The organism is Sphingomonas panacisoli (genome assembly GCF_007859635.1).
In the GTDB taxonomy this organism is placed as follows: Bacteria; Pseudomonadota; Alphaproteobacteria; order Sphingomonadales; family Sphingomonadaceae; genus Sphingomonas; species Sphingomonas panacisoli.
This window is the reverse complement of the sequence record NZ_CP042306.1, coordinates 2352062-2408418: the sequence shown is the minus strand read 5'-3', so window position 1 is coordinate 2408418 and position 56357 is coordinate 2352062. Positions and strand designations below refer to the sequence as shown.

Genomic DNA, 56357 nt, shown 5'->3' with positions numbered 1-56357 from the left:
CCAGCTTCCGGTTCGGGCGTGGTGAACTCGTAGAAGCCGTCGGCGACGATCAGGCAGCGATGTTCGCCGAACGCCCGGCCTTCCGACCGGAAATTATAGACAGGCTTGCCCGTCGGGCCCGGCCAGCTCCATCGTCGCTGCACAAGTTCGGCGGTCCCCGGCGCGTGACCGGCGCGAACGATCGGCGCGACGTCGGTGATCTTGATATCGTCGCGCGGCTGCACGTTCGGCACGCCTTCCGGAAAATCTATCTTGACCTTGAGATCGCTGAAGTCGCTCGCGATCGTGTCGAGATCGACATTGAGGCGATAGTCGTTGCACATTCCCGCATCCCCAGTCCTGGCCTTTGCGACGCGGCGTGTTCCTGCTATGTTCTAAAGTCCGAGTCGCGTCGTGGAAACGTTGCCGCGGTCCGGGCGTAGTGGCGAGATGGCGGAAGGCCTAGAGGTGGCGAACAAGACGACCCATGCCGATCGGATCGGACAGCCCGGCGCGGTGATCCGTTATGGGCGGGACGGCAAAGCCGAGATGGTCAATCTCGTTTGGGGTCTCGAACCGGCGTGGCCGGATGAGCGCCCGTTCGAGGTCGTGCGCGCCGAGGGACGGACCTTTCCGAACAATCGGTGCCTCGTGCCCGCCTCCGAGTTCTTCCATAATCGCCGTGGCCGTCGCTATCGGTTCACGCGCATCGACGGCGATCATTTCTATCTCGCCGGAATCTGGCGGCCGGCGACCCCGCGCTGGCCGGCGGCCTATGCCGCCTTGACCGTCGAGGCGAACGACGACGTCCGCCCCTATGCCGAGCGGCAGATGGTCGTGATCCCGCGCGGTCGGCAGATGGAATGGCTCGATCGGCTCAGCCCCGAAGCCAATATCCTCCGGGCGCTGCCCCCCTACACCTTCAAGGCCGAGCTCTGGGACGGGGACGATGTTCCGCGTCAGGCCGAGCTGGCGATCTAACCTCGAGGTTTTCATACATGGCGACGATGGAACGGCTCCCGCTGCGCGGAGGAAGAGAAGCTGTCGGCTCCCGCGGTCGACCTGGCCGCGCTCAACGGCGTCGCGTTGACGGTCGCGCAGCTGACGGCGGCGCGGCAGATCCTGGGCTACCTCGCCGAGGAATTCCGCTGGGATTCGGTGGCGCGGCGCGTTGCGCTACGCGCCAACCTCGATGAATCAGACATCGCCATCGACGCGATCGACGCACGGCTTCTCGCCGTGCGGAAGTGGGAGGATTTGCACGATCCGGATCGCGTGTTGAGCCAGATGCACTTGATGGAAGCAGCGACGCTCACGCCGCTCGTTGAGACCGATCATGGGATCGGCTTTCGCGACACGACATTTCGCGAACTTGTCGATTTTATCGCCGAGCTGCCCTGGTGACCATGATCGTCGGCGATCTGTTCCGGACGGCGGTCGTGCCGGGTTTCGAGAGCGCGCCGGACATTGTCTCGGTCGAAGAAGAGCGTGACCTCATCGCACGGATCGATGCCAGTCCGCTCGAGCCGTTCAAGTTTCAGGGCTGGCTGGGCAAGCGGCTCACGGCGTCGTTCGGCATGCGCTACGATTTCGAGCGCGGTCGGATCGAAGTGGCCGATCCGATGCCCGACTGGTTGCTGCCGATCCGCGATCGGGCCGCTGCCTTTGCCGGGCTGGTGCCCGACGACATCGTCCAGGCGCTGTTGATCCGCTATGATCCGGGGGCGGGGATCGGTTGGCATCGCGACCGTCCGATCTACGCGCATGTCGTCGGCATTTCGCTCGGCGAGCCGGCGGTGCTCCGCTTGCGCCGTCGGCAGGGAACATCCTTTCAGCGTGCATCGGCACCGCTCGCGCCACGCTCGATCTACCATCTCGCGGGTGAAGTGCGGCACGACTGGGAGCACAGCATCGTCGAGATGGCGAGGGCGCGCTGGTCGATCACGTTCCGGACACTCGTACGATCGTCACGCGAAGCCGCTTGACGAATTGTCGCGGCAGGCGGAACATAAAGGGAACAAGTGATTCTATGATTCCCGATGGAAGATTGTGCCCGCCTCGACCCTCTCACCGAATTGCGCAGCCAGATCGCCGCGCTCGATGCGCCCACGCGCGCGGGCGGCGTGCTGCCGTTCGGGATCGATGCGGTCGACCGGCGCCTCGCTGACGGGGGCCTCGCGCTCGGCGCCTTGCATGAAATGGCGGCCAGCGCGCCGACTTTCGCCGAAGACGCGGCGGCCACGTTGTTCGTGACCGGTCTGGCGGCGCGGGCGAGCACGACGGCACCGGTTCTGTGGGCGCTGACACGGTTCGATCTCTATGCGCCCGGGATCGAACAGGCCGGGCTTCCCTCAAAACAGGTGCTGTTCGCGCAGGCGCGCGACGACCGCGAATTGCTGGCGATCATGGAGGATGCGCTTCGACACGGCGGCGTCGGCGCGGTCGTCGGGGAAGTGCGCCGCGCCGACATGACCGCAACCCGGCGCCTCCAGCTAGCGGCGGCCGACAGCAACGTCCCGGTCTTCCTGCTGCGCCGCTGGCGCAAGCTGGGAACCTGCCCCTTGGGCGAACCCTCGGCGGCGAGCACCAGATGGCGGATCGGGTGTGCCCCGTCCGCGCCGCTCGGTGTGCCCGGGGTTGGGCGCGCGCAATGGACGGTCGATCTCGTGCGCCAGCGCAACGGCAATCCCTTCACTCTGACGTTGGAGGGCTGCGATGCGCAGGGTCGCCTCAGTCTTCCTGCCGCAGCTGCCGATCGAGCGGCTGGGGCGGGACACCGCGCACAAGCCGCCTGAGCCGGCGCGGCCTGTAGCGCCGCCGGTCGACGACGATCCCGGAGAATGCTCGGTCCCGCGTAGCGGACATTGGCGGCCGGGCGGGCGCTGGGCGCAGGACGGCCGCGCGGCCGGCGCTCAGCCGGCGCATCGTCAGCCGGCGCCGCGCGAGCTCGGGCGACGATCCGAAGCGGCGCAGCATCCGTTTCGCGCCCTACGTGGCGACGACGGAACTGCCGTCAACGCGCTACCCGCGCATCACGCTGCGCCGGCGGTCGCGCCTTTCGTGCTGGCCATTCGGCAGGGCCAGCGCGACGTGATCCATGCCGCCAACGCGGATGCGCAGGCGCTTGGACTCGCGCCGGGCATGCCGGTGACGCAGGCCAAGGCGCTCTATGCCGAGCTCGAGGTGGCGCCCGCCGACGTCGCCGCGGATCGCCGGGCGCTCGACCGGCTCGCGATCCATGCGCTCAGACACTGGACGCCGGTCGCGACAGCCGCGCCACCCGATGGGCTGTTGCTCGATGTGACGGGCACCGCGCATCTGTTCGGCGGCGAGGCTACGTTTGCCCGTCGGCTGCGCCGGTTTCTGCATCGGCTCGGCCTGACCGCGACGATCGCGATCGCGGACACGCCGGGCGCGGCACACGCGCTGGCGCGCTTTTCGGCGCGCGCGATCACGATCGCGCCCGAAGGCAAGACGATCGATGCGATCGCGCCATTACCGCTGGCAGCGCTCCGGCTCGACGACGGCGCGCTGATCGCGGCGCGGCGGTTCGGCCTCGAGCGGATCGCGGACCTGCTGCCGATGCCGCGAGGGCCGCTGGCGCGGCGGCTCGGTCGTGCCGCGATCGAGCGGCTCGATCAGGCGATCGGTCGCGTCGCCGAGCCGATCGAGCGCATCGAACCGTTCGAGCCGCCGGTGGCCGAACGTCGCTTGCTGGAGCCGATCGGCACTCCCGAGGCGATCGGGCAGGTGATGCACGATCTGGCGCATGACCTCGCGGCCGCGCTCCGGCACCAAGGCCTGGGCGCGCGCGAGATGGTGCTGCGATTATCGCGCGTCGACGGCACCGATCAGGTGCTGACGCTGGGGCTTGCGCGCGCTAACCGCGACGCCGTGCATCTCGCCCGTTTGCTCCACCTGCGGCTCGAAAAGGTCGAGCCCGGCATGGGGATCGAGATCGGGCGATTGATCGCGACACGCGCCGAGCCGCTCGGTGCGCAGGCGCTAGGCAATGTGCTGTACGACCAAGGTATCGACCTTGCGACGCTGGTCGATCAGTTGGCGGGTCGCGTCGGGCATCGCGCGCTTTTTCGGGCCGCGCCGGTCGAAAGCGACGTTCCCGAGCGCGCGGTGATGGCGGTGCCCGCGCTCGACGAGCCGCTCGCCTGGCCAGCTTGGAAACGGCCGGCGCGATTGCTCGCGCGGCCCGAGCCTTTGTCGAGCGTCATCGCCCTGCTGCCCGACCAGCCGCCGCGGCGGTTCGCCTGGCGCGGCGAGACGCACGACGTCGTCGCCGGCGATGGTCCCGAGCGCATCCATGGCGAATGGTGGCGGCGCGACGGCGAGGTGTGGGCGGTGCGAGACTATTACCGGGTCGAAGATCGCGACGGCCGGCGGTTCTGGCTGTTCCGGCGCGGCGACGGGGTCGAGCCCGCCACCGGCGACCTCAGCTGGTGGATGCACGGAGCGTTCGGATGACGTATGTCGAGCTATACGTCACCAGCCATTTTTCGTTCCTGCGCGGCGCGTCGGCGCCCGAGGAGCTGTTCGCCGCCGCCGCGTTGCTCGGCCATTCGGCGCTCGGCCTGACCGATCTCGGCAGCGTCGCCGGCATGGTGCGCGGCTGGGACGGGCAAAAGGCAACCGGCGTCCGCCTGATCCCGGGCGCGCGGGTGGTGCTCGACGATGGCCGGCAGCTGTTGCTCTATCCGACCGACCGCGCCGCGTGGTCGCGGCTGACGCGGCTGTTGACGGTCGGGAAGGCACGCGCGGGCAAGGGGGGCTGCGATCTCGGCTGGCGCGACGTTGTGGCGCATGCCGACGGTTTGATCGCCATCCTTGTGCCTGACTTTCCGGGTGCGACGCTAGACGATGATCTGGCTGCTTTGCGCGCGGCGTTTGGCCAGCGCGGCTATTGCGCGTTGACGCTGCGGCGGCGCCCCGACGACATGGTGCGTGTGCACGCGCTGGCCAATCAGGCGCGGAAAGCGAACGTCCGCGCGGTGGTGACCGGCGATGTGCTGTATCATGCGCCTGAGGGCCGGCTGTTGCAGGACGTGATGACCGCGATCCGCGAGGGCACGACGGTCGACCGGCTCGGGTTCCGGCGCGAGCGGCACGGGGACCGTCATTTAAAATCGCCCGAAGAAATGGAGCGGCGGTTCGCGGCGTTTCCCGACGCGATCCGGGCGAGTGCCGACATTGCTGCTATTTGCTGCTTCGATCTTGGCGAACTCAGCTACCAATATCCGCACGAACGCGTGCTCGAAGGTCTGAGCGCGCAAGAGGCGCTCGAGCAGCTGTCGCGCGAGGCGGCCGAGCGAATGTTTCCCGACGGCGTGCCCCAGGCGCACGCCGACCAGATCAGCCATGAGCTCACGCTGATCGGGAAACTTAAGTATGCGCCTTACTTTCTGACCGTGAACGCAATCGTGCAGGAAGCGCGGCGGCGCGGCATATTGTGTCAGGGCAGGGGATCGGCCGCCAACAGCTGTGTCTGTTTCGTACTCGGCATCACCTCGATCGATCCCATCAAGCACGAACTGCTGTTCGAGCGATTCGTGTCTGGCGAACGCCCCGAGCCGCCCGATATCGACGTCGATTTCGAGCATGAGCGGCGCGAGGAAATCATCCAGTGGATCTATGAGACCTATGGCCGCGACCGCTCCGCGCTTACTGCCGTCGTCACGCGGTTCCGCGCGCGCGGCGCGATCCGCGAGGTCGGGAAGGCGATGGGATTGCCCGAGGATCTGACCGCGTCGCTGTCGGGGCTAGTCTGGGGCTGGTCGGTCGAAGGCGTCGGCGAGAAACAGGCCAAGGAGCTCAACCTCAATCTCGGCGACCGGCGTCTCCGGCTAGCGCTCGATCTCGCCAGCAAGCTGATCGGCACGCCGCGCCATCTGTCGCAGCATCCCGGAGGGTTCGTGCTCACCCACGACCGGCTTGACGACCTCGTCCCGATCGAGCCGGCGGCGATGGCCGACCGTCAGGTGATTGAGTGGGACAAGGACGATATCGACGCGCTCAAGTTCATGAAGGTTGATGTCCTCGGGCTGGGCATGCTGGGGTGTATGAACCGGGCGTTCAACCTGCTCGAACAGGAGAAGGGCATCCGGGTCACAATGGCTGATCTGCAGGACGATGATCCGGACGTCTATGCGATGATCCAGAAGGCCGACACGCTCGGCACCTTCCAGATCGAGAGCCGCGCGCAGATGTCGATGCTACCGCGCATGAAGCCCAAGCAATTCTACGACCTCGTTATCGAGGTCGCGATCGTCCGGCCCGGCCCGATCCAGGGCGACATGGTGCATCCTTATCTCAGACGACGCGAGGGCAAGGATCGCCCCGAATATCCGCGGCCCGAGCTTCGCGCTGTTCTGGAAAAGACGCTCGGCGTGCCGCTGTTCCAGGAGCAGGCGATGAAGGTCGCGATCGTCGGGGCGGGGTTCACGCCGGCCGAGGCCGACCAGCTGCGTCGCGCCATGTCGACGTTCAAGCTTACCGGCGGCGTCGGACATTTCTACGACAAGTTGGTCGGCGGGATGGTCGCGCGCGGCTACCCGCAGCATTTCGCCGAGCGTACCTTCAAGCAGATCGAGGGTTTTGGCAGCTACGGTTTTCCGGAAAGCCACGCCGCCTCGTTCGCCAAGATCGCCTATGCCTCGTGCTGGGTGAAGCACCACCATCCCGACGTGTTCTGCGCAGCCTTGCTCAACGCGCAGCCGATGGGATTCTACGCGCCCGCGCAGATCGTTCAGGACGCGCAGGCACATGGTGTCGAGGTTCGGCCGGTGTGCATCAATGCCAGCCGTTGGGACTGCACGCTGGAGCCCGCCGGCAACCGGCTCGCGGTTCGGCTGGGGTTCCGGCAGGTTCGCAGCCTTGCCAACGTGCATGGCGCGGCGATCGTGTCGGCGCGGGGAGACCGACCGTTCGGCTCGGTTGAAGAAGTGTGGCGCCGCGCGGGCGTTCCGCGCGCGGCGATCGAACGGCTGGCCGAAGCAGATGCGTTTCACGGTTTGAGCGAGGACCGGCGTCAGGGCCTTTGGAAGGTGAGAGGGCTCGGCGAGGCACCGCTGCCTTTGTTCGCCGCCGCCGACGAGCGCGAGGCCGGTTTCAGCCCCGAAGGATTGGAGCCGGGCGTCGCATTGGTCCCGATGACCGACGGTCGCGAAGTGGTCGAGGATTACCGCACCACGCAGCTGTCGCTCCGCGCCCACCCCGTGTCGTTCCTGCGCGACGAACTCGCGCGCACCGGGATCAAACGTTGCGGCGATCTCCCGTCGATCAAGGACGGCCGGCACGTCGAGGTCGCGGGCGTCATTCTCGTTCGCCAGAAGCCCGGGAGCGCCAAGGGCGTACTGTTCATCACGATCGAGGACGAGAGCGGCGTTGCCCAGGGTATCATCTGGCCGGATCGCTTCGAGAAATATCGTCGCGTCGTGATGTCGGCTTCGATGGTCAGTCTGAGGGGCCGGCTGCAAAAGGAGGGGCTGGTGATCCACGTCATCGTCGATCACATCGCCGACCTGACGCCGATGCTCCGCCATGTCGGTGAAATGCAGTTCCCGCATCGGCCTGGGCGGGGTGATGGTGCCACCCATGCGGGATCGCCTGACCGTGGAGATCCGGGCTGGGTGCCCAAGGCCGCGGCTCACTATCATCCGCCATTTGCTGGGGGCGTCGATCCCGAGGATTTGGTCCGCATCCGCAGCCACGATTTCCATTGATATGATGCGTGAGATCTCGCGACATCAACGTATCGTAATCGACCTAGCACTACGAATTCTCCGGTCAGCGATGGATCGGTCAGCAGTTCGCAAGGTCAATTCGATCGAGGTTAGGCTAGCGTTGCGTTGCCTGTTGCACCATTGTCCCGACCGTTGGCCGCTGGAAATGTTTTGGGACGCGGCCGGTGTCGATAACGACATTGGGCGCGCTCAGGGTTGTACCGCTGGATTCAACGGCATCCTCCGACAACTCAGGCTGGCGGGCATATCTTTCGATCAATAGTATCGGCAGTATTTGGGCCGTCTGCCGACTGTCAGGTTCCGGGCAGCGAACCGCAGATAGCTGCGGTCACTCGCGGCGCCGCTCCTGTGACAGCGGTCGACCCAATTTCAGAAGTTTGAGTTGGAAAGCTACGGCCTCAAAGCAGCCGTCCTGATGCGCACAATGCACTTATCCAAATCTAAGCGCCGCGACGCCGCAACGGTTGGTATCGCTGATCCAGATTAGGTAAATAAAGACAATTTGTTACGCGTCCGCACAACACCGGCACTCGTATCTGTCCCGATGGCGCGCTCCGAACAGGGTGGCTCGCGCCGGGCGGCGCTGCAGCGCGCGACTTCTCCCTGTCACTTACAACGAACGAGGATTGCCTGACCGCACTTTCCAGAGAGGAATGACATATGGCCGACGACGTCCAGTTGATCGAAGCGTTTGATACTCGGATCAAACGGCGTGCCGAAAGGCGCGATTTCTTCAAGAAGGCACTGGGCGGCGCCGCTGCGGTAGCGGGGGCATCCGGCTTCTTCTACACCGATGCAGCGCTGGCGCAGACCGCGCCGACCGACGCGGACGTCCTCAATTTTGCGCTCAACCTCGAATATCTCGAAGCGCAATTTTATCTCTTCGCCGCCAAGGGTACCGGTCTCGCCGCCGGCCAGCAGACCGGTACCGGCACGCAAGGCGGCCTCGCCGCGCCGGCCGGATCGCTGCCGGCCCGGAAGGTCGTTTTCACCGACCCCGTCGTCTCGGCATATGCGCAGGAGATTGCAGCTGACGAGGCGGCGCACGTCGCCTTCCTGCGCACCGCCCTCGGCACCGCAGCCGTCGCCCAGCCACAGCTCAATATTTCGGGCGGACCGGGTAGTGCGTTCGCCGCGGCGGCGACGGCGGCCGGCCTTCCCAACGGCGCGAATTTCGACCCCTATGCTGATGACAACAGCTTCCTGCTCGGCGCGTTCATCTTCGAGGATGTCGGGGTCACCGCCTATAAGGGCGCGTCGCCGCTGATCTCCAACAAAACGTTTTTGGAGGCAGCGGCCGGGATCCTGGCGGTCGAAGCCTATCACGCCAGCATCGTGCGAACGACGCTGTATGGAAAAGGTGTCGCGACGCCGAGCCTGCGCACTGCGGCCGACGCGATCTCCGATGCCCGCGACAGCCTCGACGGCACCACCGATCTCGACCAGGGCATCTCGGCGGTCAATGCGTCCAACGGCGTGCAATCGAACATCGTGCCGCTCGACGGCAACGGCCTCGCGTTCAGCCGATCGACCGGCCAGGTGCTCAACATCGTCTACCTCAACAAGAACGCCGTCACGATGGGCGGGTTCTTCCCCGCCGGCGTGAACGGCACGATCAAAACCAGCGCAGCCAACTGAATCCGAGCGAAAGGAGATTAGACATGATCGATAACGATACCGCGCTCGCCATTCTTGAGGCCAGCGAAGCACGTCGTGCCGAACGACGCCGGTTCCTGCGTATGGCCGGAGCCGGTGCGGCTGGGCTCGGCAGTCTCGCCATGCTCAGCGCGTGCAACGACGACAATAATGGCGGCACCCCGACCCCGACGCCCGCACCCGCTCCAACGCCGACCCCTACGCCAGCGGCGATCACCGACGCAGACGTGCTCAACTTTGCGCTGAATCTCGAGTATCTCGAGGCCCAGTTCTATACCTATGCGACAATAGGAATGGGATTGCCTGCGGTGGCGACGCAAGGTGTAGGAACGCAAGGCAGTGTGACCGGTGGCCGGGCGGTGACGTTTACCGATCCCGTTGTTGCCCAGTACGCCCGCGAAATCGCGCAGGATGAAGCGGCGCACGTCCAATTCCTCCGCGGTGCTCTAGGCGGCGCGGCTGTGGCCATGCCGAACATAAACATCGATGGCGGTGCCAACGGCGCCTTCACCGCAGCGGCGCGTGCCGCAGGCGTGATCACCGCTGCACAAACTTTCGATCCGTATGCCAGCGATGAGAACTTCCTGCTCGCCGCCTACATCTTCGAAGATGTCGGGGTGACCGCTTACAAAGGCGCGGCGCCGTTGATCAGCAACAAGACCTATCTTGAGGCGGCAGCCGGTATCCTCGCGGCGGAAGCTTATCATGCAGGCCTGGTCCGCACGGTGCTCTACCGCAAGGGTCTGACGACACCGAGCCTGATGCTGATCGAAAGCGCTGGTAAGATCAGCGACGCGCGCGACAGCCTCGACGGCGCGAGCGACGACGATCAGGGCATCGCCAGCCCCGACGGCGGCGTCACGTCCAATATCGTGCCGGCCGACAGCAACGCGGTCGCATTCAGCCGGACGACGGGCGCGGTGCTCAACATCGTCTATCTGTCGAAATCGGCACTCGTTGGCGGAGGTTTCTTCCCCAACGGTGTCAACGGCACCATCCGAACGAGCACCGCACAACCGTAAAGCGTCTATTTCATACCCTGCTGTGATGGTCGGCGCGCTGATCCCCGCGCCGGCCGTCTCTTCTGATTAGCTCATTACTCGCCTGAAAGCGGACCCTCCGCTTTCCACCCAATAGCGGACATTCGCCGTCGGCCTCGGAACCTTCCGCCTCGGTAACGCTTGTGCAGCGATCGGTGGTTTGATCCCAATTCGCGTACCGATGTGGGCCGGGGTTGCATGTAACACTGCGCCGGCCCGCACTTTCTCCCTTAGTCCACGGCAGCCAATTAACGGCGGCAGCTTTTTCTATGAGGGCCGCGCTAGCCAATGACCTAAATTGGGGCGCGTTGCGGACAATTATTTGCCCGTCACTCTCCAGACGACGTTGCCGCCATCGTCCGCGATCAACAGAGCCCCGCGGCGGTCAATCGCGACGCCAACCGGCCGTCCTTGCGCCTTGCCGTCCTTGATAAAGCCAGTGACGACGTCGACCGGTTTGCCAGCGGGCCGGCCATTGACGAACGGAATATAAATCACCTTGTACCCGTTCAGATTGCCGCGGTTCCAGCTGCCATGCTCGCCGACGAACGCGCCGCTACGAAATTGCGGCGGGAGCGCCGCCGCATTGGCGCTGAAGGCCATACCAAGTGGCGCGACGTGCGAGCTTAGCGCATAATCGGGCGGGATCGCCCGCGCGACCAGATCAGGGCGTTGCGGCTGGACGCGCGGATCAACGTTCTGTCCATAGTAGCTGTACGGCCACCCGTAGAAGGAGCCATCACGCACCGAGGTCATATAGTCCGGCACGAGGTCGGGCCCGAGCTCGTCGCGTTCGTTGACGACGGTCCAGAGCTGGTTGCTCGTCGGTTCGAAGGACAGGCCGGTGGGATTGCGCAAGCCCGTCGCGAAATCGCGGTGCGCGCCGGTGGAGCGGTCAACCTCCCAAATGCGGGCGCGATCCTTCTCCGCTTCGATCCCGTTTTCGGTGATGTTGCTGTTGGAGCCGATCCCGACGTACAGCTTGCTGCCGTCCGGACTGGCGACCAGGCTCTTGGTCCAGTGGTGATCGATCGGGCCGCCAGGCAATTCGGTCAGGACTGTCGGCTTGGCTGTGATCTGGGTCTGGCCCGGCACGTAGGGATAGCGCAGGATCGCATCGGTGTTCGCGACGTACAGATCGCCACCGACCAGGGCGACGCCGAACGGGGCGTTGAGGTGATCGATCAGCACGGTGCGCACTTCGGGCTTGCCGTCGCCATCGGCATCGCGGAGCAATATGATGCGGCTCTCGCCCCTCACCTTGGAATGGCCGAACCCCTGGATGAAGCCGACGAGGATGTCCTTGGGCCGAGCGACGGGTTCCTCGGGCGCCTTGGCCTCGACCGCCAGCACGTCGCCGTTGGGCAGCGTGTAGACCGAGCGGACATTGTGGAAATCGCTCGCGAATGCTGTGATCCTCAGCCCTGCCGCGACCGTCGGCGTCGCGCCATTTGCCCAGGGCTCGACGCTCGCTACATGCATCGGCGGCATCAGATACTGGTTGATTGCGGGCAGTTTCGGATTGGGACCGATCTGGTCGTCGGCATTGCCGCCCCCACCGCTGCACGCGGCCAGCATGATCAGGGGCGAAGACGACAATAGCGCGCGGATGGTCATGCCACACCCTCCCGGCGGGCGGCATACCCCAGCCAGCTCGCCACCAGCACGACCACCGCGGTGAGCGCAGAAAGGATGATCCCGGCCGGCACCACCGACGTCCAGCCATCGCGGCTATGGATGAAGGCGTTGATGACAGCGAGCACCAGCATGACGACGGTCAGGATCGCATGCAGCGACGACCGGCGGCGCGTCGTATCGCCGACGACCAGCGCATCGACGATACCCGCGATACCGGCAACGATCGCCATGATCACGCCGCCCGTTATCAACCAAACGGAGAAGTTTGCCCATTGCATGTTGGCGCTGTCCGCATAAGCCCAGTCGCTAAAGAAGGCGGCGACAAAGAAGGCGAGCGGGAACGCCGCCAGGACGCCGTGCAACGGCACGAACAGTTTGGCGGCGCGAGGATGAGGTCTGGCCAAATAGCGTCTCCGGAAGCGGTCACGGCACTCAACGCGCCATGACGCTTTCAGGTTCGTCGCAAATTGGGAGAATTGGCGGCGCGTCGCACGCCCTAGCGCTGCATCCGATTGAGCGCGTCCATCGGCAACATGTTCTGGTTGAGATGCGCCATGATCCAGATCGACCCGACCAGCACCAGTCCGACGATCAATAATCCGAACGCCAGCGCCAGGATGTTATTCGTATTGTCCGGACCGGTGGTGATGTGCAGGAAGAAGGCTAGGTGCACGCCCATCTGCCCCACCGCCAGCGCGACCAACGCGACTGGGATTGCGGGTGCCCAGACAAGATCGGTCGTCGGCAGGAGAAACGCCGCCGCCGTCAACAGCGCCGCGAGCGACAGGCCGATGAAATATCCGATCACCGCGCGCTGCGGCAAGCGTTGCTCATCCTTTGACCCCGGGGCCTTGTCGCCGCTCATGCATAGACTCCCAACAGATAGACCATCGTGAACAGCGCGACCCAGATAATGTCTAGCGCATGCCAGAACAGCATGAAGCACGCCGTCCGCCGTTCGATATCGTCGCGGAAGCCCTTGGCGCGGACCTGCGCTATCATCGTCGTCAGCCACAGCAAACCGATCGCGACATGGATGCCGTGACAGCCGACCAAGGCGAAGAAGGCAGACAGGAACGCGCTGCGCTGCGGCCCGTTGCCATTGGCGATCAGCCGCGCAAACTCGGTCAGCTCGATCGCCAGGAAGCCGAGGCCGAGCAGCGCCGTGACGGCCATCGCCACCTGGAACCAGCCCTCTTTGCGCGCCATCATCGCTACCCCGGCTAGGCCGCAGGTGAACGACGACAGCAGCAACATGCTCGTTTCCAGCGCGACCAGCGGCAAGTCGAAGAGGTCGCGCCCGTGCGGCCCACCCGCCGTTGCCGGCGTCAGCACCGCATAACTGGCGAACAGCCCCGAAAAGAGCACGAAGTCCGACAGCAGGAAGATCCAGAAGCCATAGGCGACCACGATATGCTTGGGCGCCGGGCCGCGTTCGCTGATCGGTACGGCGTCACCATGGCCGAGCTGGTGCGGATCGTCGGCGGTGCGCGCGGTCATGCGGCGCGGTCCGACGAGAGACGGGTCTTGAAATAGGCAAGACGCGCGGCATCGTCGCGGGCGAGGTCGGACAACGAAATCCGCCGTTCACCTTCGTCGCGCCAGGCGAACACGACGAACGTCGCCCATGCGCCCAGGATGCCGACCACTGCCAGCCACCAGATATTCCAGATCAGCGCGAATCCGATCGCGCTGGCGAAGAACGCGCATACCACGCCCGTCGCCGAACTACGCGGCAGGTCGATGTCTTCATAATCGGGCGCGTCGTCGGACGATTGCTCGTCCTTCGCTCGCTGCTTCATGCCCCAATAGGCGTCCTCGCCCTCTACGTTGGGCAGCACCGCGAAGTTATATTCCGGCGGCGGCGACAGCGTCGACCATTCGAGTGTGCGGCCGTCCCACGGATCGCCGCTATCCTCGCACAATGCTGCGCGATTGCGGATGCTGACGTAGAGCTGCATGATCTGACACGCGATCCCGCCCGCGATCAACACTGCGCCCGCCGCCGCGACGAGCAACCAGGGATGCCAGCCCGGCACGTCGTAACGCGCCAGCCGCCGCGTCATTCCCATCAGGCCGAGCAGGTAGAGCGGCATGAAGGCGACGTAGAAGCCGGTGATCCACAGCCAGAAGGCGCGCTTGCCCCACTTTTCATCGAGCCGGAACCCGAACGCCTTGGGCCACCAATAGGTCAGCCCGGCAAATGCCCCGAACAACACCCCGCCGATCACGACGTTATGGAAATGTGCGACTAGGAACAGCGAGTTGTGCAGCTGGAAATCGGCGGGCGGCACTGCCAGCAGCACCCCGGTCATCCCACCGATCACGAACGTCACCATGAAACCGATCGCCCAGAGCATCGGCGAGGTGAAGCGGATGCGACCGCCGTACATCGTGAACAGCCAGTTGAAGACCTTCACCCCGGTCGGCACCGCGATGATCATCGTCATGATCCCAAAGAAGCCGTTGACGTCGCCGCCCGCGCCCATCGTGAAGAAATGGTGCAGCCACACCATGAACGACAACAGGCAGATCGCCATCGTCGCAATCACCATCGATCGATAGCCGAACAGCGGCTTGGCGGAGAAGGTCGCGACGACTTCGCTGAATACGCCGAACGCGGGCAGGATCAGGATGTAGACCTCGGGATGACCCCATGCCCAGATCAGGTTTATGAACATCATCGCGTTGCCGCCGGCTTCGTTGGTGAAGAAGTGGAAGCCGAGATAGCGGTCGAGGCTGAGCATCCCGAGCGTCGCGGTCAGGATCGGGAAGGCGGCGACGATCAGCAGGCTGGTCGCGAGCGCGGTCCAGCAGAACATCGGCATCCGTGTATAGCTCATGCCCGGCGCACGCGTCTTCAGGATGGTGGTGACGAAGTTGACCCCGGTCAGCAGTGTGCCGACGCCCGATATTTGGATCGCCCAGATATAATAATCGACCCCGACGCCGGGCGAAAAGCGCAACTCGCTCAACGGCGGATAGATCACCCAGCCGGTCTTGGCGAATTCGCCAATGAACAGGCTGATGTTGACCAGCAGAGCACCGCTCGCGGTCAGCCAGAAGCTCACCGAATTGAGCGTCGGGAAGGCCACGTCGCGCACTCCTAGCTGAAGCGGGACGGCGAAGTTGATCAGCCCGATCATGAACGTCATCGCGACGAAGAAGATCATGATCGTCCCGTGCGCGGAGAACACTTGGGCAAAGTGATCGGTCGCGAGATAGCCGTCGTTGCCGTACGCCACCGCTTGCTGCCCGCGCATTAGCAGAGCGTCGGAAAAACCGCGCAGCAGCATCACGCCGGCGAGCAGGCAATACATCACGCCGATCCGCTTATGGTCGACCGACGTGATCCATTCGCGCCACAGGTACGGGAAGTGCCCCGCCCGCCATACCCAGACCAGCACGGTGCAGATCGCCAGCGCGACGATCAGCGACGACGTCATCGGCAGCGGTTCGTCGAACGGAATGGCGTTCCAGCCGAGCTTGCCGAACATCCTAGTTCCCCCGTCCGTCGACCGCGGTCTGCGCGGTACGGGTACCCGCATCGCGCACGATCGCGTCGAACAGCCCCGGCGCGACGGCGCGATACGTGTAGGGCGCCACGTTGCGGCTGGGGCGCAACAGCCCGGCATAGGCGGCACCGTCGAGGATCTGCGCGCCGGCTTTCGCGCCTTGAATCCAGCGGGCGAACTGGTCGGGCGTCACCGCATCGACCGCCAACGCCATGCCGGGAAACCCGCTGCCGCTATAGTTTGCCGACAGTCCGCGATAGCGTCCCGTGCGATCGGCGCGCCAGTTGAGCCGGGTCGTCATCCCCGCCATCGTGTAGATCTGGCTGCCAAGCTGCGGCACGAAGAAACTGTTCATCACCGTTGCCGACGTCAGACGCAGGCTGACCGCGCGACCGGCGGGCACGACCAGATGATTCACACTGGCCACGCCCTGGTCCGGGTAGATGAACAGCCATTTCCAATCGAGCGAGACGACCTCGACACGCAAGGGCGGATCGCTGCCGATCGGCGTTGCGGGATCGGCGGCGTGGCTGCCGATCCAGGCGATACCGCCAAGGAAGATTACGGCCAGCGTCGGCACCGACCAGACCAGTAGTTCGAGCTGTCCCGAATAGGCCCAGTCGGGTCGATATTTCGCGCGCGAATTGCCTGCGCGAAACCACCAGGCGAACGCCAACGTCGCCGCGATTACCGGCACGACGATCGCTAGCATGATCGCAAACGCGTCGAGCATGATGTGTCGATCGCTCGCGGCGACCGGTCCGGCGGAATCGAGTATAGCGGGTTCGCACCCGGAAAGCGCCCCCAACAGGACAACTGCCGACAACAGTCTAATCAACGATCGTTTCGTTTGCACAACGCATGAACAATGCGCGCTCGCAGCCGTTCCCTGAACTCCCCCGGGCTATTCCGGATAGAATTTCACTTCAGCACCTCGAGAGATGGTCGCATGCGCCGGTGAAAAATGCGGTATCACTCATCGATCATCAATCTCGGCGTAATGTCGAGGCGCTGAATGACGGTGCGTCGAGGCTGCGTGAGGACGTAATGGATGCCAACCGCGATATCTTCAGCTCTCAACATTTCGTGGGCCTCGATCATGTCTCGCTGCTTTTTGGGAGAGATGTCCGGGAGCTGCATGTCCGAGCCAGTTCTCGAGGGCTCTACCAGCGACACTCGGATACCCTTCGGCCCAAGTTCGCGGCGCAACGCCACGGCAAAGCCCTGGATGCCGTATTTTATGCCTGCGTAAACGGTCGAGTGGGGCCCCAGCGCATAGGTGCTCATCGACCCGATCATGCAGATATCGCCGTAATTTCCCATGCGGACCGCCGCTTCTCGACAGCTGTCTAGATAAGCGGTGAAGTCGGTCGCGATAATCGCGTGAAGGTCGACTTTACCCTCTTCCGTCAGGCCCGACGCGGCGACGGCTGCATTGACGATCGCCGCATCGATCCCGCCCAATGACTTCTCGGCCGCGTCGAAGAAGCGCGCGACCGAATTTTTGTTCGCTAGATCGAGCGCGACGCCATCGGCCTCACCGAGAGGGGCAATGGCTTGAAGTGCTTCAATCAGATGCTGCTTGCTGCGACCGCAGACGAATACCCGCGCACCCTCGCTGGCCAGCAAGCGGGCAATCGCCCGCCCCACGGGTTCAGCGAGATTCTGTACGCCTTCGCCTCGGCCACCGCGAACAACGGCTCCGCCTTCGCCGGTCTTACCGCAGGAACGCCTTGGTATAACGGCCTGCTGGCGGTTGCGATGTGGGTCGGGCGGTTCTTCGTGATCGTCCCCGTGCTCGCCATCGCGGGTAGCCTCGCCGCGAAGAAACATACGCCGGCCGGCGCAGGGTCGTTTCCAACGACGGGTGGCCTGTGGATCGGGCTGCTGGTCGGGATCATCCTGATCCTCGGCGGTCTGACTTTCCTTCCCAGCCTCGCGCTCGGTCCGATCGCCGATCATCTGGCGATGATCAACGGCCAGCTGTTCTGAGGACATCGACATGACCACGACCTCCATGTTCTCGGGCGAGTTGATCGTCCCGGCGATAGGCGACGCCTTCAAGAAGCTCGACCCACGCCAGCTCATCAAGAATCCAGTGCTGTTCACGACGGCGGTGATTGCCTCGCTGCTCACGGTGCTGCTGGTGATCGGCGGCGAGAAGCTCGGCGTCGGGTTCCAACTCCAGCTCATCGTCTGGCTGTGGCTGACCGTCCTGTTTGGCACGTTCGCCGAAGCGCTCGCCGAAGGTCGCGGCCGGGCACAGGCGGCGAGCCTGCGCGCGACTAAGTCCCAGCTTCAGGCCAAGCGACTGACCGGCGTGGGCGACACCTGGGGCATGATCGAGGCGTGGCGGCTTGCGAAGGGCGAGATGGTGCTGGTCGAGACCGGCGACCTGATCCCCGCCGATGGTGAAGTCGTCGAGGGCGTTGCCAGTGTCAACGAAGCCGCGATCACGGGCGAGAGCGCACCCGTGATCCGCGAGGCTGGTGGCGACCGCTCAGCTGTGACGGCCGGCACGCGCGTCATCTCCGATCGGATCAAGGTCCGTGTCACGCAGGAGCCAGGCCAAGGCTTTCTCGATCGCATGATCGCGTTGGTCGAGGGGGCGGAGCGCCAGAAGACACCGAACGAGATCGCGCTGACCATTCTGCTGGTCGGCCTGACGATCATCTTCCTGATCGCGGTCGGGACGATCCCCGGCTTCGCGAGCTATGCCGGCGGGAGCGTGCCTGTCGCGATCCTCGCTGCACTGCTGATCACGCTCATCCCAACGACCATCGCGGCGCTGCTGTCGGCGATCGGCATTGCGGGCATGGACCGCCTGATCCGCTTCAACGTGCTCGCCAAGTCGGGCCGCGCAGTCGAGGCGGCGGGCGATGTCGATACCTTGCTGCTCGACAAGACCGGCACAATCACGATCGGCGACCGTCAGGCGAGTGAGTTCCGTCCCATTGCGGGGATGGAGGTCAAGGCGCTGGCCGAAGCGGCGATGCTCGCCAGCCTGGCAGATGAAACGCCCGAAGGCCGATCGATCGTCGTGCTCGCGCGCGAAAAGTTCGCCGCCGCGGCGACCTTGGCCAGCGACGCCGAGATCATCCTGTTCACCGCGCAGACGCGGGCGTCGGGTGTCAAGGTCGCCGGTGTGACGGTGCTGAAGGGCGCGGTGGATTCGATCCTGAAGACGCTGGCGGCCGACGCGCCGGGTGCCGTCGAACTCAAGCGAATCACCGACGAAATCGCCCGCGGCGGCATGACCCCGTTGGCGGTCCTCCGCGACGGCCGGCTGGTCGGCGCGGTCGCGCTAAAGGATGTCGTCAAGGCCGGGGTGCGCGAGCGCTTCGCCGAGCTGCGCCGGATGGGCATTCGTACCGTGATGATCACTGGCGACAACCCGCTGACCGCCGCCGCCATCGCCGCCGAGGCCGGGGTCGACGACTTCCTCGCCGAGGCCACGCCCGAGGACAAGCTGGCGCTGATCCGCAAGGAGCAGCAGGGCGGCAAGCTCGTCGCGATGTGCGGCGACGGCACCAACGACGCGCCCGCGCTGGCGCAGGCTGATGTCGGCGTAGCGATGAACACCGGCACGCAGGCCGCGCGCGAGGCCGGCAACATGGTCGATCTCGACAGCGACCCGACCAAGCTGATCGAGGTCGTCGGCCTCGGCAAGCAGCTGCTGATGACGCGCGGCGCGCTCACCACCTTCTCGGTGGCGAACGACGTCGCCAAGTATTTCGCGATCATCCCGGCGATGTTCGTCGCGCTTTATCCGGGCCTAGCGGTGCTTAACGTCATGGGGCTCGCCAGCCCGCAAAGCGCGATCCTGTCGGCGATCATCTTCAACGCGCTGATCATCCCGTGCTTGGTGCCGCTCGCGCTTAAGGGCGTAAAATATCGCGCGATCGGCGCGGGACCGCTGCTCGCGCGCAACCTCGCCGTCTACGGCCTCGGCGGCCTGATCGCACCGTTCGTCGGCATCAAGCTGATCGACCTCGCCGTCGCCGGCCTCCACCTCGCCTGAGGACAACCGATATGCTCAAGGATTTCATCACTTCGCTGCGCCCGGCCATCGTGCTGACCCTGCTGTTCGCGCTGCTGCTCGGGTTCGTTTACCCCGCCGCGATCACCGGCATCGGCCAGATCATCGCGCCGGCGGCCGCCAACGGGAGCATGATCAAGAACGCCAAGGGAAACGTCATCGGCTCGGCGCTGGTCGGCCAGTCCTTCGCGAGCGACGCCTATTTCCACGGTCGCCCCTCCGCTGCCGGCAAGAACGGTTACGACGCCACCGCCTCGTCAGGGTCGAACCTCGGCCCGACCAGCAAGGCGCTGTTCGATCGCGTCAAGACTGACCTGGCCGCCGCCAAAGCCTCCGCCCCAGGTATCAATGTTCCCGCCGACCTGGTGACGGCCTCCGCCTCGGGGCTCGATCCCGATATCAGCCCCGAGGCGGCTTTGTTCCAAGTCGCGCGCGTGGCGAAAGCGCGCGGGGTTGCGGCGGACAAGGTCAAAGCATTGGTCGCCGACAACACGGCATATCCCCTGTTGGGTTTTGTCGGCGAGCCGCGCGTAAACGTGCTCGCCCTCAACCTTGCGCTCGACCGGATTACGCCGCGGCCGTAACAGGAGACATGGCCGCACAGCCCAAGATCCTGATTGTCGAGGATGACGCGCACATCCGCCGTCTGCTCCGCGTCGCAATCGAGCGAGCAGGCTATGCAGCGGGTGAAGCGGCGACGGCGCGTGAAGCACTGTCGTTGGCAGACATTGATAAGCCAGCGGTGGTGCTCCTAGACTTGGGTCTACCCGATCGGGATGGGTTGGAGCTGATCCAGTTATTGCGGGGTAAAGCGTCCGTCATCGTTGTGTCGGCACGCGAAGACACGGCAGAAAAAGTTGCCGCGCTAGACCTGGGCGCGGACGATTATTTGACCAAGCCATTTGACACCGAAGAACTCTTGGCTCGCGTTCGCGCGGCGCTTCGCCATCACGTGACGGGTGACTCGGCAGCTGTCGTTACGACGGGCGACGTGGAAATCGACTTGGAGCGTCGCCGTGTCCGCCGGGGCGACGAGGACGTCCACCTCACCCCCAAAGAATACGATGTCTTGGCCGAACTGGCGAAGCGTCCCGACCGCGTGATCGGCCATCGTCAATTGCTCCGCACCGTCTGGGGCCCGGCGCATGAGGAGCATATCGACTATCTGCGCATCGTCGTGCGCAACCTGCGTCATAAACTCGAGACCGATCCAGCGCGCCCGCGAATGCTGATCAACGAGTTAGGAGTGGGGTACAGGCTAGTTGCCGGAGAAGGTCTCTAAGTCGGTTTTGCGCCCTAATTGCTGTCGTTCGACGATAGTCGCGACAATCCCGAAAGACGCCATTCGCTCGGCTATGGGCCGGCGTGCAATATTGAGTGGAAACCGACGTCTGGATTTCGCAAAAAAGCCGCCGGTCACGCGACCAGCGGCTCTTCTGGACCATAGGTCGGGCTAGACGTATCGAATGCGCGTCGAGACGGTTTGGCGACGACGGAGCGATTGCCCAACCACCCCAAAGCCAATCAGCATCATAGCCCAAGTGGCCGGCTCTGGCACGGCTGCGACTGCGGGCGTGACGGCGAATGTGCCGCCAACGTTCGAAGTTGCTGTACCGCCTGTGCGGGTAAAGATTGTACCGTAGCCGCCCAACCCAAAGTAGAAATCAGCCATGCCGGCGGTGGTGCTGAACGCTACACCACGCAGGTCCAGATTACCGCTGCCTGCGGGAGGTGACGTGTAAAAGATATTGTCGTTAGCGAAGTATGTTCCCGCCGTCAGAAGGCCGGTGATGTCGGCGCCACGATAGGTGCCGGTTAGGTTCGTAATCAATGCGCTGGGCGTAAAAAAACTGCCAGCTGGGTTTGCAGCACCGGTGGTAAAGGTGCCTGTTCCCAGCACATTCCCGTTCTGCGCCGTGTATGAGAAATTATACGTCGATTGTGCGCTGGATACGCCCGGCACGGCCATGGCGAGAGCTGCCATGCCCGCGAGCAATTTTGTCGAAAACATTTTGATAGCCCCTTTAAGCAGGGCGAGATCCGCCCCTTGTCGGTTAACGAACTGGTAACCAATCAAAGAAGCAACGGTGTAGCGGCCATTAAGATGCGTGAATAATTTAGTTTTTTTGTGTCAGGACGGGATGCCAAGCACGAGGCTGCTTCGCGCCATAATTTCGGCCGCCTTTACGTTCCCAAAAGCAGCCATTCCTACAGCGTTCCCAAGCGCGATTTCAATTGGGCGTAAAACTACCTCACCGTTTGACGCGGCATCTGCGGGCATCATCGATACTTGGTGGCGGTGAAAAAGGTAATTCAGATCCATGTTGGCCTCGCGTAGCCCCGCCGCTTACAAGTGCGCGCTGCCGTGGATCAAGGCCACGAACAAGACAGGTTCAGCTGCGACGACGAAGTTGTTGCCCGGGAATGGCTTGCGGTCGCTGCCGAAACTAATCAGTTCCGGACACCAGCCATCTTGCCATCAATCGGTGAAACTTCGGGAAAATCTTCGTTGCTCCATAGGCGATTATGATAATTGCGCTCGGCGTGACCCACAGAAATACCGCTATGCAAACGAGACGAATCATCCCGAGAGACGATCAGGGTTCTCACTGGGGCCGTCGGCGATCAAGGTGCAGTTCGCGTCGAGCTCCAGTGCCGACCTAAGCTCTTCCGGCTTCGCGAATCGGGAAAATGTCGTTCCATCCAGGTTGACGATGAGTTCGGCACTGATCGCAATGTGGATCGGGTCGAAGACGCCTTGATACACGTCTTCGTGCGTGTGCACGGTGTACGTGCCTGGCGGAAATTCGCGAGAGTCTCGGCCCAGTCGAAACGGATGATTGAACACAACCGTGGACTTCGTCGAGCGGCTACCGGCGATTTCAAGCGTCATAGTTAAATCCCGACCCGGGAAGTCGGGCAGTTCTCAGACGAACGTCATCGAAAACATAAACGGTTCGAAATTGGCTCGAGGCGGACCTGCCTTCCAGAAAAGGTCGCTGGCTCATTTGTTCTGAGTTGTTTGCGACGGCGCTGTACCCTTCAACGTGGGATTAGAAGCGTTCTGTTTAGGAGGCTCCGGCTTCTTCGGTTTGCGCGCTTCGCGGTTACCGCGTTGCTGTCCCTTTGCCATGGTGTGATCCTTACCGACCGGAGAGTGGGGAGCATGTCGAGTCTCTCAGTCGCGATGCACTCGGGAGGCATTCAGCACGATCACCTTAATATGGACATCGTTTGGGATAGCGCCATGGGTGCCGGCTTTTTTATCTTCGGACGCGAAATTGGCCACCGACGGGTTGTCTTGCGCGGCATCTACCACACAGCAGTTTTGGTCGCTGCGCGCGGCGGAGCAATCGACGGTGATTTGCGGCCATTTGAACGGCTGCGGGTCTTAATTGCGCCCCGAAACCGGACGTTTTCTAGTGTAGCCCAGAATGGATGAAACGAAGCCACAGCAGTCCGAACCCGTATTGCGATAATCCTGTTGCCGGCTGAACTTCGATCGTTCGTTCGCATTCGACGCTGCTCTCCCCATATCGTGTCATGGAGGCAGCAAACTTGGACCGATCAATACCGTCCGACGTCGTCGAGCAATGGATGACGCACCTCAGGTTGCAGCGGACCCGCGCGCGCGATGCCGTCTTTCTGATCGAGGGAGGCGCGACGCTGCACGACGGTCGCAATGGCGAGGCGATGCACGATGCGACCCAGCGCTGGCTGAGCGAACAGCGCGAGGTCATCGCCGAGGTCGACCGGCTCGTCGCTTTGTATGATGGGCTTAACGCTCAACACTGACATGAGCGCGACTCCTTGCGCTGTACACGATCGGCCCCATCATTCGCATTCCACGTTTCCTCAGCACGACTTCCAACGACATGGCGATCGACCTCGGGACGGTGAACACCATCGTCTATCTGCGGGGCCAGGGGATCGTTCTCAATGAACCCTCGGTCGTCGCGATAGAGTTTCTCGACGGCGCACCGCGGCTGCGAGCATTCGGCATGGAAGCGAAGCTCATGATCGGCCGCACTCCGCGTGGCACCAGCACCGTTCGGCCCATGCGCGACGGTGTGATCGCCGACGTCGATATCGCCGAGCAGATGATCAAGGCATTCATCGACAAGGCACACGGAGGACCATCAAGACTGCCGCGCCGTCCGAATGTAGCGATCTGCATTCCGTCGGGAGCGACCGAGGTCGAGCGGCGCGCCATCCGGCAGGCGGCGACGAACGCCGGCGCACGCAGCGTCAGCCTGATCGAGGAACCGATGGCGGCAGCGATCGGTGCCGGGCTGCCGGTTAACGACCCTGTCGGTACGATGGTCGTCGATATCGGCGGCGGTACTACTGACATTGCCGTCATTTCTCTCGGCAGTGTGGTTCGCCATGCCTCCGCCCGGGTTGGCGGCGACCGGATGGACGAAGCGATCACGTCGAGCATCCGTCGCAATCACAACCTCGTCATCGGCGAGACGACGGCAGAGCGGATCAAGATAGCAATCGGCATCGCGCGAATGCCGACGAATGGCCCCGGCCTGGCCATGGCGGTTCGTGGCCGCGACCTTGTGAACGGCGTGCCGCGCGAGATCGAGGTCGCTCAAGCTGATTTCGCTGGACCGCTCAGCGACCTGGTCGATCAAGTCGTCGAGACCGTCATGTTGACGCTCGCCGCGACCGAGCCGGAACTCGCGGTCGATATTCATAGTCACGGCATCGTCATGACCGGTGGCGGCTCGATGCTTCCCGGCATTGACGAAGCACTCACCAAGGCAACCGGTGTTTCGGTCGTCGTCGCCGAGACGGCGCTCACCGCCGTGGCAATTGGTGCAGGGCGCGCGCTGGAAGATAACGCATACGCCAATGTGCTGATGAGCACTTAGTCGGCGATCAGTCGCATTGCCGAGCGCAGAAGCGCCGAAGTTTGCGGAAAACGCCTCGATAGCAAGGGATCAAACACTGCCATCGAAGCGCCAACCCCAGAACCCGAAGCAAGGTCGGATTCTCGACCCGCCACCTAGATCATTGCAGATTAATATTTGCGAGGGCGGCGTACGTCGCTCGCTCTTTCTTGTCGCGGCGGCTACATCCGCAGCCGAACATTTGAGCGGGATGAAACGATGGCGCCACGCGGGCAGACGTTGAGTGCCGATCCTACAACTCCGCCGGCGCAAATCGTTGCGGAAGATCCAGGCGTGCGGATGCGGCAGCTCTATCTCACGCTGGCGATCGTGCTGCTCGCGGTCTGGATGGCCTGGGAATTCCTGATCCCCATTGCCTGGGCGGCGGTTCTGGCGATCGCGGAATGGCCGCTCTACGCGCGGGCCACCAAGCGTTTTCCCAATCATCCGGGTTTCCTCGCGCTTGGGTTCACGCTCGCGACCGCGTTGTTCGTCATCGGGCCGCTGTCGCTGGCGGCGGTGTCGCTGGCGCAGGAAAGCCAGGGCGCGCTGGAGTGGTTCCAGCATGTTCAGCAGATCGGCCTCCCGATGCCCGCATGGCTCCCCGCGATACCCCTGGCTGGCGACAAGATCGCCGGATGGTGGCAGCAGCATCTGGCTGATCCAAAGGGTGCAATCGCGCTGCTCGGAACGGTGAGTGCCGGATCGATCCTCGGCTGGATGCGATCGATCGGCGGCGAAGTAGCGCGCGATACTAGTCAGTTCGCCATTACGCTCGTCATCACAGGCACCATGCTAGCCAGCGGCGGCAACATTAACGGTAAGGCGCGCCTCGTTGCCCAGCGCATGTTCGGCACGTTCGGCGAGCACTTCCTCGAACGAATGATCGGTGCGGTGCGGGGAACCGTCAACGGCACCGTGCTCGTTTCGGTCCTCGAGGGAACGATCATCGGCGTCGGCTACTGGGTGGCCGGTGTGCCGCAGCCGTTACTGTTCGCGACGTTCACGATCTTGCTGGCACTGATACCGTTCGGCGCTTGGGCAGCGTTCGGGTTGGCGAGCATTGTGCTGCTGTTGCAGGGCCACGTTGGTGCCGCCGCAGGTCTGTTCGCATTTGGCACCGTGGTGATGGCGGTCGGCGACAATTTCATCCAGCCATCGGTGATCGGCAGTGCGGTTGAGTTGCCTTTCCTATTCGCGATGGTCGGCGCCTTGGGAGGACTCGCCGAACTCGGACTGGTCGGGCTGTTTGTCGGCCCCGTTATCATGGCGGCGTTGCTGATCGTGACCCGCGAATGGATGGGCCCGGATGTTGCCCCCGCTCCTACGCGTCGGAGGCGACGCGGGCCGATTGCTGTGAAGCGCCGGAGTACAGGTTGATCACTAAGCATCGAATACGCGATTGAGGCGTTGTCGGCGATATAGGCAGAGGATCGCTGGCGATGGGAATTCTGTTTGACGCGGAGCGGCGGCTTCGCTGTGCGGCCTACGCTGCCTATGATGCGGCCACCACATCACATGACCCGGCTAAACGTGCCAGCCACATCGCCAGTGCGCGTGCGCTCATCGCGCAATTACCGCAGAGCCGTGCAGAGCGCCTTCTTTTGAGAGAAACGTAGTCGGCTTACGACGTTTTATTTGATCTTCGCCGTATCGGCCTTTCGGCAGCGATCAGAGCAGAATTTCACGTTTTCCCAATCGCGCTGCCACTTTTTTCGCCAAGCGAACGGCAGGCCGCATGCGGCGCAGTCTTTGGAGGGAAGTGTGAGCTTTTTGTGAGTCATTCCGGCCTAACGTTTCGAGGGCGGGTTTGCGCCCCAACTTCGGACATTAGCGCCGACGTCGAACGGCTCCGAAAGCCGCCGTTCGCATCAGGTCGCCGCGGCGCCTATCTTCGGTGAATTCTCCGACAGCATGCTCGACTAACGATCGTCGGATTAAGACTGTTTCGAACCTGAAAGCTCAATTTCGAATTGCGGACAATTCGGCCGCTACCTCGCTTGGACATATCGTTGCGCGCGCTCTACGTTCGGCTAGCACGGCCAGTACGGCGGCACTTGCGACATCAATCGTTACTTCCGTTTTCTGCCGGACGTCCTGAGATCTGGCTTTGGTGGCGGCTTCCATCCTGGCGGGGTGATCGGCCTCTGCCGACTAGTGCCAAGCCCCATGGCACCCGGCTGCTGGCGTTCCAAACCCGACGTGTCGGCTTGTGCGACCTCTACAGCATCCGCTCCACCTCTCATTAAATTGATCCGGTCGCGAATGCGCCGCGCCTCCTCGAAGTCGAGGGCGCCCGCTGCGGCTTCCATCTCGCGTCGCAGAATCTCGATGGTGTCGGCCATCACCAATGAACGTCCGGCGGCGAGTTTGGCAGGGAAGATCAGGCCACTTCTTCCGATTCCCTTACGGCGTCGGTCGCGACCGCGTCGCTGACGAACTGGAGGATGTCGCGGGTTAGCCTATCGCCAGCCGTGACGTTCAACCCGTGCGGCTCGCCATCGTATTCGATCAGCTGCGCGCTCGCGATCCCGCGCGCCGCCGCGCGACCTGCCGCGTCGATCGGCACCGTCTTGTCGGCGGTGCCGTGGATGATAAGCGTCGGCACGCGAAACGCTGACAGGTCGGGACGGAAATCCGTGTGCGAGAACGCCTCGGCGCACGCCAGCGTCGGATGAAGACCGGCATGGAGCGCGGTTCCCGTCACAAAGTCCAGCACGTCGTCGCTCACCGGACTGGTGATGAAGCCGGCACCGAAGAATTGCGGGAAGAATGTATGGCGGAAGAAGTGTGCGCGATCGGCCTCAATGCCTTGTGCGATCTGGTCGAAGGTCGATTGCGGCGTTCCGTCGGGATTGTCGTCCGTCTTCAGCATATAGGGCACGACCGAGGATATCAGTCCTGCGGACACCACGCCCATGCCGTCATAGCGGCTCATGTAGCGGGCGATCTCGCCACCACCCATCGAAAAGCCAATGATCGTGGCATCGGTCTCGGCGCCCATTTCCTTCATCACATCGGCCAAGTCGTCGGCCAGCGTGTCATAATCGTAACCTGCCCAAGGCTGCGCGGAGCGGCCGAACCCGCGGCGGTCGTAAGCGATTGCGCGGAAGCCGGCCTTTGCCAAGGCCATCGCCTGCGCGTCCCACATGTCGGCGGCCAGCGGCCAGCCATGCGTTAGCACGACGGGGCGGCCTTCGCCCCAGCTTTTGACGTAGATGTCGGTGCCGTCCCGGGTTTTCACATAGGTCATGTCATACCTTTCGAGGTTGTCCCGTCACTCAATACTTCCCCTAGGTCAGGCATCTGCGCCGACGTAGCGCGACCATTCTTCCTGATACTTCTGCGTGATCATCGCCTGATCAGCCGCCGGCGCCTTTTCCGACAGCTCGATGAACCAAGTCCCCTCTTCCTCGTACATGTGATGCGCGACAGCGCCACGGATGTGCTCTAGCTTGTCGTCGAAATCCTGGCTCATCGGGTCGAGTTTCCCGAGCATGGCCATCTGCATCTTGACCATCACCTGCTCGTTATAGCCCATCTCCGCATGGCCCTTTTCACCCGCCTCGCCGAGCCCGGGATAGACTACCGCTTCTTCGGCGATGGCGTGGCCCATCAGGACCACACCGAGATGCTTGAGCGCCGCAGTCCGCGACGCACTATCGCCAGCCGCCTTGGTCGCGGCGAACGCGTCTTCGAGCAGCAAGTGGTGATCCAGGATCATCGCGAACCATCCGCCCGGTACCGCGGCGGCCTGCGCTTTGGCGCGCGCTTCCTGCCGTTCCCCGTCGCTCTCAGGGGGCGTAACGGCGGCGATCACTTGGTCGAGGACGGACATGGGGTTCTCCTGCCGGCGAAAACTGCCGATCTTTCAAGCAGTAGAACCAGCCCCAGACATGCAAGGTTCCTCTCGGCGGACCGCTTCGGCAGGTATATTTCGCTAACTTACAGCAAGGCCGTTACCTCGCAGCCGTTAGATCTGTAGGCGACAATGCGCCCCAATCCCAGTCGTTTAGGGCGCAGCGCTCAACTCTCAAAAGCGGTCATTCAATCGCTTGCTGGTAAAGCATCTCAGTTGGGAAGTTAGCATGGGTCAAGTGTCGAGCACTTATTGGTCAAGCCGCTAAGCCTGAACATGAGTGAAGGGCCAAGCTGCGCGCAGTTCTGCCTCCGTACCGCGGAACAGATTTCGATCGCAGGAGATTCCATTCACCTTATTTTGGGGCCCACCGTAGTTCGCCCCGTCTGTATATTGCCAAAGCGTGTAGTTGTCCCAGATCTGGGTGGGGATACCTATTGGACGCGGAGCGTAACGTCGATACCAAAGAGGGCATTGCGCGAAGATCGCGTCGGGCTTGGTGCCAGTCTGCATACGAAGCCAGTGGCCTCCGTAAAGCATGGGATATCGGCGGGTCGCTTCGCGCACCCCCTCGATGAAAGTGTGGGCATCTGCCTTCGACATCTCGTGGCCATGATGGTCTTCAAAGTCTAGGCACATTATTTCGTCAGCTTCCGGAGCGGTGAAGTCGAGATAGTTCTTGAGCTGCGTCGAAACCGGCGCGTCGTTTGCGAAATGGAATGATCCCCATAGAAGGCCAAGCGCCTTCGCGCTTTTCTTTCGGTCTTGGTACCGGCCATCGGTGAAATCGCCGCCCTCTGTCGACTTGTGGATTATCGCTGATACTCCTGAGCGCTGCGCCTCGCCCGGCTCGACCCTACTGTCATGATGCAAGTCGATAATTGAATTGATGCTCGAAGTTGCACTCCCGACAGCGAAGGCTCTGGGCGCTATTGCCACTGCCGTGGTCGCGCCTAGAATGGTTCTGCGGTTCCACATATGTTCCTACTCTCCAAACGTTGAGATCGAACTCTACCAGCTTTTCACCCTTGAGATTTCTCGGAACGACGAGGTCGCAATCTTCGTCGGTCACATTTGCGAGAAACCGTGCGGATACTTTGGCATAGCATTGGTTGCGCTGTCCAACGTCACCGGCTGATCGAAGTCCGTCTGCAAGGCGCCCCCATTCGGTCGTTCGACGACAATCGCGTCGATACCAGAAGCGGCCGCTCCGATGCGTTCTGTTGCTACACTCCCAGACCGATGCGATAAATCGGCTTAAGTCGTTCGGGAGGATTGAATGTATCGTTGCGTAATTGGCGTATCGCTTTGCGTCCTCAGCAATACGGTACCGGCGACGGCGCAAACGGCGGTTGATCGTTCGACGGTTGCCAGTCTGCCAGCCTCATTCTCAGCCGCCTGGTCGACCCATCAGGGTGATGAGCTTGCGAAGCTCGTGTCCGAGGATGTCGACTTTGTAAACGTCGGCGCGATCTGGCTTCGTGGAAAAGCAAACTTCGCCAAATATCATTCCCGAATTCTTACGGCGCGTCTGGCTGCTTCGACGATCACGCCGCTCGCGACGGACGTCAGGTTTGTTCGCGCTGATCTTGCACTCATCCGGTGGAGTTGGCGGATAGACGGAGAGCGCGATAGCAACGGTGCGGCGATGCCGGCCCGCTATGGATTGATGACGCTGGTGGCCGAACGGCGGCGCGGAAAATGGCAGGTGATTGCAGGTCAAAACACCAACTCCGGGCCGCTACGTCCCGAAGCCGCAGATATCCAAGGGCCGATAATTGTGCCGCGAGCGCCGTAGGATCACGCCGCAATAGGCCGCTGCGCGCCCAATTAGGCGCCGTTCGGCGTCCCCGAGGAAGGTCCCAAGAGCAGACCTTCCTTATGACGGGCCGCGAATTTCCGTAGTTGGGTCGGAAACTGACGTCTCCATCGTCAGCCCGCACAAACAGATTCTTCACACTCTAAATTAGTATCAGCGCACTATCGGTGGTGAGGAACCATGCGCGCGTTGTTGGCCTTTGTTATCCTGATTCCGCTCACGCTGGTCGGCTGCCACTTCGTGCCGGCGGTGATGCAGACCGATCAGGTGCGCTACCGAATAACAATCAGCGTCGGTACGCCAAAGGGCGTGCGGACGTCGTCCGGGGTCTGGGGATATTCAGAAGCTCCGATCCCTCGAATTCCATTCGAAGGAGGGCCGGTGTGGTATTTTTCAGGGCGCACAGAGGCCGAGGCGATCCCGGTCGACATCGGCGACGGGCGGCTCGTCTATGCCGTGATCGGAAAGCGGGTCATGCCGCAAGACAATGGCGCGGGCATGCATCCGGCCGGCTTTCGACCGGGATTCAGTCCGCTCTTCATATTGGAGATGGCGCGAGGCCCGATGCGATCCAACACCACGATCGGTAGCAGCGCCTACGCGAATGCGCACATCGCGTGGATGACGTCGCAGACCGGGCAGCCGGTGAGGCTCGATTGCACCCCCATGCTCCACAGGAACGACGTGAGCGACTGCCCGGCGCTCGTCACCCTGAGCGACCTGACGGCGCGCACCGTCACGTTGCTGGATCCAGACGACCTCTCCGCCGATCTCGGAAAAGGATACTATCTGATCGGCATGACTCTGGAAGTGGTGAACGCGCCCATCACGCATGGCATCACGACAACGCTACCGTGGGCCAAGCCTGGATCGACGACGGACTCGAACGGCTTCGCGCCGCTCGCGGACCGGATCAAGAGCTTGGGCTTCAACCGGGCCGAACCCGCGATCGAGTAGGGTGACATCCACGGCCTTACTGAACCATCGTGACGATCCCGTTGCCACCATCGGTTCGGTCGGGCGGAGCATCATGTCGACGAGGCTTCGTCTGCAGTTGGGTCGATACAGATTGGGCTGCAAAACGCCCTAGAAATGGTCGTGGCCGCCCAACACGCTCATCCCCGAAAGCTGCCCATCCCGTCACGCCTCAAACTCGATGCGTTACGGTAGCTGCAACTAACAATCCGAATGATACCGGGACGAGCATCGCGTGAATCATGCGCACTCGCGTCACCGACAGCACTGCGAGCATGAACAGCATCACCGCTAGGCCGCCGAGACCCCAAGGGGTTGCATTATCACCCATGGCTTCGCCCGTAAGTCTGCGGGCCACGACACCGAGCAAGCTTATCCCGGCACTGGCCAGGAGCGCCCGCCAAATCCACACTCCATGCCGACTGTACCGCTCGGCCAGATCAAGACCGCCTTCCGGTACACTGCTCGGTAGGGAGGCGCGCGCCGCAAGGGCGAGGCATGTCACGCTGAGCATTGGCATTAAGAACCGCCAGAACGGGAGCGCGCCCGAGTGTGGAATCCGGCCCAAGTTACCCACCAACCGTAGAGGACGAGGTAGGCGGTGTAGCCGGCGGCAAGCACAGCGAGCCAAGATAGGCGGACTCGCTCTTTGTTTGATAGCAGCTCGTACAGGCTCGCAATCATATGGGTGATTGCGAGCCCCGACACGATCGCCAGCAGACTCAGGACATAATCGTTCTCGGTCATTTCACCCCCAACGCACTTCGCATGATGATACGGTCGGCTGCGAAGATCGATGCCTATGTGCGAGTGTTGACCGAATTGCGTCTTTGCGCCCCAATATCGGTCGTTTAGCGACGATTGCGCATCTCCTATAACGGTTGTTGGCAGCGAGCGCTCAATGCCCGCATAGAGTGCTCTAGCGATGTAATTCCTCAGCCATTGCATCAATAGCGGCCTTGAGCGATGCCAGATCGACCGCGGCATAACCGATGACAAACCCCGATCGTTCGGCCGGCCCCAAATGGTAACGCTCGAGCGAGTGGATCATCACGCCTCGTGTCGCCAACGCGTCGCTAACCGCGTCGCAGTCGATACCGCTTTCGACGATCGCGCTCATATGCATTCCGTAGAAGGACGGGACGAGTTTGAGCGAGTCCCCGAGCTTTCTTTCGACGAGTGCGACGAGATGGTCGCGACGATCGAGATAGGTGCGCCGAACACGACGAATATGACGTGTAAGATGGCCATCGCGTATGAACTCCCCGACCGCCATCTGGATGGGCGAAGAACAGTGCCAATCACTCGCGTTTTTCGCCGCGACCAACGCCGGCAACGCCCGCTGTGGTGCGACCAGGAAGCCTAGCCGCACCGCCGGTAGCATACATTTGGAAAAGGAGCCGACGTAGAAGACGTGATCGGCAGAGGCTTCGTTGCGCAACGCCTCCAGCGGGCTACCACCATAGCGGAATTCGCCGTCGTAATCGTCCTCGATGATCGCCGCTCCAGTCTGCCGCGCGAGCGCAAGCAGGGCTTGGCGGCGGCGCGGCGAGAGCGGCATGCCGAGCGGGAATTGATGCGATGGGCACACGCAGATGATCGTCGCGTCGGTCGGGATTTCATCGACGACGATACCCTCGGCATCGACTCGCACCGGCACGATCCGCGCGCCGGCGGCAGCGAAGGGCACGCGCATCGGCGGGTAGCCCGGGTCTTCGACCGCGACGACCGTCTCGTCCGGTACGACGAGCGTGCGGGCGATCAAGTCGAACGCTTGCTGCGCACCGGCGGTGACAAGCACATCGTCAGCCTGACTCGGGACAGCGCGGGTCAGGCCGATATGCTCGGCGATCGCGCGACGAAGGTGATAATTCCCTTGATTACGCTGCGGGCTGCGCGAGGGCGCGGGGGCGGTTTCGAGCCTGCGTAGCTGACGCGCCATGACTCGCCGGAATATCGAATGCGGGAACAAGTGTTGGTCGACCAGCGCCGGGCGGAGGTCGGCGACCACGCGCGGCGACGCGGCAGGGTCGCTGCGTTCATGCCAGAAGCCGATCCACGACTTGATATCGGCTCGATCCCAGAATGTGTTGCCGGGCTGAGTTGCCGAAGCGTACGACGACGGCGGCGTGGCTGTCACGTCCGATGGCGTGGCGCGCACATAGGTGCCGGAGCCGTGGCGGGCCGACGTCAGGCCCTCCTGCAACAGTCTGTCGTACACGTCCTGCGCGGTATTGCGCGACACGCCGAACATACGACCGGCGGCGCGTGTCGACGGGAGCCGCGCGCCGGGCGGTAAACGGTTGTTGATGATCGCTTGCTTGAGCTGGCGAAACAGATGGCTGGCGACGTCGCGCGACCCCTTGGGCGCGGTCGTGATCTTCAGCTCGAAAAGTGGGTCCATGTTTTCATTGGGCCACTTTCCCGGCGCACGACAAGGCTTTTGTCGGAACTGGCGCTCAACTTCCGCGCGGTCGGTTTTTATGCTGCGCGGGCGTAACCGAGGAAATCTCTCCATGCGTTTGAACTGTTTTGTCGCTTGCCTTGCCCTGTGCGTTGATACCGCCGCGTTTGCTCAACCGGCCGCGCCCGTCCGCGACGGCTCGCACGATTTCGACTTTTCCCGCGGGAGTTGGACGACCGAAATCACCATCATCAGGGACCCGTTCAACAAGCCGGGCGACGAAATCCACATGCGGGGGACGAAGGTCGCGCGGCCGATCTGGAACGGCAAAGGCTGGATCGAGGAGATCGAGGCGGACGGCCCTAACGGTCATTGGCAGGCCGCGAACGTCTTTTTGTATGACCCGGCCGCCGGCCAATGGAGCGAGAATTACGTCGATAGTTCGGACGGCAAAATGGATTCCCCAAACGTCGGCGGATATCGGGATGGCAAGCTTGAATTCTACTCGATGCAAGTGGTCGGCGGGCGGTCGGCGCTGGTGCGTGGCACGTGGACCATTTCGAGCCCGGACCTGCATAGCTATGAGGTAGCGCGATCGATCGACGGCGGGCGGACGTGGCGCACGTCGTTCATCGCCCGCGTGAGCCGTGCTCGATGACCCGGTGGCGTGCGGCGACCGCCAGCGCGATCAGCGTGCTGGCGCTGGCGCCCGCCCATGCTGTCGACGACGCCGGCGCGCGTGGTTTCGATTGGGAAATCGGTACGTGGGCGACGACGGTTCGGGTTCGGACCAACCCGCTGTCTGGCAAGTCCGTTTCGTGGTCCGATTATGCCGGTACGTCAGTCGTAAAGCCGCTCCTTGGGGGTCGGGCGAATTTCGTCGAGCTGTCCGTCGCGGGTCCGGCAGGCAAGATCGAAGGCGGGTCGCTGCGGCTCTACAGCCCGCAATCGATGCAATGGAGCCTCAATTTTGCGAACCTGCGCAACGGCCTTTTGACCTCGCCCGTGTTCGGTGGGTTCGATGCCAGTGGTCGCGGGGCGTTTTTCGGCAGGACGTAATCAACGGCCGGACGATATCGGTCCGCTTTATCATTATGCGGTCGTCGATGAACGAGGCGCGCTTTGAACAGTCTTATTCGACCGATGGCGGCGTCACTTGGGAAGACAATTGGATCGCGGTCGATAGGCGGGACTAAAACTAGCCCAAATCGCTTTATCGAGAGAGCTGCTGCGACGGCTGTGCGCCCCAATATCGGTCATTCGGTCTGTGGGCTCGCAACCCGAACAGCAGCCGCCGTTCACCAGCCTGCGGCGTTGACGCTTCTAGCTTTTGGCAGACTGTGGGCCGCTATTGAGCGCAAATTTCCTACAGTGTTCGAGATAGCCAATCTCATGGGCGCCAGCCAACTCGACAATGCTTTGCCAAAGCCAATTGGGTGCGTCGAGGTTAGCGGCGGGTCGCGCGGCGACTTTCGCCGCCCAGCTTCTCCGTGCTGCGTCGGTAAGCTGGCGAGCATGAGCAACGCCGACGACGAATGCCAGATACGCCGCTGCTGCGACGGCCTCCTGTCTGGAAAACTGCTCGATTTCGATCTTCAAGTCCTGGGGCGCGAGTTCGCGAAGCACCACCGGTTTGTCGAGCAGGCGCGCCGCGATCATGCGATCTCCCAGGTTAGGGGAGAGTGCCCGCGCGCCGGCGACCACGCGCGCTGCAAAGTCGCGCGGCATCGACGCCGTCGAAGCACTCGGCGCCACGGATCGCACCGCTTCCTTGATGTCGACCAGAGCATGGCGTTCGCGTTTGCCGTTGGCTTGCGAGAAGCCGAGCAGGACGGCGTACCGCAACCGGCCGAGCGAGCTGCATCCCTTGCGCCAGAAGGCGGCATCAACGACGCGTACGGCATCTGTCGGTTTCAGGCTGGCAAGCGATAGGCAACGATCTCGCACCTCCTTTTCAGCAAACAGAGTATCGATCGCGCGGCGCTCGTCCTTGGTCGGCTTCCAGAACCGCTTGGTCAGCGGGATTTCCGGCTCGACGTCACCGATTCGGTCCTCGGCCAGATGGCGCCAACGCCGGCCTTTGGCTTTGCGCCTGACGGTGCGCACGACGTCGGGCTCGATCGGATCGTCATCGACTTCCGGCGTCAGGGCTCGGACGTAACCGTCGATCAGCGCCTCGACCATTCTTGCCGTCGTAACCCCAGGCAAGTCCGAACTGCGCGCAGCCGATTCCAGCGACAGGCCGAGACGAATGAGATCGAGCGCCGGGTTGCCGATGACCGTCTGGTCGAGATCGCGAATCTGAATTTCGACACGATGGTCGGCATCCGCAAGCGGCCCAAGGTTGCCGAGATGGCAATCGCCACAAATCCAGACCGGCGGACCTTTGGGGATGGACGCAGCGACCGGGCTGTCCTCCAACCATCGGTAGAATTGTGCGGTGTTGCCGCGCACGTAGGCGTGGACCGACCGCGCCATCTTCAACTCGCGCGATTGCGACAGCACCTTTTCGCGGTCGCTCATCCTGACCGCGCGATCCGACGTCACTGGCTCATGCTTTCGCCTTCGTGCCGATCGGCTTGTATTCGCACGTAAAGCGAAGAGGCCGTTGCTCGTCCCTTCGCGCCAAATGAATATAGAGCCGCTGTTCGCCGATATGCTCGTCGAGCGCGAAGGCCTGCTCAGCCTCGTACATGTCGTCGCGGTGCGGCATGTCCCAGCCGCTCGCCGCTGCCAACGCCCGCTGCTTGGCTTCCCCTATTGAGCGCGCGACGACGAACATATTCTTGTGCTGTTCGGTGAAGTGGGAACGATCATAACCCCCGAGATTGACGTAATAGAGCCGCTCCGGGCCACCGTAGGGCTGCGGCCGGAGTGCGACATCGTAGCCATCGGCATGATCGATCTGCGCCCAGCAGTCGATATGCAGGCTTGCTGGTGCGCCCCACCATTGCCGACGCAGGGTGTCATGCGTCTTGGTCATGGATGGAGCCGCTACGAAGCGCATGTCGTGCAGCTCGATATTGGCGCCCGGCAGCTCGCCTCCGACATAGATCGCAAACAGCTTCATACGGGTTCCTCATCTGCCTGCTGTGCTGTCCCCGAACGAAAGAGGGCGGCCGCAAGCTCCTTTCCGACAATCTCGCCCATTTCGTGCGAGCTGGTGATTCCTTGGATGAAGGGGTGTCGGCCGAGCAGGAAAGGCAGGCTGAGGCAGAACAGCCGATCGGCGGGGCCATCGTCGGCCAGTGGGTGGAATTCGTCATCGATCACGATCCCACGCACCGCCTTGCCCGACGATGCCGGTTCGGCGTCGCGCACGATCCCCTGCCGGCGTAGTGATGGAAAGGGAAAGTCCTTTGCCGCCAGCGGCCGTTCGCCCGTGGCCTCGATAAACACCGGAAAGTGCCGGCGCTCGCCGTCGAGCATCAGCACGGCGCCGCTCTCATCGCCGCGACTGTCGATGCGATAGCCGTCACCGATTGCCGCGATGGCGAGTTTGCCGGCCCCATGGAGGGCGAGCAGACGTTTGATCGATTCATGCGGAACGGTTGCATAGTCGTCGACGAAGATCGGTTTGAACTGTCGCGTGAAGCGCTGGAAATCGACTTCGTTCAGGTGCGGGACGAGTAGCGCCATGACCTCGTGCATGCGCAGGATCGCGTAGCGCCACGGCACCGTGAAGCGCTTCGCCTGGTTGGCCTGCGCTTCCTTCAGATTGGTGCGGGCCCATTCGAACGGGTCGGTTTCCGTCCGATCGGCAAAATACCGTTCGCAAAAGTCCTCGAGCGCGAGATCGGGCAAGCCGGTCTTACGCGCATAGGCCGGATCAGCGTTGGCGAGTTCCTCTTTGAATAAAGCAAATGAAGGATCGAGCAGATCGTCTTCACCGCTGGCGATCAATCGCTCGACGGCTTCCGGCGTGCAGGCGGACAGCGGTTCATAAGGGAGGGGGTGGAAAAAGTCGGCCTCGGGCAGAAGGCCCTTGCGCGACATCATCGTGATGTCGAGCGCGTCGGTATCGGCCGCCGGCGCATAGCGCAGCCCGTCCTCGCCATCCTCAATGAACTCACCGTGCGCAACAGCGAGGGCGACCACGGCATCGATCGCGGTGAGCGATGAGCCGCGAATACCGACCGAGCTCGGCGGGATGCGGGCGAGTGCGGAGGCGGGCCAGGGACTGAGAAAATAGCCGGGGCGAACTTCGGGATCATCGGGCCATTGATGGCCGGTTGCCAGAACGGCATAATCGAACCGCTCTTCGCTGACGGCACCGTGACGGGGACGGATCGTCAGCAGCATGCCGTCGGTTTCGCTGGCGATATCCGTGACGCGACATCGTGTCCGCACATCAACACACGCGCCGCGCTGCCTCGCCGCAGCGACCATCGCGTTGAACCGATCATAGAAATAGTCGCCCAGCATCAGCCGTGGATAAAAGGCGCGCTCGTCGATCGCATCGGGATCGACCCCGCGCGCCACCAACCGATCGTGCGGCTGGCGACGAAGCCAGTCGACCAGCGTCTCACCAAGCGGCGGGATTTCCAGACTGGCGATGTTGGACAACATCGCGGGGTCGTTCCACCCCGGCCGGTAAGGAGTGCCGAGCCCCGCCTTTGACTGCTCTTCGAAGATCGTCACAGCAAACGCCCCCGATGCCTCGTTCAGCAGCGCGTGCAAGGTGTAGATCGTGGTGGGCCCGGCGCCGACGAAGGCGACCGATGGTATGTCTTGCCGACTCAAGCCAGCGTCCGCAGCTTGGGTTCGCGATCGTAGTACCGCTTCGCGGCAGCTGTGACGAACGCGCCATCGAGCCCCGTCACGCCGGCGTCGGGTTCGATCCCGGCCTTGTCGAGCAACGGCCCAGCTTCCTCAGTCGCGCCGATCGCCTTCAGGTGACCGAACGCGTCCATCGCCCATTGCACCGCGGCTCCTTCCTTGAGCAGCGCTGTGCAGCCGTCTTCCGACAGCACTACCGCTACCGCATCGAAAATCTGCGATGGTGCCCCTGCAAGCTGAGCGTCCGCCTTCTGCGTCGTTCCGTCGGAGAGCTTCGCACCGCCGACCTTGGGCGCGACGATCACCGCCTTGCCCTTCGCTTTGGTCACCGCCGCGACAAGCGACTTCAGCGCGCCCGCGTCAGTGCCGTCAGCGATCAAAATGCCAACGGCGCGACCTTCCAGCGTCTCCTTCATCTTCTTGTGGATCGACAGCGCGTCGGATGGCGCCATATCAACCGGCTCGCGTGCGGCCGTCGTTTTTTTGGGCAAGGCAATGCCGAGGCCATCGGCGACGCGCTTGGCGAAATCCTCGTCGACGTTGCGCAGGTTCGCGACCATCCGCGGCGGCACCTGATCGAGCTGGCCGACCTTCGACAATTCGAACACGAACGACGACGCGATGTGCGCCTGTTCGCTTTCGGTCTGCGATTTGAGGAACAGCCGCGCCTGGCTGTAATGGTCGGCGAACAATTCGGCGCGGACGCGCAGCTTTTCGCCGGTTTCCTCAGGCTCAGTGGTCGCGTTGGTCGTCGCGAAGCCTTTCTCGGCGCTCTCACGCGGTCCGCCATCCTCGCCATGATCGGCGAGGCTGTTGGGTTCGTAATTGGCGCGGCCTTTCGGAACCAACGTCTGCATCATCCCGTCGCGCTGGAAATTGCCGAACGGGCAGCGCGGTGCGTTGACCGGGATCTGGTGAAAATTGGTCGTGCCGAGCCGCGACTTCTGCGTGTCCAGGTAGCTGAACAGGCGACCCTGGAGCAGCGGGTCGTTCGAGAAGTCGATGCCGGGCACAATGTTGGTCGGCAGGAACGCTACCTGCTCGGTCTCGGCAAAGAAATTGTCGACGTTGCGGTTGAGCGTCAGATTGCCGATCACGCGCAGCGGCACGTCTTCCTCGGGGATCAGTTTGGTCGCATCGAGCACGTCATAGGGCTGCGCGTCGGCGAACTCCTGGTCGAACACCTGAATCGCCAGTTCCCATTCCGGAAACGCGCCGGTGTCGATCGCCTCGAACAGATCGCGGCGGTGATAGTCGTTGTCGGCAGCCTGGAGCTTCAGCGCCTCGTCCCAGATCGTCGACTGGATGCCGAGCTTGGGCCGCCAGTGGAACTTGACGAAACTTGCCTTGCCGCCGTCGTTGACCAGCTTGAAGGTGTGGACTCCGAACCCTTCCATCATGCGCAGCGACCGCGGCAGCGTGCGATCGGACATCGCCCAGAACAGCATGTGGGTCGTCTCGGGCGTCAGGGAGGCGAAATCCCAGAACGTGTCGTGTGCCGATCCTGCCTGCGGATAGCCGCTGTTCGCCTCCATCTTCACCGAATGGACTAGATCCGGAAACTTGATCGCGTCCTGAATGAAGAACACTGGGATGTTGTTGCCGACCAGATCCCAATTGCCTTCGCGCGTGTAAAATTTGACCGCGAACCCGCGCACGTCCCGCGGGGTATCGACCGATCCTGCACCGCCCGCGACGGTCGAGAAGCGGACGAAGACCTCGGTCTTTTCACCCTTGGTGAACAGGGCCGCCTTCGACAGGTCGGATATGTCGTCGGTAGCCTCGAATACGCCGTGCGCGCCCGATCCACGGGCATGCACGATCCGCTCGGGAATACGCTCGTGATCGAAATGGAAGATCTTCTCGCGAAGAACGAAATCCTCGAGCAGCGTCGGTCCGCGCGCGCCGCTCTTCAGACTGTTCTGGTTGTCGGAAATTGCGACGCCATGATTGGTCGTTAGTACGGGCGTTTCGCCAGCGGCCTGCTGGTGCGTTTCACCACCGTCGCCGGTGCTCTTCACGGTATTGGACATGGAGTTCCTTCGCTGCCGAGAGTTCGGCTCTCCCGCTCAACGCCGCCGATGCCCACAGTTTCCGACAATCCGGCCCTTCCGAGCGAAAATCGTCTTGATGCTGATCAGTGATTTTAGGTCCCGATCGTTTCGGGTTGGATGCTACAGCCCGATCCGGCCGATCGCTGAAACAAGGTCTGCGCTTATCTCCGCAGGCGCTCTAGGGTTAGACGGTTCAATACGGTCTGGATCCGGCTCTGCGCCACCTGCAACGCCTTGTGCCTCACCTTTCTGATGGCGTTCGTGCGAGACGAGCGACTCTCGCCAAGCAAGGCCGACCATTTGGCCTCTTCCGACGCGAAAATTGCTAGCGCCAGCCGCAAACCGTCGCGACGTCCATGGTGATAGTCATCGGTCATTACACTTCTCGGTTCGGCGCGGGCGTGGTTCCTAGCGGATAGTTTCCGTCCAAATCGGAACCGACCTTACTGATCTATGTTATGTCGCCCGAGGAGAATTCGATAAATGAGCTCGCCAATAGGAACTAAACTGCGGGCGTTTGGGCAGGTGCCATCTTCGGACGTCGATGACCTGGAAGTGTTGTTCGATCAGTTTCGTTCCTTCCGACCAGCCAGTAGGCTCGTTAGTGAAGGCGACCGACCCGACTTCGTACTCGCAATCGGTGAAGGCTGGGCCGCGCGCTGCAAATTTATGCGCGACGGCGGTCGTCAGATTACAGACATCTTACTCCCTGGAGACATCTTGACTCTCAGTGCGGGGACGAAGTCACCTCTAGATTTCGGCATTTACTCTTTGTCAGAGATGAAATGTGCTTTCGTACCGTACGAAGCTTATCGCGCTTTTCTGCACGGCCGGCCTGAAATTGAGAATGCAGTTCAGCGCTCCGCGCTTGCCGATGAAGGTCTAATGCGCGCGGCGGTCATTCGTCTCGGTAGACAAGACGCCTTTCAGCGTGTGGGTCACTTTTTTTGCGAGACTTGGTGTCGCGCTGCCAATGTCGACCTGATTGTGGCCGGCAGTCTTCCTCTACCTCTCACGCAAAGTGATGTCGGAGACATTGTCGGTCTCACCGCGGTCCACGTGAATAGAACGCTTCGGGTTTTGCGCGAGCAAGGTTTGCTCGAATGGCAGGGCCGAGAATTGCGTATTCCAGATTTACAGCGTCTGGCGGGGCAAGTTGGATATAGGGCTTCGATGCCCTGCGAGCCAATGGAGAAGGTCGCCGCCTGAACTTACTGCCGTGATCATCGTTTTGCTCTGATCGCGGAGCAATCGGGAATCCGCAATTTGAAAACAGAACCGCTCGCATCAGGCTAGGAATATCAGTGCCCCACTATTTCTTCGACTTGCACAACCACGTTAGCGCGGTCGACAATGAAGGGGCGGATCATGCTGACCACAATGCCGCAATCGCGCACGCAACATTGAGCGCGCGGAGGATAATGGCTGACGACATCGTTCGTCTGGGCGAGCTGGATCGCCGACATTGGATCGAGATAAGACATGGCACGGACGACTGGCGGTACCGCGTGCTATTCGGCGACTGCATACGAGTTCTGCCCTAGACCAGCGGGCGACCTGTCAGTCGGCAACGCGCCCGAGACCTGAAGCTCCATGTTGATCTCTTGCGCAGGACAAACGGACGGCGAGATCAATGCTCGCTTAATCCTTGTTTCCGGCGGCAAGGTCTGACTAAGGTCGCGCGACGGTTGTCGATCTTGCCACCGTACTCCTCCGACACAACAGGATATATCGATGGGCCAACTTCGCACCGCAAATAACCGGCGCAATCGCGCGCTGCGCGCACCAACGACCCGCAAGGAATTGCCGAAGGTTGTTGCCAAGTCCGAAAAGGTGACCCCGAAGAAGCCCGCTTAAGTTCGCATTATTCACGACCACGATTGGAGCAACCGACATGTCGCGCAAACCCAATTATGGCCTGGAGCGCCGAGAGCGGGAACGGAGCAAAGCAGCCGACGCGGCTCAAAAGGCGCAAGCCAAGGCAGATAAGCGTGCGTCCGGAGAAGGCACGCCGGAGGTCACTGCGGCTGCTGACCAATAAATGAACGCCGGCAATGCGAAGATTTCTGCTGGGGTATGCGCCCCACTTTTGCCATTCATGGCTTGCCATGCGCACGCCGAAAGCGGTCGCATGTTCAGGCTTAGGCGGGCCGTTTTAGCGAATCTTCGACGAGCCACATTTCCGCTGCCAGCTGTGAATTAAAGGCGGCGACATCTGCCAGACCGAGAGCCGCACGAGCATGCTGCTTATCGTCAAGGTCTCTTACCAGCAGGGCGACACGGTCACCCGACTTGTAAGTTTGGCTATGCTGTCTCTTGATGTGCGCCTCAAGCTCCGGCAACTGTCGCTCTGCTAATGTTACGTCGGATAATATACGGATCGGTCGAGCAGCGTTACGCATGTCTTGGATCACGCGTCTCAACTCGCGGAAATGTTCGTCCACCTCGGCACGTGTCCACGCGCCCGAGCCCCTGACGAAGATGATGTTGTCGCGTTCTTCCACTTCGCGCGTGATCATGCGTCTAAGATAAGCATAGTTTGATCCTACGATCAGCACTCAAGTTCGCTTTGAAGGTTTTCCCTTCTGGCAGCAGCGCCTTTACGCCCCAAAGTCGGTCGTTTGCGGCGGGCGCGACCCTTCCCGAAAGCGGTCATTCGTTCAGCGTCGCCGGAAAAGGCTCCGATCAGGTGGAACGTGTCCTCGCACTTTGAGCCCAAGATTATTTCTGGCGGTAATACCATAACGCGCGAACAACCTAGTTCTCGACATTTCAGCTGAGATCAGGAGACTAAACCTATTCTGAAGAAATCCGTCTCCCTCGGCTTTTCATCAGCCAATCATCGGCGCTTCATCGTTTCCTCATCCTCTCGCGATCCCCTATGTCGTGCCATTCCAATCACGTCGTCGCCCACCCGGATCGACACCGCGCAATTGGAGAATGGACATGATCAAGATCGCCCTCGTCGCCGTTTCGTTGACCTTTATTGCGGCTCCGGCCATTGCAAAGGATGGCAACTGGCAGGTTGGCAACGATCAAATTCACATCGTTTACAGCGGCATCGACACCAACACTGTCGCTGGCCGCGCGGCGCTACTAGCGCGCGTCGAGAGTTCAGCTGCCAAGCTCTGCGACTTCAAGACCGTCCGCATTGAACAACGCGAATGCATCCGTTCAGTCGTGGCCGACGCCGCGGTAAATGCGCGCAACAATGTTCTGACCCTCGCGATGAGCGAACGCCAGGCGACCACGCTCGCTTTGCGCTGAACCGGCACCACGGGGCGCAACTGATTACCCTTAGAGGCGCCCGATGCCTAACCTGCCGCCGCTCTGTAGTATAGCAGAGCGGCGCCTTTTTGGGTGTCAGTTCTTTCCGACCAACCGCGCGACCTCGGCTTTGCAGTTGTAAGGAAGGCCGGGATCCGAACAATAGTCCGGCCACTTGCCCGACGTTCGCCAAAAGCCAGCGAGGCCAAGCTTCACCATCAGCGGCATAAAGCGCGGATCTCGTCGCATTGCCGCGGTCCGCCCATCGAACAGGAACACCGTATGCCCGGTCATCGGATAACCGGGTCGATAGTTCGAGGCCACGTCGAACGCGTCATCGAGGAAACCGAGAAGCGCGAGCGCTTGGATCGCGTCGCCCATCCGGTAAGGTCCCGGCTGCGCCGCTAGCGCTAGCGCATCACGCCGCGCCGCGTCACGGTCGCCCGCTGACTTGGAGATCATCGCGGCGATCAGCCGATCCATAAGGCTGCTGGCGGTCACGTACGGCTTCGGCGGTAGGGGAGTTGCAAAAACTGCTTTCGCCTCCTCAAACCGGCCGGAATCCACTAAGCATTCGCGTAACGACCATTGAAGGCGAGTATCGCCAGGCGCGGCAGCGAGCCGTCCCCTAAGATCGTCAATCGTATCGCCCGTTGAGCCCGCACTGCACATCATCCAGGCGGCAGCTGGTCGCCAGTCGATCTGCAAATCCGCAGCAGCGGCGTGCGCACTATAGGTTGTCGACTCGCGCAGACGCCCTGTTTCGAGCAACAGTTGAGCGAGAAATCCATTAGTGTGCGGCCAGTCGGGATCGATCGCAATCCCCCTGCGGAGCAACTCCTCGCGCTTCGCCCATTGAGTCGGCGGCAACGCCATCTCCTGAGCGAGATAAGCATCGGGAGAATTGGGCTCGAGTTCTAGCGCGCGCGCAGCCTCGGCACCACTTTCCTTACGCATCATGGCGGCTTGATCAGATGGGAAGAGGGGGGCGAGATAGGCCTCGAACTTGGCAAGATCGCTGTGCGCTGCCACGAAGCCGGGCGCATTGCGGGTCAGGACGCGCAAGTCGTCGAGCAATTCGAACGTTGCCCCAGGGTTCGCGGCATCGCCTTCGTTTACAAACAGGTCGCATACGCGAAGATAACGGCCCAGAAGCGCGGCGTCGGTCAGTCCATTCTTTTTCAGCGCGCGGTTCGAACAGGCAAGGACGCTTACTACGGTGCGGGTCACTCGAGTCCGTAATGCGTCAAGAGATGCGACATCGCCTTGGTCACTGCGGCTCCAGATCGAGACATGCTGAACGGGATCGTTGACGTGTACCTGAATGCTGATCGTCTTGCCGTCGTTCCGCACGCTGCCGTCAAACGTCAAGGCGACGCCTAGCGCCTCGATGCGATCCGCGGCACCCGGCCCTCGCAGAGCGGCTGCGTCGGACGACGAAACTGCCGGAATCTCACTGCTATTTAGCCCGGTAACGATCTGCTCGTTGAGCGCCTTGGCAAAGCCCTGCGCGGTCGGATCGTTACTGATAACGTCGAACGGCAGGACTGCGATCCGCGTGGGTCGGGAAGTAGCGGTGATGCGGATTGCGAGCAGTGCAATGCCAACACTCGTCGCGACGATAAGCGCAGCGGCCGCGATCCACGCCCATAGAGGGCGTTGTCGCTTCGGCGTTGTCGAACTGTTGATCGGGAGCGCCGTAACGACTTCCGCCGCGATCGGTGCTGACAAGGTCTTGATGGTGTTTACCTCATCCGGTCGCAGTAGCCGATAGCCAATTTTGGTGATCGTCTCGATCCGGAAAGCGCCGCGACCAACCCCGTCTTGAATCCGCCGCAAGCGCGACAAAACGCGATTGATCGCGTCATCTCCGACAATCCGGTTTTCCCAGCAAGAAGCTGATAAATCGGAGCGGCTGACAATCGCGCCCTCGGCGCGTGCAAGCGCCACGAGCACTTGCATCACGCGAGGCTCGACGATCTCCTCCTCGCCGCTTTCGAGCATCATCTGCCGAAGCGAGGGCTTGACCATCAGGGGTCCCAGCCTGAAGTCGGCAATACGCGCCAGTTCGATGATTGAAATGTCGGTCACCGCCCCTCACGCTCGCGCGATAGAAATCGTTTATCCAGTAAAAGTGAGGTGAGAATCCAGCTTAATCTTTCCAGTGCCAGCTGTCAGAGCGTGGATCTGACTTGGCTTTGAAAAAGTTGGCTAAGGTCCAATTAAAGCGGCGGGGATCGTCACAAACTTGCGGGTAACCGGCAGTCCGCTTCGCGCCCTAATTTCGGCCATTCAACGCGAGCCGCCGCATTCCCGAAAGCTGCCAATCATCTCGAATACTGAGCCGCTCATCAACGGGTTTTCGCGGGGAGTTTGAAACAGCAGTCCGCCTTACCTCTATCGCTCGTCCTCTGCGAGCGTGCCGACTGTTTCCGACAGTCTGTTGGCCTCCGCAGAAAATCGTCCTGATGTTGATCAATATCGTCGGGTCCGCGCCTACAAATCGCGTGATCCGCATATTCAAACGAGCGTCCAGCTGATAGCGGAGGGTTCGAGCGCAAGCGTTGTATGCTTGCTCGATCGGGCTTGGAGGCCAAGATATAATGCCTGCGATGTCCACCTTGGACGACGCTGCAAGCGCGTCTGGAAACGCGGCGATTATCGCCCGACTGAATGCGCGCGTCAGCGGCGATGGCCTGCGGACGATGGTTTTTGCGCACGGCTTTGGCTGCGACCAAAATATGTGGCGATATGTCATGCCGGCGTTCGAGGACCGGTTCCGGACGGTCGTGTTCGACTACGTGGGCGCCGGAGGGTCCGACATCTCGTCCTATGACGTTGCGAAATATGCGTCACTCGACGGCTATGCCGATGACCTTATCGCACTTGCCCGCGCTCTCGGCGTTCGCGGCGGCGTCTTCGTCGGCCATTCGGTCAGCGCGATGATCGGCGTTATCGCTGCTCGGCGGGCGCCCGAACTCTTTGCGGATCTCGTGCTGGTCGGGCCTTCGCCGCGGTATATCGACGACGGGGATTATGTCGGCGGTTTCAGTCAGGATCAGATCCTGGAACTGCTGGAATTTCTCGACAGCAATCACATGGGCTGGTCGCAAACGATGGCGCCCGTGATCATGGCAAATCCGGATCGCCCCGAATTGGCGGAAGAGTTGACGAACAGCTTTTGCCGGACCGACCCGGAAATCGCCAAGCGCTTCGCGAGGACGACGTTCCTGTCAGACAATCGGGCCGATCTCGGACCGATCGATGCGCGCGTTCTCATCCTCCAGTGTCGCGATGACTCGATCGCGCCGGTTGCGGTCGGACAATTCGTGCATGACGCGATACCGGGCAGCGAGTTGGTCATGCTCAACGCGACCGGTCATTGTCCAAACCTGAGCGCACCAGACGAGACGACTGCTGCGATCGCAGCCTTTGTCTGACAGCGGCGCATCATCGGATGAGTCCGTCGAAGCGGCAGTCGACTTCGAGGATTTGTTCGAAAGCGCCCCCTGCGGATACCTCTCAACCGACAAAGACGGCCGAATTATTCGGGCGAACAAAACGTTCGCTTCCTGGACGGGCTTCACAACCGAGACGCTCGCGAGAAAACGACTGTCCGATCTGCTCACAGTTGGTGGGCGCATCTTCTACGAAACCCACTTCGCGCCGATGCTTCACATTCAGGGGAGTTTCAGCGAGGTAGCACTCGACATTCTGACGTCCCAAGGGCGCAAAATCCCGGTTATCGTCAACGCAGTCGAACGACGGGACAGCGCCGGGCGCCCTGCGTTCATCCGCTTTACGTTGTTCATTGCGGCCGATCGCCGCACGTATGAGCTGGGCCTGCTGGAATCACGAGACGCCGCCCAGGCGACCGTTGTCGCCGAACGCGCGGATTCTGAACTTCGGGAGCAGTTCATCGCCGTATTGGGGCACGATCTGCGCAACCCGTTGGCCGCCATCGCTAGTGGGGTGCGCATTCTGGAGCGCGAGAAGTTAAGCGAACGGGCGCGCAGGGTGCTGTCGCTCATGGACGGCAGTGTGGTGCGTGCGGCCGGCCTAATTGACAATGTGCTCGACTTTGCCCGGGGGCGCCTCGGCGGTGGCATCACACTGCTCCGTGATGCGGATGAGCCACTGGAACCCATTCTCCGCCAGGTTGTCGCCGAACTCCGGGCAATCGCGCCTACCCAGGTCGTCGATGCCCAATACAATATCGACGAGCCAGTGAACTGCGATCGCGTCAGGATCGGTCAGCTATTGTCCAATCTCGTGGGCAATGCATTAACGCATGGCGCGAAAGACCAGCCTGTTCGGATCGAAGCGACAACGACGCCCGAGACGCTGGTCATCATGGTTGCGAACGGCGGTGCACCCATTCCCGCGGAAGCGCGGCCTCGCTTGTTTCATCCGTTTGAGCGAGGTGACGATCGGATCCAGCATCAAGGGTTGGGTCTGGGTCTGCATATCGCCTCTGAAATCGCGAAGGCGCATCATGGCACCTTGACCGTAACGTCTGACGAAACGGAGACGCGATTTACTTTCGCCATGCCGCTAAAGGTCTCGCCGATTTAATTTGCGTCAACGGTGAACTTCGCAGCTCGCCGAGCATTCTGAACTCTCCGGGCACATCCGGCTGGAGAGCCTGATGGAACCCACCGACGGCAAGACGACCGTGTTGGTCGTGGAGGACGAAACCCTCGTTCGCATGTACAGCGTTGGCATCCTCGAGGACGCCGGGTTTGCCGTGCTCGAAGCCGAGAGCGCCGATGAGGCACTGATAATTCTCGATCAGCATGGCGAAGTGCGCCTGCTTTTTTCAGATGTCGACATGCCGGGAAGTATGGACGGCCTGGCACTAGCGCGGCTGGTTCACCAACGATGGCCCCATATCCACTTGCTACTGACCTCTGGGCATCACCACTTGCAGAGCGCCGTTATCCCGGACGATGGACAGTTCGTGCGCAAACCGTGGTCTGACAAAATCTTGATCGATAAGATTGCGAGCGTTCTCAAACAGTAAGGGGCGCAATCGTTCGACCCCAATGCACCCCAATTTCGGTCACTCAGAAAGGGCGGCGCCGATCGCTAAATCAGCCGCTCACGGAATAGTTCGCAAACGTCGGATAGTATCAACAGTAAGATGACGAGGGTGGTGCACCGGCTCACCTCTCTGTAACGCGCGCAAATGCGTATCACCCTAGACCGACGGTGGCGGGTATTGTTGCGTCGGCATGGTCCGGGGTCGGCAATCTGGCGTCGACGCTTCGCGATGGGGCTCGGCGCGATTTCAATCGGGCTTGTCGCGCTGCTGTTTGCCTGGCTGGCAGACCAGGCCAGCCATTATTTCGATTTGTTCGCAAACAGGTTCCGCTGGGCACCTCTGCTGGGTACGCCGTCGGCATTTGCGGCCATCGCGTGGCTCACGCGGCGTATCGCGCCCGAAGCAACGGGTTCGGGAATCCCTCAGGTGATCGCCGCAGCAGGCAATCCGAAGCGGATCGCGCAACATCTCATCTCGCTCAAGGTCGCGCTCTGGAAATGTGTGTCGACCATCGCGGGCCTGCTCGTGGGGGCCTCCGTCGGGCGGGAGGGGCCGACGGTCCAGATTTCGGCGGCAATTCTTGGTTGGTATGCTCGCCTGTTCCGCACACCAATGCGTGCATCGATGCTGATCGCCGGCGGCGCTGCTGGCGTCGCCGCCGCGTTCAATACACCGCTTGCGGGCGTCACGTTCGCGATCGAGGAACTTGCGGACGCGTACGAGCAACGTGTTGCGCTCCTCGTCATGACGACGATCGTGATCGCGGGCATCGTCAGCCTGGGGCTCGCCGGCAACTACGTATATTTCGGCGAGGTATCCCAGACGTTGACGGTGAGCGCTGTGCTTCGCATCGCACCTGTGGCCGGTGTTGCGGGCGGGCTTGCCGGCGGACTTTTTGCGCGCGCGATGCTGGGGCTAAGTGCATCGCGGGACCGCTGGCTCCCCGTCTTCCGCGACCGTCCCGTCTGGTGGGCTCTGTTCTGCGGTATCATCGTGGCGGGCCTCGGCGTTGCGACAGGTCTGACCTGGGGCACCGGCTATTCCTCCGCTCGCGCGATCATCGATGGCACCAACGCGCCCTACTGGTTCGGGCCTGCCAAGTTTCTCACGACGCTGGCAACCGCATTGTCAGGACTACCGGGCGGTATCTTCGCGCCATCGCTCGCGACCGGCGCAGGTCTTGGAACTCTGCTTCGATGTATTTTCCCCAGCGATCCGGGCAGTGCGATCGTGTTGCTCGGGCTGGTCGCCTATTTTACCGGCGTCGTTCGCGCGCCTCTCACGGCCGTCATCATCGTGGTGGAAGCGACCGCGAGCCGCGGGCTGATCCTGCCATTGTTCCTCTCGGCGATCATTGCCCACATGGTTTCGTCGTTTGTGTGCAAGGAACGACTGTATCACGGCCTTGCCCAGCGATGGCGAACTGAGGCGCCGTCCTGAACTCGCTCCAACGGCGCCGCTATAACCTGCCCGTGGCGATCCCGAAAGCGGACGGCTCGTCGCAACCAAATCGCGAATGTCAGAGCTTACGGGCAGCGATGATCGGCCCGCCAGTCCCGGCTTGCATCAATACAGCGGTCGCGAGGCCCGATTGTAGTGCCGGCAGCGAATAGCGCGCCTGCGTGCCGTTCCATTGCCCCAAGCGCACAAGTCGCCGGACGATGTTGCGGTGGGGGATTGTCCGCCCGCCATTTTCGCCGGCGCGGATCGGGACGGCGACGGTGCGGGGATCGTAACTTACCAGCCATACAGTCGCCGAACCCTTGGCCGCGCTAATCGCGACGGTGCGGCGGTCGCTGTCGATGCTCGGGCCCGCCGTGCCACGGTCGAACCGGCGGATCGCGGTGTCGACGTCGGCGCGGCTGTTGCCGGTGACGACGCCGCGACCGTTGACGACCACTTGCGGCGTACCGACATTGCCGCGTCCGCCGGCCTTGGCATAGTCCCACTGGCGCTTCGTGAACGCCGGACTGGCGAAGGTGTCCTTCCACCCCAATTGATCCCAATAGGTAACCGCGAAGCTGAGCGCGAGGACGTCCGCCCGATCGGCAAGTGCGTTGACCACCGCGTCGGCCGGCGGGCACGACGAACAGCCCTGGCTTTGGTACAGCTCGACGACGACGGGATGCGCAGGGTCGGCGGCGAACGCGGGTGTCGCGGCGAGACCCAGGCCGATCAGGATTGCGGTGAGGCGCATGTTTCGTCTCCTTCGGTGATGTCGGTGATCAATCCGTCGGCCAGCCAGCGACCGAGCAGTGCGCCGGCCATTGCGACGCCGTCCGTTTCGCCATGGGCTGCGACGAGTGACGTACATAATTCGGCAAAGGACACGCCGGAGCGGGCAAGGAGGATCGCTTGCTGCTCGTCCCCGTCGATCATGCGGAAGCGCGAAACCAGGTCATGCCGCCAAACGAGCAGCGCGCCGGGTTCGGACAATAGTTCGACCGCTGGCGGCACCTCACCGGCGGCGAGCGCAGCCCAGATCGCAGCGGCATTGGTAGTCGCGTCGATAAGGTCAAGCGTCGGCCCGAAATGCAGAACGGCACGATCCCAATCGACCTCGCTCAAAACCGTCGTCGATAGCGGCTGCGCATCTGCGCCAACAAACGCGTCGCCCAGCGCGCGGTCGAGCCATGCCAGTTCGGCAATTTCCGGGTCGTGCGGATACATCGCGGCGAGCGTTTCGGGCACGTCGCGTGTGTAAGCATCAAGCGTCCAACTACTCGGCGGCACGCGGTCGATATGCGCGGCCATCGCCTGGTGAAATACGTCGTGACCGAGCCAGTCGCGCGTATGGGCGAAGCTCTCGTCCAGACAGGCGATGAGCTGCGCGCGATAATTGTTCTGATAGATGCGCAGCCCTGGTGCCGCGTCGGGACCGATGCGCTGCGCCGCCCACTGGTCTTCCTTGATCAGCCAGGCGCGAATATCGCGCTGCAATTCGATCAGGCTCATGCCGCCAACCGCCCGATTTGGCCGCCGATCCGGCGCGCCTGGGCGAGTTCGGCGAGCAATTCGTGGAGTTCGGGTATGTCGTCGTCGCGCTCGATCATCGTGGCGACTGGTCCGAGCCTCGGCAGCACGTAAGCGTATAGGTCCCACACGCTCGTGGGGACCGGCCGATCGTGGGTGTCGATCAGCATTTCCTTGCCTTGGCTGTGCCCCGCCAGATGGATTTGCCGGACGCGGTCATGGGGGACACCGTCGAGATAAGCGATCGGGTCGAACCCGTGATTGCAGGCGCTGACATAGACGTTGTTGACGTCGAGCAGCAGCCCGCACCCGGTCCGCGCGCACATCGCGTCGAGGAATGCCCATTCGGTCATGTCGGTGGGCGCGAAGTCGATATAGGTGGACGGATTCTCGATCAGCATCGTCCGGCCGAGCGCTTCCTGCGCGCGGCCGATGTTGGCGCAAACCACATCGAGCGCGTCGTTCGTGTAGGGAAGCGGCAGCAGATCGTGCGAGCTGAACCCTTCGATCCGGGTCCAGCTCAGATGGTCGGAAACGAACAGCGGATCGATCTCATCGACCAGCGCGCGCAGTCGCGCGAGATAAGCTCCGTCCACGCCATCGGCCGACCCGATCGACATCGACACGCCGTGCAGCGCGACCGGATACATCGCGCGGACGTCGCGCAGGATCTGGCGTGGCTTGCCGCCATCGACCATGAAATTCTCTGAGATGACCTCGACGAAATCGACCGCGACCCGGTGCTCCAGGAAATCGCGATAATGCGGTTTGCGCAAACCCAGGCCGTAGCCGGAAAAGGGGATCGTCATCGTGGCGTCTCTCGAAAAAAAGCCGGTCCGGCGGCCACGCGGCCGCCGAACCGGTGAAGGTCAATTCGGCGCGGTCAGGCTGCCGCCGGCCGACTTGCAGGCCTTGGCGGTCATCGCCTTGAAGCCTTGGCCCTTGCAGTCGTTCATGCCCTTGCAATCGTGATTGCCGGACTTGCAGTCCGACGTGCCCTTGCACGTGTTGACGCCGTAGCAGTGGACCTTGGCAGCGCCTTTGGCGACCGCGGCGGTCGGTGCGGCGGCGGTGATGGCGACGACGGCGGCGGCGGCGGCGAAGCTGACGCCGGTGCGAAGGATGGTCATGGATAATCTCCCGAAACTTGTTGAGCCTGATTGGCTCCTCCAGTTCGGGGCAGGTCGAGGGGCGGTTACACCTTCTCGAAAAATTACCATTGCATCAGGCGCGGCCCGATCAACGCGCCGACCGACGTCGCCAGCAAGATGCCGAGCGAATACCACGTCAGCACGAAGATCGCCGATACTTCGGGGCAATGCACGCAATAGACCGTGGCGGCGAACGCGCCGGCGGTGAGTCCGGCCGCCGCGCCGGCGGCGCGCAACCGCGTCGGGGCGAGCCGGCGGAACGACCAGAGCAATCCGACGAAGATCGGCATCGCCAGCGCGAGCACGCGCCACGGACATACTGTCCAGCTGTCTCCCAGCCACATCGCCAGCCATTCGCTTTGCGGGGTACGGATTAGCTCCATCCCGCCCACGCTGGCGAGCAACAACACGGGGATCGCCATCAGCCACAGCCAGCGCAAATGGCGAGTGTCGGGTCGCGCGAGTTGCGCCGTCATGATCGTCGCCGCGACAGCAAGCGAGATTGTGTATCCCCATTTCATCCAGAACGGGAAACCATGCATTGCCACCATGATGTCGGGCCTCACGCCCATCATCACGACGACATAGAACAGCGAGACCAACGCTCCGAGCGCCAGTCCGATGGTCAATCGGCGACCCACAGCATTGCGGCGCACCGGAGGAACGTTGCTCGACAAGGATGCGATTAGATCATCGGTTTTCATCGATCGCCTCCCTGAATGCGTGCAATCAGCGATTTCAAGCCACGATGGACCGATATCTTCACGTCGGATTCCCCAAGTCCGTCAGCGGCGGCGGCTTCGGCGATGCTCAGCCCGTCGATCCGCGTCGCGCGGATCATCCGCGCCTGCTTGGCTGGGAGGGTTTCGAGTAATTCGTCGATATCCATTCGCGCGCTCGACGCCTCTTCGAAATCGTCCGCGACCAACGTGTCTTCCAGATCCTCGATCGGCTGGAGCCGGCGAACCCGGCGGAAATGGTCGATCATCTTGTAGCGCGCGATGGCGAACAGCCAGGCGGTGAAAATGCGGTCGCGGTCATAGGTCGATCGCCGCGTATGCACCGCGATCAGCGTTTCCTGGACAAGGTCCTCGATATCGTCGGCCGAACCGTTGGCGCGGCGGCGATAGAAGCCGCGCAACAAGGGGACGAGCAAGCGCAACAGCGCGGCGTGATCGACGGCGTTGCCGTCGAGCCCGCTTATCATCAATCCGCGCAATTCGTCCTCGCTCGCTCGCATTCGCGCTCCCTGCAAGCTGGTTCGTGGCAGACAGCATAAAGGTTACACGTCACGCCGTCTCCCGCCGTGAATCTTTTGCGCGGCTGCGTGTAACCGGCCGCAAACGAGCGGCGAACTGGCATCGTGACCGGGCTTTTCCGCCTCCTTCCCGGTCACTGCGCGGCCCGGCTGTCCCTTGACGGGCCGCGCGCCTCGGGAGGCGTTACCTATCGAAGGATGACCTTATGCGTTCGACTCACGCCACGCTGGCTGCCACCCTCGCTCTTGCCGTCGCCGGCGCAGCGATCGCCGCGCCAGCTTCCGCCCAGACCAAGCCCGCGATGGAAAAATGCTACGGTGTCGCGCTAGCCGGCAAAAATGATTGCAAGGCCGGCGCCGGCACGAGCTGCGCGGGCACGTCCAAGGTCAACTACCAGGGCAACGCGTGGAAGCTGGTCAAGGCCGGCACGTGCACGTCGACCAAGACGCCCAAGGGCAACGGGTCGCTGACGCCCAAGGCGTGATGCCTACTACGGCCGGGCCGCAAGATGCGCTCGGCCGCTTTATTCGGAGCTTTATGCCATGACCTCGATCATTCGGGCGTATGACCGCGCGACCGGTTCGTTTTCGTCTCTCATTCCCGACGCATTGCTTTTGCTGGTTGCCCGTCTCGGGATCGCGGCGGTGTTCCTCATGTCGGGCCGGACGAAGGTCGACGGCGTGCTGCATATCACCGACGGCACCTACGAACTGTTCCGCACCGAGTACGCGCTGCCGCTTATCCCGTCGGACGTCGCCGCGGTCGCTGCGACCTATTCGGAACACATCTTCTCTACCTTACTCGTGCTGGGCCTCGCGACGCGGGTGTCGGCGGCCGCTTTATTCATGATGACGCTGACAATCGAGATATTCGTCTATCCCGACGCATGGCCGACGCATTTGAGTTGGGCAGCGATCCTATTGCCGCTGATCGCGCGTGGCGGTGGTGCGTGGTCGCTCGACTCCATTATTCGCAGACGGGCTCCCATGCATATTTGACCGGCGCGTCCATGTTGCGCCCCACTATCGTCGTTCAGCGTTGATGGCATCGATCGCAAAAGCTGCCGTTCGAAACTCTAGTTCTTCGGGTGAAAAACCAGGCTGAACCTGGCCCCTTTTCCGATCGCGTTAGAAGCGGCAATTGAAACGTCCATCGCATCGGCAAAGCCCTTTGCGATGGCGAGTCCTAACCCGCTGCCGCCGAGGCGATCGCTGCCGGCTCCTTGCGCGAAAGTCTCGAACACGCGTCGCTCGGCTCCGGGCTCTAAACCTGGCCCGTCGTCGCAGATCGATAGTGTCACGGTTTCGGGCGTGCGCTCCCCGACAATCTCGATTGGCCCGGCACCGCCATGTATCGCTGCGTTGGCCAGCAGGTTAATCAGGATGTGATGCAGGAGCACCGGATCCGCTTGCACAAGCGGCAGGTTAGCCGGCACGCGCAGATCGATGTCATTGCCGCGCAGTAGATCTTTGAGGTCGTGAACCGCGCTCGCGACAGCGTCAGTAAGATCGACGGGCTCGGGCGAGACGCGAAGCGCGCCGGTGTCGATGCGCACCATATCGAGCAGATTGTCGAGGAACCGTCGCAGCCGCGCGATATCAGCGCGCGCCATTGGTATCGCTTCGGCGTCAGGATGCCGTTGAGCTAAGGCGTCGATCGAAGCAGCCACCGAGGTCAGCGGCGTCCGCAAATCATGGCCGATCGATGACAGCAGTGCGGCGCGTAATCGGTCGCGCTCGCGCAATACCGACACGTCGCGGAGTTGGTCCTCGAGTTTCAGCCGTTCCTGCGCCAAGGCAGCTTGGCCGAGGATCGTTGTGAGCAGCACCGCTCGTCCCGCGCCGACCGGATCGCCGCCATCGTCAGCCAGCAGACCAACAACTCCCAACGTGCCGAGCGATGTCACTAACGGCTGAAACTGCCAGTCGGCAGAGATCAGCGTCGCAGTGCCAACACCGGCAGGTTCGGCCTTGCTCCATGCCCAGTCGGCGGCAGCGCGATCAACGGTACCGAGTATCGGTGCCTCGCCCGGCGCCGCGGCGATCGGCACCAACTCTCCGTCCTGCTGATCGAGCACGACTGTGGTCACGCCGAGCAGCCGGGAAAACTCGGTCGCGATGGTCTGGCTGGTCGCCTGCCAATGCGACGCGCGCGCAAGTGCCTGGCCGAAACCGGCTACTGCTGCGTTCTCCTGTGCACTGCGGGCGCCGATCGTCGCGCGAATCTTGAGTCGACCGGTCAGGTTGGCAGTCAG

General features: G+C 62.4%; 58 protein-coding genes and 1 pseudogene (2 of these 59 running past the window's edge). 28 read left to right on the top strand and 31 right to left on the bottom strand.

What is annotated here, in order from left to right; genetic code table 11:
• On the bottom strand, positions 1–323 hold the 5' portion of the coding sequence (locus FPZ24_RS12105) for an SOS response-associated peptidase (RefSeq protein WP_146572336.1). It extends 277 nt beyond the left edge of the window; only the first 323 of its 600 coding nucleotides appear in the window; the start codon lies at positions 321–323; its stop codon lies off the left edge, out of view.
• 124 nt (positions 324–447) lie between these two features.
• Between FPZ24_RS12105 and FPZ24_RS12100 the strand changes: the two genes are divergently transcribed.
• The 8 genes from FPZ24_RS12100 to FPZ24_RS12060 all read left to right on the top strand — a co-directional run bounded on the left by FPZ24_RS12100 (position 448) and on the right by FPZ24_RS12060 (position 10411).
• Positions 448–960, top strand: a complete 513-nt coding sequence (locus FPZ24_RS12100; protein ID WP_240047451.1) for an SOS response-associated peptidase family protein — start codon at positions 448–450, stop codon at positions 958–960.
• A gap of 105 nt (positions 961–1065) precedes the next feature.
• Entirely contained in the window at positions 1066–1383 is a 318-nt protein-coding gene (locus FPZ24_RS12095; protein ID WP_146572334.1) for a hypothetical protein, read from the top strand.
• A gap of 2 nt (positions 1384–1385) precedes the next feature.
• Entirely contained in the window at positions 1386–1964 is a 579-nt protein-coding gene (locus FPZ24_RS12090; RefSeq protein ID WP_146574483.1) for an alpha-ketoglutarate-dependent dioxygenase AlkB, read from the top strand.
• Between the two features lie 54 nt (positions 1965–2018).
• Complete coding sequence (locus FPZ24_RS12085; protein WP_186728813.1) at positions 2019–2774, top strand: ImuA family protein; 756 nt, start codon at positions 2019–2021, stop codon at positions 2772–2774.
• Positions 2695–4458, top strand: coding sequence for a Y-family DNA polymerase (locus FPZ24_RS12080; protein WP_146572331.1), 1764 nt, complete (start codon positions 2695–2697; stop codon positions 4456–4458). The genes FPZ24_RS12085 and FPZ24_RS12080 overlap by 80 nt, the downstream gene beginning before the upstream one ends.
• On the top strand, positions 4455–7712 hold the full coding sequence (locus FPZ24_RS12075) for an error-prone DNA polymerase (RefSeq protein ID WP_146572329.1): 3258 nt from the start codon (positions 4455–4457) through the stop codon (positions 7710–7712). The genes FPZ24_RS12080 and FPZ24_RS12075 overlap by 4 nt, the downstream gene beginning before the upstream one ends.
• Before the next feature lie 681 nt (positions 7713–8393).
• Complete coding sequence (locus FPZ24_RS12065; protein ID WP_146572326.1) at positions 8394–9371, top strand: ferritin-like domain-containing protein; 978 nt, start codon at positions 8394–8396, stop codon at positions 9369–9371.
• Positions 9372–9394: 23 nt separating this feature from the next.
• The gene (locus tag FPZ24_RS12060) at positions 9395–10411 is read left to right on the top strand and encodes a ferritin-like domain-containing protein (RefSeq protein WP_146572324.1); all 1017 of its coding nucleotides are present in this window, start codon (positions 9395–9397) and stop codon (positions 10409–10411) included.
• A 336-nt stretch (positions 10412–10747) separates the two neighbouring features.
• Here FPZ24_RS12060 and FPZ24_RS12055 read toward each other — a convergent pair whose 3' ends face one another.
• From FPZ24_RS12055 to FPZ24_RS17230, 7 genes are all read right to left on the bottom strand, one after another.
• Positions 10748–12046, bottom strand: a complete 1299-nt coding sequence (locus FPZ24_RS12055) for a PQQ-dependent sugar dehydrogenase (protein WP_146572322.1) — start codon at positions 12044–12046, stop codon at positions 10748–10750.
• Positions 12043–12435, bottom strand: coding sequence for a DUF2231 domain-containing protein (locus FPZ24_RS12050; RefSeq protein WP_240047450.1), 393 nt, complete (start codon positions 12433–12435; stop codon positions 12043–12045). The genes FPZ24_RS12055 and FPZ24_RS12050 overlap by 4 nt, the downstream gene beginning before the upstream one ends.
• A 128-nt stretch (positions 12436–12563) precedes the next feature.
• Positions 12564–12932 carry a cytochrome o ubiquinol oxidase subunit IV gene (gene cyoD, locus FPZ24_RS12045; protein ID WP_146572320.1) on the bottom strand — a complete coding sequence of 123 codons (369 nt, stop codon included), beginning with the start codon at positions 12930–12932 and terminating at the stop codon, positions 12564–12566.
• Positions 12929–13567, bottom strand: a complete 639-nt coding sequence (cyoC, locus tag FPZ24_RS12040; protein WP_146572318.1) for a cytochrome o ubiquinol oxidase subunit III — start codon at positions 13565–13567, stop codon at positions 12929–12931. The genes cyoD and cyoC overlap by 4 nt, the downstream gene beginning before the upstream one ends.
• Positions 13564–15564: a cytochrome o ubiquinol oxidase subunit I gene (cyoB, locus tag FPZ24_RS12035; RefSeq protein ID WP_146572316.1), complete on the bottom strand. Its 2001-nt coding sequence runs from the start codon at positions 15562–15564 to the stop codon at positions 13564–13566. Before cyoB ends, cyoC begins: the two co-directional genes overlap by 4 nt.
• A 1-nt stretch (position 15565) precedes the next feature.
• Positions 15566–16438 (bottom strand): ubiquinol oxidase subunit II, encoded by an 873-nt coding sequence (gene cyoA / locus FPZ24_RS12030; RefSeq protein WP_240047449.1) that lies wholly within the window; start codon positions 16436–16438, stop codon positions 15566–15568.
• Between the two features lie 116 nt (positions 16439–16554).
• A complete protein-coding gene (locus tag FPZ24_RS17230) occupies positions 16555–17211 on the bottom strand; it encodes an SDR family oxidoreductase (protein ID WP_186728811.1) in 657 nt (218 codons plus the stop codon).
• Between FPZ24_RS17230 and FPZ24_RS17590 the strand changes: the two are divergent.
• The 4 genes and pseudogenes from FPZ24_RS17590 to FPZ24_RS12010 all read left to right on the top strand — a co-directional run.
• Positions 17188–17574 (top strand): annotated as a pseudogene (locus FPZ24_RS17590) (potassium-transporting ATPase subunit KdpA); the annotation flags it as partial. The gene FPZ24_RS17230 and the pseudogene FPZ24_RS17590 sit on opposite strands and share 24 nt — an antisense overlap.
• Positions 17575–17584: 10 nt before the next feature.
• Positions 17585–19603 carry a potassium-transporting ATPase subunit KdpB gene (gene kdpB, locus FPZ24_RS12020; protein WP_240047448.1) on the top strand — a complete coding sequence of 673 codons (2019 nt, stop codon included), beginning with the start codon at positions 17585–17587 and terminating at the stop codon, positions 19601–19603.
• Positions 19604–19614: 11 nt separating this feature from the next.
• Entirely contained in the window at positions 19615–20205 is a 591-nt protein-coding gene (gene kdpC, locus FPZ24_RS12015) for a potassium-transporting ATPase subunit KdpC (RefSeq protein ID WP_146572310.1), read from the top strand.
• A gap of 8 nt (positions 20206–20213) precedes the next feature.
• Positions 20214–20903, top strand: coding sequence for a response regulator (locus FPZ24_RS12010; protein ID WP_146572308.1), 690 nt, complete (start codon positions 20214–20216; stop codon positions 20901–20903).
• Between the two features lie 171 nt (positions 20904–21074).
• Here the strand turns inward: FPZ24_RS12010 and FPZ24_RS12005 are convergent, their stop codons facing one another.
• The 3 genes from FPZ24_RS12005 to FPZ24_RS12000 all read right to left on the bottom strand — a co-directional run bounded on the left by FPZ24_RS12005 (position 21075) and on the right by FPZ24_RS12000 (position 22514).
• A complete protein-coding gene (locus FPZ24_RS12005) occupies positions 21075–21632 on the bottom strand; it encodes a PEPxxWA-CTERM sorting domain-containing protein (protein ID WP_146574466.1) in 558 nt (185 codons plus the stop codon).
• Between the two features lie 120 nt (positions 21633–21752).
• Positions 21753–21944 (bottom strand): hypothetical protein, encoded by a 192-nt coding sequence (locus tag FPZ24_RS17220; RefSeq protein WP_186728807.1) that lies wholly within the window; start codon positions 21942–21944, stop codon positions 21753–21755.
• 258 nt (positions 21945–22202) lie between these two features.
• On the bottom strand, positions 22203–22514 hold the full coding sequence (locus FPZ24_RS12000; RefSeq protein ID WP_146572306.1) for a hypothetical protein: 312 nt from the start codon (positions 22512–22514) through the stop codon (positions 22203–22205).
• A gap of 665 nt (positions 22515–23179) precedes the next feature.
• Here FPZ24_RS12000 and FPZ24_RS11995 point away from each other — a divergent pair.
• From FPZ24_RS11995 to FPZ24_RS11985, 3 genes are all read left to right on the top strand, one after another.
• A complete protein-coding gene (locus FPZ24_RS11995; protein WP_146572296.1) occupies positions 23180–23416 on the top strand; it encodes a hypothetical protein in 237 nt (78 codons plus the stop codon).
• An 80-nt stretch (positions 23417–23496) separates the two neighbouring features.
• The gene (gene mreB, locus FPZ24_RS11990) at positions 23497–24501 is read left to right on the top strand and encodes a rod shape-determining protein (RefSeq protein WP_240047447.1); all 1005 of its coding nucleotides are present in this window, start codon (positions 23497–23499) and stop codon (positions 24499–24501) included.
• A 318-nt stretch (positions 24502–24819) separates the two neighbouring features.
• Positions 24820–25899 (top strand): AI-2E family transporter, encoded by a 1080-nt coding sequence (locus tag FPZ24_RS11985; RefSeq protein WP_186728805.1) that lies wholly within the window; start codon positions 24820–24822, stop codon positions 25897–25899.
• Positions 25900–26153: 254 nt separating this feature from the next.
• Here the strand turns inward: FPZ24_RS11985 and FPZ24_RS11980 are convergent, their stop codons facing one another.
• The 6 genes from FPZ24_RS11980 to FPZ24_RS11955 form a co-directional block, all read right to left on the bottom strand.
• Positions 26154–26303, bottom strand: coding sequence for a DUF2256 domain-containing protein (locus FPZ24_RS11980; protein WP_146572290.1), 150 nt, complete (start codon positions 26301–26303; stop codon positions 26154–26156).
• 178 nt (positions 26304–26481) lie between these two features.
• Entirely contained in the window at positions 26482–26646 is a 165-nt protein-coding gene (locus tag FPZ24_RS17960; protein WP_146572288.1) for a DUF3253 domain-containing protein, read from the bottom strand.
• The gene (locus tag FPZ24_RS11970) at positions 26592–26864 is read right to left on the bottom strand and encodes a UvrB/UvrC motif-containing protein (RefSeq protein WP_146572286.1); all 273 of its coding nucleotides are present in this window, start codon (positions 26862–26864) and stop codon (positions 26592–26594) included. The genes FPZ24_RS17960 and FPZ24_RS11970 overlap by 55 nt, the downstream gene beginning before the upstream one ends.
• 38 nt (positions 26865–26902) lie before the next feature.
• Entirely contained in the window at positions 26903–27772 is an 870-nt protein-coding gene (locus FPZ24_RS11965; RefSeq protein WP_146572283.1) for an alpha/beta fold hydrolase, read from the bottom strand.
• Positions 27773–27817: 45 nt separating this feature from the next.
• Positions 27818–28357, bottom strand: a complete 540-nt coding sequence (locus FPZ24_RS11960; protein ID WP_146572281.1) for a hemerythrin domain-containing protein — start codon at positions 28355–28357, stop codon at positions 27818–27820.
• A gap of 285 nt (positions 28358–28642) precedes the next feature.
• On the bottom strand, positions 28643–29356 hold the full coding sequence (locus FPZ24_RS11955; RefSeq protein ID WP_146572278.1) for a glycoside hydrolase family 25 protein: 714 nt from the start codon (positions 29354–29356) through the stop codon (positions 28643–28645).
• Between the two features lie 301 nt (positions 29357–29657).
• Between FPZ24_RS11955 and FPZ24_RS11950 the strand changes: the two genes are divergently transcribed.
• Complete coding sequence (locus FPZ24_RS11950) at positions 29658–30176, top strand: SgcJ/EcaC family oxidoreductase (protein WP_146572276.1); 519 nt, start codon at positions 29658–29660, stop codon at positions 30174–30176.
• 201 nt (positions 30177–30377) lie between these two features.
• Positions 30378–31154: a hypothetical protein gene (locus FPZ24_RS11945; protein ID WP_146572274.1), complete on the top strand. Its 777-nt coding sequence runs from the start codon at positions 30378–30380 to the stop codon at positions 31152–31154.
• Positions 31155–32091: 937 nt separating this feature from the next.
• Here the strand turns inward: FPZ24_RS11945 and pdxR are convergent.
• On the bottom strand, positions 32092–33576 hold the full coding sequence (gene pdxR, locus FPZ24_RS11940; protein WP_186728803.1) for a MocR-like pyridoxine biosynthesis transcription factor PdxR: 1485 nt from the start codon (positions 33574–33576) through the stop codon (positions 32092–32094).
• Between the two features lie 79 nt (positions 33577–33655).
• Between pdxR and FPZ24_RS11935 the strand changes: the two genes are divergently transcribed.
• Complete coding sequence (locus tag FPZ24_RS11935; protein ID WP_146572270.1) at positions 33656–34234, top strand: hypothetical protein; 579 nt, start codon at positions 33656–33658, stop codon at positions 34232–34234.
• Entirely contained in the window at positions 34231–34635 is a 405-nt protein-coding gene (locus FPZ24_RS11930; protein ID WP_146572268.1) for a hypothetical protein, read from the top strand. Before FPZ24_RS11935 ends, FPZ24_RS11930 begins: the two co-directional genes overlap by 4 nt.
• Before the next feature lie 264 nt (positions 34636–34899).
• On the opposite strand, the gene FPZ24_RS11925 is transcribed toward FPZ24_RS11930, so the two are convergent.
• The 4 genes from FPZ24_RS11925 to FPZ24_RS11910 form a co-directional block, all read right to left on the bottom strand.
• Positions 34900–36054, bottom strand: coding sequence for a DUF2252 family protein (locus FPZ24_RS11925; protein WP_240047446.1), 1155 nt, complete (start codon positions 36052–36054; stop codon positions 34900–34902).
• A 73-nt stretch (positions 36055–36127) separates the two neighbouring features.
• On the bottom strand, positions 36128–36646 hold the full coding sequence (locus FPZ24_RS11920) for a DUF1543 domain-containing protein (RefSeq protein WP_146572263.1): 519 nt from the start codon (positions 36644–36646) through the stop codon (positions 36128–36130).
• On the bottom strand, positions 36643–38256 hold the full coding sequence (locus FPZ24_RS11915) for an FAD/NAD(P)-binding protein (RefSeq protein ID WP_240047445.1): 1614 nt from the start codon (positions 38254–38256) through the stop codon (positions 36643–36645). The genes FPZ24_RS11920 and FPZ24_RS11915 overlap by 4 nt, the downstream gene beginning before the upstream one ends.
• A gap of 59 nt (positions 38257–38315) precedes the next feature.
• Positions 38316–40388, bottom strand: a complete 2073-nt coding sequence (locus tag FPZ24_RS11910) for a catalase (RefSeq protein ID WP_146572261.1) — start codon at positions 40386–40388, stop codon at positions 38316–38318.
• Positions 40389–40892: 504 nt separating this feature from the next.
• On the opposite strand from FPZ24_RS11910, the gene FPZ24_RS11900 reads away from it, so the two are divergent.
• Together FPZ24_RS11900 and FPZ24_RS17955 are read left to right on the top strand one after the other, a co-directional pair.
• Positions 40893–41618, top strand: coding sequence for a Crp/Fnr family transcriptional regulator (locus FPZ24_RS11900; protein WP_146572259.1), 726 nt, complete (start codon positions 40893–40895; stop codon positions 41616–41618).
• A 95-nt stretch (positions 41619–41713) separates the two neighbouring features.
• Positions 41714–41953, top strand: a complete 240-nt coding sequence (locus FPZ24_RS17955; RefSeq protein ID WP_420853362.1) for a DUF6894 family protein — start codon at positions 41714–41716, stop codon at positions 41951–41953.
• A 597-nt stretch (positions 41954–42550) separates the two neighbouring features.
• Here the strand turns inward: FPZ24_RS17955 and FPZ24_RS11895 are convergent.
• A complete protein-coding gene (locus tag FPZ24_RS11895) occupies positions 42551–42967 on the bottom strand; it encodes a hypothetical protein (protein WP_146572257.1) in 417 nt (138 codons plus the stop codon).
• A 388-nt stretch (positions 42968–43355) separates the two neighbouring features.
• Here FPZ24_RS11895 and FPZ24_RS11890 point away from each other — a divergent pair, with 388 nt between their 5' ends.
• Entirely contained in the window at positions 43356–43676 is a 321-nt protein-coding gene (locus FPZ24_RS11890) for a UrcA family protein (protein ID WP_186728801.1), read from the top strand.
• A gap of 96 nt (positions 43677–43772) precedes the next feature.
• On the opposite strand, the gene FPZ24_RS11885 is transcribed toward FPZ24_RS11890, so the two are convergent.
• Positions 43773–45767, bottom strand: coding sequence for a winged helix-turn-helix domain-containing protein (locus FPZ24_RS11885; RefSeq protein ID WP_146572252.1), 1995 nt, complete (start codon positions 45765–45767; stop codon positions 43773–43775).
• A gap of 530 nt (positions 45768–46297) precedes the next feature.
• Between FPZ24_RS11885 and FPZ24_RS11880 the strand changes: the two genes are divergently transcribed.
• The 4 genes from FPZ24_RS11880 to FPZ24_RS11865 all read left to right on the top strand — a co-directional run bounded on the left by FPZ24_RS11880 (position 46298) and on the right by FPZ24_RS11865 (position 50160).
• Positions 46298–47116: an alpha/beta fold hydrolase gene (locus FPZ24_RS11880; protein ID WP_240047444.1), complete on the top strand. Its 819-nt coding sequence runs from the start codon at positions 46298–46300 to the stop codon at positions 47114–47116.
• A complete protein-coding gene (locus tag FPZ24_RS11875) occupies positions 47109–48251 on the top strand; it encodes a sensor histidine kinase (RefSeq protein ID WP_146572250.1) in 1143 nt (380 codons plus the stop codon). The genes FPZ24_RS11880 and FPZ24_RS11875 overlap by 8 nt, the downstream gene beginning before the upstream one ends.
• Before the next feature lie 73 nt (positions 48252–48324).
• Positions 48325–48699, top strand: coding sequence for a response regulator (locus FPZ24_RS11870; RefSeq protein ID WP_146572248.1), 375 nt, complete (start codon positions 48325–48327; stop codon positions 48697–48699).
• Positions 48700–48864: 165 nt separating this feature from the next.
• Positions 48865–50160: a chloride channel protein gene (locus FPZ24_RS11865; RefSeq protein WP_146572246.1), complete on the top strand. Its 1296-nt coding sequence runs from the start codon at positions 48865–48867 to the stop codon at positions 50158–50160.
• Positions 50161–50239: 79 nt separating this feature from the next.
• Here the strand turns inward: FPZ24_RS11865 and FPZ24_RS11860 are convergent, their stop codons facing one another.
• From FPZ24_RS11860 to FPZ24_RS11835, 6 genes are all read right to left on the bottom strand, one after another.
• Entirely contained in the window at positions 50240–50917 is a 678-nt protein-coding gene (locus tag FPZ24_RS11860; RefSeq protein WP_146572244.1) for a DUF1223 domain-containing protein, read from the bottom strand.
• A complete protein-coding gene (locus FPZ24_RS11855; RefSeq protein WP_146572242.1) occupies positions 50896–51675 on the bottom strand; it encodes an HvfC/BufC N-terminal domain-containing protein in 780 nt (259 codons plus the stop codon). The genes FPZ24_RS11860 and FPZ24_RS11855 overlap by 22 nt, the downstream gene beginning before the upstream one ends.
• On the bottom strand, positions 51672–52502 hold the full coding sequence (gene bufB / locus FPZ24_RS11850; protein ID WP_146572239.1) for an MNIO family bufferin maturase: 831 nt from the start codon (positions 52500–52502) through the stop codon (positions 51672–51674). Before bufB ends, FPZ24_RS11855 begins: the two co-directional genes overlap by 4 nt.
• A 60-nt stretch (positions 52503–52562) precedes the next feature.
• Positions 52563–52823, bottom strand: coding sequence for a BufA2 family periplasmic bufferin-type metallophore (gene bufA2, locus FPZ24_RS11845; protein WP_146572237.1), 261 nt, complete (start codon positions 52821–52823; stop codon positions 52563–52565).
• Positions 52824–52906: 83 nt separating this feature from the next.
• Positions 52907–53548 carry a DUF1109 domain-containing protein gene (locus tag FPZ24_RS11840; RefSeq protein ID WP_146572235.1) on the bottom strand — a complete coding sequence of 214 codons (642 nt, stop codon included), beginning with the start codon at positions 53546–53548 and terminating at the stop codon, positions 52907–52909.
• Positions 53545–54084, bottom strand: a complete 540-nt coding sequence (locus FPZ24_RS11835) for a sigma-70 family RNA polymerase sigma factor (protein ID WP_146572233.1) — start codon at positions 54082–54084, stop codon at positions 53545–53547. The genes FPZ24_RS11840 and FPZ24_RS11835 overlap by 4 nt, the downstream gene beginning before the upstream one ends.
• Before the next feature lie 224 nt (positions 54085–54308).
• Here FPZ24_RS11835 and FPZ24_RS11830 point away from each other — a divergent pair, with 224 nt between their 5' ends.
• Positions 54309–54587: a BufA1 family periplasmic bufferin-type metallophore gene (locus FPZ24_RS11830; RefSeq protein WP_146572231.1), complete on the top strand. Its 279-nt coding sequence runs from the start codon at positions 54309–54311 to the stop codon at positions 54585–54587.
• A 58-nt stretch (positions 54588–54645) separates the two neighbouring features.
• Complete coding sequence (locus FPZ24_RS11825; RefSeq protein ID WP_146572229.1) at positions 54646–55101, top strand: DoxX family protein; 456 nt, start codon at positions 54646–54648, stop codon at positions 55099–55101.
• A gap of 77 nt (positions 55102–55178) precedes the next feature.
• Here FPZ24_RS11825 and FPZ24_RS11820 read toward each other — a convergent pair whose 3' ends face one another.
• A protein-coding gene (locus tag FPZ24_RS11820; protein WP_146572227.1) for a sensor histidine kinase crosses the window boundary here: on the bottom strand, positions 55179–56357 show its final stretch. 1446 nt of this gene lie beyond the right edge of the window; only the last 1179 of its 2625 coding nucleotides appear in the window; its start codon lies beyond the right edge, outside the window — the gene reads right to left on this strand; its stop codon occupies positions 55179–55181.

Coding starts and splice junctions, on each gene's coding strand:
- kdpB (WP_240047448.1), top strand. CDS start 17,585: ATGACCACGACCTCCATGTTCTCGGGCGAGTTGATCGTCCCGGCGATA.
- FPZ24_RS11890 (WP_186728801.1), top strand. CDS start 43,356: ATGATCAAGATCGCCCTCGTCGCCGTTTCGTTGACCTTTATTGCGGCT.
- FPZ24_RS12000 (WP_146572306.1), bottom strand. CDS start 22,514: ATGACGCTTGAAATCGCCGGTAGCCGCTCGACGAAGTCCACGGTTGTG.
- bufA2 (WP_146572237.1), bottom strand. CDS start 52,823: ATGACCATCCTTCGCACCGGCGTCAGCTTCGCCGCCGCCGCCGCCGTC.
- FPZ24_RS11955 (WP_146572278.1), bottom strand. CDS start 29,356: ATGTGGAACCGCAGAACCATTCTAGGCGCGACCACGGCAGTGGCAATA.
- FPZ24_RS17220 (WP_186728807.1), bottom strand. CDS start 21,944: ATGGATCTGAATTACCTTTTTCACCGCCACCAAGTATCGATGATGCCC.
- FPZ24_RS11950 (WP_146572276.1), top strand. CDS start 29,658: ATGTATCGTTGCGTAATTGGCGTATCGCTTTGCGTCCTCAGCAATACG.
- FPZ24_RS11910 (WP_146572261.1), bottom strand. CDS start 40,388: ATGTCCAATACCGTGAAGAGCACCGGCGACGGTGGTGAAACGCACCAG.
- FPZ24_RS11870 (WP_146572248.1), top strand. CDS start 48,325: ATGGAACCCACCGACGGCAAGACGACCGTGTTGGTCGTGGAGGACGAA.
- cyoB (WP_146572316.1), bottom strand. CDS start 15,564: ATGTTCGGCAAGCTCGGCTGGAACGCCATTCCGTTCGACGAACCGCTG.
- FPZ24_RS12005 (WP_146574466.1), bottom strand. CDS start 21,632: ATGTTTTCGACAAAATTGCTCGCGGGCATGGCAGCTCTCGCCATGGCC.
- FPZ24_RS11825 (WP_146572229.1), top strand. CDS start 54,646: ATGACCTCGATCATTCGGGCGTATGACCGCGCGACCGGTTCGTTTTCG.
- FPZ24_RS11965 (WP_146572283.1), bottom strand. CDS start 27,772: ATGACCTATGTGAAAACCCGGGACGGCACCGACATCTACGTCAAAAGC.
- cyoC (WP_146572318.1), bottom strand. CDS start 13,567: ATGACCGCGCGCACCGCCGACGATCCGCACCAGCTCGGCCATGGTGAC.
- pdxR (WP_186728803.1), bottom strand. CDS start 33,576: ATGGACCCACTTTTCGAGCTGAAGATCACGACCGCGCCCAAGGGGTCG.
- FPZ24_RS11900 (WP_146572259.1), top strand. CDS start 40,893: ATGAGCTCGCCAATAGGAACTAAACTGCGGGCGTTTGGGCAGGTGCCA.
- FPZ24_RS12055 (WP_146572322.1), bottom strand. CDS start 12,046: ATGACCATCCGCGCGCTATTGTCGTCTTCGCCCCTGATCATGCTGGCC.
- FPZ24_RS11830 (WP_146572231.1), top strand. CDS start 54,309: ATGCGTTCGACTCACGCCACGCTGGCTGCCACCCTCGCTCTTGCCGTC.
- kdpC (WP_146572310.1), top strand. CDS start 19,615: ATGCTCAAGGATTTCATCACTTCGCTGCGCCCGGCCATCGTGCTGACC.
- FPZ24_RS11985 (WP_186728805.1), top strand. CDS start 24,820: ATGCGGCAGCTCTATCTCACGCTGGCGATCGTGCTGCTCGCGGTCTGG.
- mreB (WP_240047447.1), top strand. CDS start 23,497: ATGGCGATCGACCTCGGGACGGTGAACACCATCGTCTATCTGCGGGGC.
- FPZ24_RS11930 (WP_146572268.1), top strand. CDS start 34,231: ATGACCCGGTGGCGTGCGGCGACCGCCAGCGCGATCAGCGTGCTGGCG.
- FPZ24_RS11970 (WP_146572286.1), bottom strand. CDS start 26,864: ATGGCCGACACCATCGAGATTCTGCGACGCGAGATGGAAGCCGCAGCG.
- FPZ24_RS11920 (WP_146572263.1), bottom strand. CDS start 36,646: ATGAAGCTGTTTGCGATCTATGTCGGAGGCGAGCTGCCGGGCGCCAAT.
- FPZ24_RS17960 (WP_146572288.1), bottom strand. CDS start 26,646: ATGGAAGCCGCCACCAAAGCCAGATCTCAGGACGTCCGGCAGAAAACG.
- FPZ24_RS11865 (WP_146572246.1), top strand. CDS start 48,865: ATGCGTATCACCCTAGACCGACGGTGGCGGGTATTGTTGCGTCGGCAT.
- FPZ24_RS11945 (WP_146572274.1), top strand. CDS start 30,378: ATGCGCGCGTTGTTGGCCTTTGTTATCCTGATTCCGCTCACGCTGGTC.
- FPZ24_RS12085 (WP_186728813.1), top strand. CDS start 2,019: ATGGAAGATTGTGCCCGCCTCGACCCTCTCACCGAATTGCGCAGCCAG.
- cyoD (WP_146572320.1), bottom strand. CDS start 12,932: ATGAGCGGCGACAAGGCCCCGGGGTCAAAGGATGAGCAACGCTTGCCG.
- FPZ24_RS11840 (WP_146572235.1), bottom strand. CDS start 53,548: ATGAAAACCGATGATCTAATCGCATCCTTGTCGAGCAACGTTCCTCCG.
- FPZ24_RS12010 (WP_146572308.1), top strand. CDS start 20,214: ATGGCCGCACAGCCCAAGATCCTGATTGTCGAGGATGACGCGCACATC.
- FPZ24_RS11935 (WP_146572270.1), top strand. CDS start 33,656: ATGCTGCGCGGGCGTAACCGAGGAAATCTCTCCATGCGTTTGAACTGT.
- FPZ24_RS12080 (WP_146572331.1), top strand. CDS start 2,695: ATGCGCAGGGTCGCCTCAGTCTTCCTGCCGCAGCTGCCGATCGAGCGG.
- FPZ24_RS11835 (WP_146572233.1), bottom strand. CDS start 54,084: ATGCGAGCGAGCGAGGACGAATTGCGCGGATTGATGATAAGCGGGCTC.
- FPZ24_RS11980 (WP_146572290.1), bottom strand. CDS start 26,303: ATGACTCACAAAAAGCTCACACTTCCCTCCAAAGACTGCGCCGCATGC.
- FPZ24_RS12075 (WP_146572329.1), top strand. CDS start 4,455: ATGACGTATGTCGAGCTATACGTCACCAGCCATTTTTCGTTCCTGCGC.
- FPZ24_RS12060 (WP_146572324.1), top strand. CDS start 9,395: ATGATCGATAACGATACCGCGCTCGCCATTCTTGAGGCCAGCGAAGCA.
- FPZ24_RS11860 (WP_146572244.1), bottom strand. CDS start 50,917: ATGCGCCTCACCGCAATCCTGATCGGCCTGGGTCTCGCCGCGACACCC.
- FPZ24_RS12090 (WP_146574483.1), top strand. CDS start 1,386: ATGATCGTCGGCGATCTGTTCCGGACGGCGGTCGTGCCGGGTTTCGAG.
- FPZ24_RS11925 (WP_240047446.1), bottom strand. CDS start 36,054: ATGGCGCGGTCGGTCCACGCCTACGTGCGCGGCAACACCGCACAATTC.
- bufB (WP_146572239.1), bottom strand. CDS start 52,502: ATGACGATCCCCTTTTCCGGCTACGGCCTGGGTTTGCGCAAACCGCAT.
- FPZ24_RS12065 (WP_146572326.1), top strand. CDS start 8,394: ATGGCCGACGACGTCCAGTTGATCGAAGCGTTTGATACTCGGATCAAA.
- FPZ24_RS11855 (WP_146572242.1), bottom strand. CDS start 51,675: ATGAGCCTGATCGAATTGCAGCGCGATATTCGCGCCTGGCTGATCAAG.
- FPZ24_RS11960 (WP_146572281.1), bottom strand. CDS start 28,357: ATGTCCGTCCTCGACCAAGTGATCGCCGCCGTTACGCCCCCTGAGAGC.